56 protein-coding genes, 1 tRNA gene and 1 rRNA gene are annotated in these 57,671 nt (G+C 33.3%); 30 read left to right on the forward strand and 28 right to left on the reverse strand.

The genetic code is table 11. The features are described 5' to 3' along the window. Positions 1-88 (forward strand): 5S ribosomal RNA (gene rrf, locus BUE10_RS08590); the annotation flags it as partial. A gap of 181 nt (positions 89-269) precedes the next feature. Beyond that, a complete protein-coding gene (gene pafA, locus BUE10_RS08595) occupies positions 270-1,889 on the forward strand; it encodes an alkaline phosphatase PafA (RefSeq protein WP_073484246.1) in 1,620 nt (539 codons plus the stop codon). A 118-nt stretch (positions 1,890-2,007) separates the two neighbouring features. Here pafA and ald read toward each other — a convergent pair whose 3' ends face one another. Beyond that, the gene (ald, locus tag BUE10_RS08600; RefSeq protein ID WP_073484248.1) at positions 2,008-3,126 is read right to left on the reverse strand and encodes an alanine dehydrogenase; all 1,119 of its coding nucleotides are present in this window, start codon (positions 3,124-3,126) and stop codon (positions 2,008-2,010) included. Positions 3,127-3,326: 200 nt separating this feature from the next. Between ald and BUE10_RS08605 the strand changes: the two genes are divergently transcribed. Next, the gene (locus BUE10_RS08605) at positions 3,327-3,785 is read left to right on the forward strand and encodes an Lrp/AsnC family transcriptional regulator (RefSeq protein ID WP_053474073.1); all 459 of its coding nucleotides are present in this window, start codon (positions 3,327-3,329) and stop codon (positions 3,783-3,785) included. Positions 3,786-3,841: 56 nt separating this feature from the next. Here the strand turns inward: BUE10_RS08605 and BUE10_RS08610 are convergent, their stop codons facing one another. Together BUE10_RS08610 and BUE10_RS08615 are read right to left on the reverse strand one after the other, a co-directional pair. Beyond that, positions 3,842-5,290, reverse strand: coding sequence for a glyceraldehyde-3-phosphate dehydrogenase (locus BUE10_RS08610; protein WP_073484249.1), 1,449 nt, complete (start codon positions 5,288-5,290; stop codon positions 3,842-3,844). Between the two features lie 217 nt (positions 5,291-5,507). Further along, positions 5,508-6,908, reverse strand: coding sequence for a trypsin-like peptidase domain-containing protein (locus BUE10_RS08615; protein WP_073484251.1), 1,401 nt, complete (start codon positions 6,906-6,908; stop codon positions 5,508-5,510). A gap of 172 nt (positions 6,909-7,080) precedes the next feature. On the opposite strand from BUE10_RS08615, the gene dapF reads away from it, so the two are divergent. From dapF to BUE10_RS08640, 5 genes are all read left to right on the forward strand, one after another. Next, complete coding sequence (gene dapF / locus BUE10_RS08620; RefSeq protein ID WP_073484253.1) at positions 7,081-7,863, forward strand: diaminopimelate epimerase; 783 nt, start codon at positions 7,081-7,083, stop codon at positions 7,861-7,863. A gap of 91 nt (positions 7,864-7,954) precedes the next feature. Continuing rightward, complete coding sequence (locus tag BUE10_RS08625) at positions 7,955-8,488, forward strand: GNAT family N-acetyltransferase (protein ID WP_073484255.1); 534 nt, start codon at positions 7,955-7,957, stop codon at positions 8,486-8,488. A 10-nt stretch (positions 8,489-8,498) separates the two neighbouring features. After that, positions 8,499-9,539 (forward strand): endolytic transglycosylase MltG, encoded by a 1,041-nt coding sequence (gene mltG, locus BUE10_RS08630; RefSeq protein WP_073484257.1) that lies wholly within the window; start codon positions 8,499-8,501, stop codon positions 9,537-9,539. 2 nt (positions 9,540-9,541) lie between these two features. After that, on the forward strand, positions 9,542-10,459 hold the full coding sequence (locus tag BUE10_RS08635; protein ID WP_073484259.1) for a DUF2279 domain-containing protein: 918 nt from the start codon (positions 9,542-9,544) through the stop codon (positions 10,457-10,459). Positions 10,460-10,558: 99 nt separating this feature from the next. Further along, a complete protein-coding gene (locus BUE10_RS08640; RefSeq protein WP_053474066.1) occupies positions 10,559-11,203 on the forward strand; it encodes a hypothetical protein in 645 nt (214 codons plus the stop codon). A gap of 51 nt (positions 11,204-11,254) precedes the next feature. Here the strand turns inward: BUE10_RS08640 and scpA are convergent, their stop codons facing one another. The 11 genes from scpA to dnaA all read right to left on the reverse strand — a co-directional run bounded on the left by scpA (position 11,255) and on the right by dnaA (position 22,028). Further along, a complete protein-coding gene (gene scpA, locus BUE10_RS08645; RefSeq protein WP_073484261.1) occupies positions 11,255-13,393 on the reverse strand; it encodes a methylmalonyl-CoA mutase in 2,139 nt (712 codons plus the stop codon). A 55-nt stretch (positions 13,394-13,448) separates the two neighbouring features. Continuing rightward, entirely contained in the window at positions 13,449-13,640 is a 192-nt protein-coding gene (locus BUE10_RS08650; protein WP_073484263.1) for a hypothetical protein, read from the reverse strand. After that, the gene (locus tag BUE10_RS08655) at positions 13,640-15,007 is read right to left on the reverse strand and encodes a methylmalonyl-CoA mutase subunit beta (protein WP_073484265.1); all 1,368 of its coding nucleotides are present in this window, start codon (positions 15,005-15,007) and stop codon (positions 13,640-13,642) included. The genes BUE10_RS08650 and BUE10_RS08655 overlap by 1 nt, the downstream gene beginning before the upstream one ends. Positions 15,008-15,023: 16 nt before the next feature. Further along, a complete protein-coding gene (locus tag BUE10_RS08660) occupies positions 15,024-15,356 on the reverse strand; it encodes an FtsB family cell division protein (RefSeq protein ID WP_073484267.1) in 333 nt (110 codons plus the stop codon). Between the two features lie 151 nt (positions 15,357-15,507). Continuing rightward, positions 15,508-16,116: a uridine kinase gene (gene udk / locus BUE10_RS08665; RefSeq protein ID WP_073484269.1), complete on the reverse strand. Its 609-nt coding sequence runs from the start codon at positions 16,114-16,116 to the stop codon at positions 15,508-15,510. Positions 16,117-16,390: 274 nt separating this feature from the next. Further along, entirely contained in the window at positions 16,391-17,272 is an 882-nt protein-coding gene (locus BUE10_RS08670; protein WP_073484270.1) for an SDR family oxidoreductase, read from the reverse strand. Between the two features lie 74 nt (positions 17,273-17,346). Continuing rightward, a complete protein-coding gene (locus BUE10_RS08675) occupies positions 17,347-18,474 on the reverse strand; it encodes a methionine aminotransferase (RefSeq protein WP_073484272.1) in 1,128 nt (375 codons plus the stop codon). A 46-nt stretch (positions 18,475-18,520) separates the two neighbouring features. Continuing rightward, positions 18,521-19,312 carry an energy transducer TonB gene (locus BUE10_RS24210; protein ID WP_073484274.1) on the reverse strand — a complete coding sequence of 264 codons (792 nt, stop codon included), beginning with the start codon at positions 19,310-19,312 and terminating at the stop codon, positions 18,521-18,523. A gap of 21 nt (positions 19,313-19,333) precedes the next feature. Continuing rightward, entirely contained in the window at positions 19,334-20,047 is a 714-nt protein-coding gene (locus tag BUE10_RS08685) for an SAM-dependent methyltransferase (RefSeq protein WP_073484276.1), read from the reverse strand. Between the two features lie 76 nt (positions 20,048-20,123). Further along, a complete protein-coding gene (locus BUE10_RS08690) occupies positions 20,124-20,591 on the reverse strand; it encodes a low molecular weight protein-tyrosine-phosphatase (RefSeq protein WP_053474056.1) in 468 nt (155 codons plus the stop codon). 9 nt (positions 20,592-20,600) lie between these two features. Then, positions 20,601-22,028: a chromosomal replication initiator protein DnaA gene (gene dnaA / locus BUE10_RS08695; RefSeq protein WP_011921525.1), complete on the reverse strand. Its 1,428-nt coding sequence runs from the start codon at positions 22,026-22,028 to the stop codon at positions 20,601-20,603. 186 nt (positions 22,029-22,214) lie between these two features. Here dnaA and BUE10_RS08700 point away from each other — a divergent pair, with 186 nt between their 5' ends. Then, the gene (locus BUE10_RS08700) at positions 22,215-22,619 is read left to right on the forward strand and encodes an acyl-CoA thioesterase (RefSeq protein ID WP_053474055.1); all 405 of its coding nucleotides are present in this window, start codon (positions 22,215-22,217) and stop codon (positions 22,617-22,619) included. A 31-nt stretch (positions 22,620-22,650) separates the two neighbouring features. Here BUE10_RS08700 and BUE10_RS08705 read toward each other — a convergent pair whose 3' ends face one another. From BUE10_RS08705 to ribD, 3 genes are all read right to left on the reverse strand, one after another. After that, complete coding sequence (locus tag BUE10_RS08705) at positions 22,651-23,283, reverse strand: IMPACT family protein (protein ID WP_073484278.1); 633 nt, start codon at positions 23,281-23,283, stop codon at positions 22,651-22,653. A gap of 181 nt (positions 23,284-23,464) precedes the next feature. After that, on the reverse strand, positions 23,465-24,067 hold the full coding sequence (locus tag BUE10_RS08710) for an HAD family hydrolase (protein WP_073484280.1): 603 nt from the start codon (positions 24,065-24,067) through the stop codon (positions 23,465-23,467). Then, on the reverse strand, positions 24,060-25,109 hold the full coding sequence (ribD, locus tag BUE10_RS08715) for a bifunctional diaminohydroxyphosphoribosylaminopyrimidine deaminase/5-amino-6-(5-phosphoribosylamino)uracil reductase RibD (protein WP_073484282.1): 1,050 nt from the start codon (positions 25,107-25,109) through the stop codon (positions 24,060-24,062). Before ribD ends, BUE10_RS08710 begins: the two co-directional genes overlap by 8 nt. Before the next feature lie 126 nt (positions 25,110-25,235). On the opposite strand from ribD, the gene BUE10_RS08720 reads away from it, so the two are divergent. From BUE10_RS08720 to BUE10_RS08730, 3 genes are all read left to right on the forward strand, one after another. Continuing rightward, positions 25,236-25,727, forward strand: a complete 492-nt coding sequence (locus tag BUE10_RS08720) for a GNAT family N-acetyltransferase (RefSeq protein WP_073484284.1) — start codon at positions 25,236-25,238, stop codon at positions 25,725-25,727. 78 nt (positions 25,728-25,805) lie between these two features. Next, positions 25,806-26,672, forward strand: a complete 867-nt coding sequence (prmC, locus tag BUE10_RS08725) for a peptide chain release factor N(5)-glutamine methyltransferase (RefSeq protein ID WP_073484285.1) — start codon at positions 25,806-25,808, stop codon at positions 26,670-26,672. A 21-nt stretch (positions 26,673-26,693) separates the two neighbouring features. Beyond that, a complete protein-coding gene (locus tag BUE10_RS08730; protein ID WP_073484287.1) occupies positions 26,694-27,218 on the forward strand; it encodes a hypothetical protein in 525 nt (174 codons plus the stop codon). 70 nt (positions 27,219-27,288) lie between these two features. On the opposite strand, the gene BUE10_RS08735 is transcribed toward BUE10_RS08730, so the two are convergent. Then, positions 27,289-28,533, reverse strand: a complete 1,245-nt coding sequence (locus tag BUE10_RS08735) for an ABC transporter permease (RefSeq protein WP_073484289.1) — start codon at positions 28,531-28,533, stop codon at positions 27,289-27,291. A 248-nt stretch (positions 28,534-28,781) separates the two neighbouring features. On the opposite strand from BUE10_RS08735, the gene hisS reads away from it, so the two are divergent. From hisS to BUE10_RS08795, 12 genes are all read left to right on the forward strand, one after another. Beyond that, the gene (gene hisS, locus BUE10_RS08740) at positions 28,782-30,209 is read left to right on the forward strand and encodes a histidine--tRNA ligase (RefSeq protein ID WP_073484291.1); all 1,428 of its coding nucleotides are present in this window, start codon (positions 28,782-28,784) and stop codon (positions 30,207-30,209) included. Positions 30,210-30,767: 558 nt separating this feature from the next. Further along, positions 30,768-30,838: transfer RNA gene (locus BUE10_RS08745), tRNA-Trp, on the forward strand. Between the two features lie 465 nt (positions 30,839-31,303). Further along, entirely contained in the window at positions 31,304-31,882 is a 579-nt protein-coding gene (locus BUE10_RS08750; RefSeq protein ID WP_073484293.1) for a nucleotide exchange factor GrpE, read from the forward strand. 77 nt (positions 31,883-31,959) lie between these two features. Beyond that, positions 31,960-33,069, forward strand: coding sequence for a molecular chaperone DnaJ (dnaJ, locus tag BUE10_RS08755; protein WP_073484295.1), 1,110 nt, complete (start codon positions 31,960-31,962; stop codon positions 33,067-33,069). A gap of 163 nt (positions 33,070-33,232) precedes the next feature. Then, a complete protein-coding gene (locus tag BUE10_RS08760; protein ID WP_073484297.1) occupies positions 33,233-34,162 on the forward strand; it encodes an ABC transporter ATP-binding protein in 930 nt (309 codons plus the stop codon). Between the two features lie 79 nt (positions 34,163-34,241). Next, on the forward strand, positions 34,242-35,558 hold the full coding sequence (locus BUE10_RS08765) for an ABC transporter permease (protein WP_073484299.1): 1,317 nt from the start codon (positions 34,242-34,244) through the stop codon (positions 35,556-35,558). An 82-nt stretch (positions 35,559-35,640) separates the two neighbouring features. Beyond that, positions 35,641-36,804, forward strand: coding sequence for a sigma-54-dependent transcriptional regulator (locus BUE10_RS08770; RefSeq protein ID WP_053474042.1), 1,164 nt, complete (start codon positions 35,641-35,643; stop codon positions 36,802-36,804). A gap of 102 nt (positions 36,805-36,906) precedes the next feature. Next, on the forward strand, positions 36,907-37,569 hold the full coding sequence (locus tag BUE10_RS08775; protein ID WP_073485229.1) for a DEAD/DEAH box helicase: 663 nt from the start codon (positions 36,907-36,909) through the stop codon (positions 37,567-37,569). Positions 37,570-37,647: 78 nt separating this feature from the next. Continuing rightward, positions 37,648-38,352, forward strand: coding sequence for an alpha/beta hydrolase (locus BUE10_RS08780; RefSeq protein WP_234984726.1), 705 nt, complete (start codon positions 37,648-37,650; stop codon positions 38,350-38,352). A gap of 136 nt (positions 38,353-38,488) precedes the next feature. After that, positions 38,489-38,707, forward strand: a complete 219-nt coding sequence (locus BUE10_RS08785) for a putative signal transducing protein (protein WP_053474039.1) — start codon at positions 38,489-38,491, stop codon at positions 38,705-38,707. Positions 38,708-38,805: 98 nt separating this feature from the next. Then, the gene (locus BUE10_RS08790) at positions 38,806-39,609 is read left to right on the forward strand and encodes a Cof-type HAD-IIB family hydrolase (RefSeq protein WP_073484301.1); all 804 of its coding nucleotides are present in this window, start codon (positions 38,806-38,808) and stop codon (positions 39,607-39,609) included. A 7-nt stretch (positions 39,610-39,616) separates the two neighbouring features. Then, on the forward strand, positions 39,617-40,144 hold the full coding sequence (locus tag BUE10_RS08795; protein ID WP_073484303.1) for a GNAT family N-acetyltransferase: 528 nt from the start codon (positions 39,617-39,619) through the stop codon (positions 40,142-40,144). An 87-nt stretch (positions 40,145-40,231) separates the two neighbouring features. Here the strand turns inward: BUE10_RS08795 and BUE10_RS08800 are convergent, their stop codons facing one another. After that, positions 40,232-40,756, reverse strand: coding sequence for a hypothetical protein (locus tag BUE10_RS08800; RefSeq protein ID WP_073485230.1), 525 nt, complete (start codon positions 40,754-40,756; stop codon positions 40,232-40,234). A gap of 499 nt (positions 40,757-41,255) precedes the next feature. On the opposite strand from BUE10_RS08800, the gene mtaB reads away from it, so the two are divergent. After that, positions 41,256-42,590 (forward strand): tRNA (N(6)-L-threonylcarbamoyladenosine(37)-C(2))-methylthiotransferase MtaB, encoded by a 1,335-nt coding sequence (gene mtaB / locus BUE10_RS08805; RefSeq protein WP_073484305.1) that lies wholly within the window; start codon positions 41,256-41,258, stop codon positions 42,588-42,590. 152 nt (positions 42,591-42,742) lie between these two features. Here the strand turns inward: mtaB and BUE10_RS08810 are convergent, their stop codons facing one another. The 8 genes from BUE10_RS08810 to BUE10_RS08845 all read right to left on the reverse strand — a co-directional run bounded on the left by BUE10_RS08810 (position 42,743) and on the right by BUE10_RS08845 (position 50,269). Beyond that, positions 42,743-43,252: a hypothetical protein gene (locus BUE10_RS08810; protein WP_073484307.1), complete on the reverse strand. Its 510-nt coding sequence runs from the start codon at positions 43,250-43,252 to the stop codon at positions 42,743-42,745. Positions 43,253-43,347: 95 nt separating this feature from the next. Next, the gene (locus tag BUE10_RS08815; protein WP_073484309.1) at positions 43,348-44,064 is read right to left on the reverse strand and encodes a 3-ketoacyl-ACP reductase; all 717 of its coding nucleotides are present in this window, start codon (positions 44,062-44,064) and stop codon (positions 43,348-43,350) included. A 112-nt stretch (positions 44,065-44,176) separates the two neighbouring features. Then, complete coding sequence (locus BUE10_RS08820) at positions 44,177-44,764, reverse strand: LURP-one-related/scramblase family protein (protein ID WP_053474033.1); 588 nt, start codon at positions 44,762-44,764, stop codon at positions 44,177-44,179. 52 nt (positions 44,765-44,816) lie between these two features. After that, the gene (locus tag BUE10_RS08825; protein ID WP_073484312.1) at positions 44,817-46,889 is read right to left on the reverse strand and encodes a vWA domain-containing protein; all 2,073 of its coding nucleotides are present in this window, start codon (positions 46,887-46,889) and stop codon (positions 44,817-44,819) included. Positions 46,890-46,970: 81 nt separating this feature from the next. Next, a complete protein-coding gene (locus tag BUE10_RS08830; protein ID WP_073484314.1) occupies positions 46,971-47,936 on the reverse strand; it encodes a hypothetical protein in 966 nt (321 codons plus the stop codon). Continuing rightward, positions 47,920-48,438, reverse strand: coding sequence for an RNA polymerase sigma factor (locus tag BUE10_RS08835; protein ID WP_073485232.1), 519 nt, complete (start codon positions 48,436-48,438; stop codon positions 47,920-47,922). Before BUE10_RS08835 ends, BUE10_RS08830 begins: the two co-directional genes overlap by 17 nt. A gap of 203 nt (positions 48,439-48,641) precedes the next feature. After that, on the reverse strand, positions 48,642-49,157 hold the full coding sequence (locus BUE10_RS08840) for a hypothetical protein (RefSeq protein WP_073484317.1): 516 nt from the start codon (positions 49,155-49,157) through the stop codon (positions 48,642-48,644). A gap of 275 nt (positions 49,158-49,432) precedes the next feature. Continuing rightward, on the reverse strand, positions 49,433-50,269 hold the full coding sequence (locus tag BUE10_RS08845) for a DUF6929 family protein (protein ID WP_073484319.1): 837 nt from the start codon (positions 50,267-50,269) through the stop codon (positions 49,433-49,435). Between the two features lie 117 nt (positions 50,270-50,386). On the opposite strand from BUE10_RS08845, the gene BUE10_RS08850 reads away from it, so the two are divergent. The 3 genes from BUE10_RS08850 (at position 50,387) to BUE10_RS08860 (ending at position 54,886) form a co-directional block, all read left to right on the forward strand. Then, positions 50,387-51,265 (forward strand): PPK2 family polyphosphate kinase, encoded by an 879-nt coding sequence (locus BUE10_RS08850; protein WP_073484321.1) that lies wholly within the window; start codon positions 50,387-50,389, stop codon positions 51,263-51,265. Positions 51,266-51,542: 277 nt separating this feature from the next. Then, positions 51,543-53,009: a PhoX family protein gene (locus tag BUE10_RS08855; protein WP_091290549.1), complete on the forward strand. Its 1,467-nt coding sequence runs from the start codon at positions 51,543-51,545 to the stop codon at positions 53,007-53,009. 98 nt (positions 53,010-53,107) lie between these two features. Then, positions 53,108-54,886, forward strand: coding sequence for a cytochrome-c peroxidase (locus BUE10_RS08860; protein ID WP_073484323.1), 1,779 nt, complete (start codon positions 53,108-53,110; stop codon positions 54,884-54,886). 158 nt (positions 54,887-55,044) lie between these two features. On the opposite strand, the gene BUE10_RS08865 is transcribed toward BUE10_RS08860, so the two are convergent. Next, positions 55,045-55,566: a hypothetical protein gene (locus tag BUE10_RS08865; RefSeq protein WP_073484325.1), complete on the reverse strand. Its 522-nt coding sequence runs from the start codon at positions 55,564-55,566 to the stop codon at positions 55,045-55,047. A 190-nt stretch (positions 55,567-55,756) separates the two neighbouring features. Between BUE10_RS08865 and BUE10_RS08870 the strand changes: the two genes are divergently transcribed. After that, the gene (locus tag BUE10_RS08870; RefSeq protein WP_073484327.1) at positions 55,757-57,142 is read left to right on the forward strand and encodes an MATE family efflux transporter; all 1,386 of its coding nucleotides are present in this window, start codon (positions 55,757-55,759) and stop codon (positions 57,140-57,142) included. A gap of 151 nt (positions 57,143-57,293) precedes the next feature. Next, a complete protein-coding gene (locus BUE10_RS08875) occupies positions 57,294-57,521 on the forward strand; it encodes a hypothetical protein (RefSeq protein ID WP_073484329.1) in 228 nt (75 codons plus the stop codon). Positions 57,522-57,671 lie beyond the last annotated feature (150 nt).

Below are 57,671 nucleotides of genomic sequence, written 5' to 3' on the forward strand. Positions count from 1 at the left end.
CTCACCTCTTCCCATCCCGAACAGAGTAGTTAAGCCCGCCTGCGCAGATGGTACTGCATCATTGTGGGAGAGTATGTCGTCGCCTTTCTTTTGAAGAATCCTCATCATTTAGTTGATGAGGATTTTTTGTTTTATATGGGTTTGCTAAAAGCAACTTATATGAGAAGACTAAACTGTTAAATTATAGTCAATTGTTTGTTCTTCATCATTCATACTTTAGAAGTTTTAAATAGGATTGAGTATTTTTGTGTTTAAATTATTTATTAAACATGAAGAAAAGTATTTTACTGTTGACACTTTTTGTTATTACAAATTTAAGTGCGCAACAACGTCCCAAATTAGTCGTAGGTATAGTAGTTGATCAAATGAAAATGGAATATTTATATCGATTTTCAGATGATTTTTCCCCAAATGGTTTTAAAAGATTAATGAATGATGGATTCGTTTTCCAGAATATGCATTATAACTATATGCCAACTTATACTGCGCCTGGACATGCTTCTATATATACTGGTACAACACCTGCTACACACGGAATCGTTGGTAACGAATGGTTCAGTAGAACTCTTGGAAAAGAGATGTATTGTACAGACGACGCTGGAGTGAAAACTGTTGGTGATGGTACTGTAGAGGAAGGCGCAATGTCTCCTAAAAATCTTCAAGCTACTACAATTACAGATGAAGTTCGTATGGCTACCAATTTTAATGGAAAAGTTATCGGAATGAGTCTTAAAGACCGTGGTGCAATTTTGCCAGCTGGACATTTTGCAAATTGGGCATTTTGGTACAGTAAGACCGGATCATTTATTTCTAGTACTTTTTACGGAGAAAAATTGCCGGAATGGGTATCAGAATTCAATAATGAAAAAAACTACCTAAAATACATTAATAAAGGCTGGGATTTATATAAACCGGCTTCTGTATATAATGAAAGTCTTCCTGATAATAATCCTTATGAAGGTAAATTGTATGGAAGTGCTGCCCCAGTTTTCCCATATGATTTAAAATCAATGTATGAGAAAAATGATGCAGGAGTTATTCGTGTAACTCCTTATGGAAATGATTTACTTGCTGATTTTGCTAAAAGAGCAATCGAAAAAGAACAACTTGGAAAAGATAATAATACTGACTTCTTAACAGTTAGTTTTTCTTCTACTGACTATGTTGGACATTTACTTGGGCCAAGATCAATGGAACTTCAGGATACTTATTTAAGATTAGATCAAACCATTGCCGATTTCTTAGCTTATTTAGATAAAACAGTTGGAAAAGGAAACTATTTGCTTTTCTTAACTGCAGACCATGCAGGTGCCGAGAATGTAATTTATTTAAAAGACCGTAAGTATAATGTAGATAATTATCCTTCAAAAGATGTAAAGAAAAGCATGCAGGATTTTTCAACTCAAACTTTTGGAGTTGATTTAGTTCAAAACTATTCAAATTTCAATGTTTTCTTTAATAAGCAAATTATAAAAGAAAAAGGTTTAGAATTGACAAAAGTTAAACAAGCCTTTAAAGAGTTTTTAATTTCTCAGCCACAAGTTAAAAAAGTATATACTGAAGAAGAAATTTTAGCCAATGCCGGAAACGATTATTCTCTAAATTTTGTAGCTAAAGGTTATGATGTAACTCAAAATGGAGATCTTGTTATTGTTGACAAGCCAGGAGATATCGAATATACTACTACCGGAACTTCACACGGTACAATATATAGCTATGATACTCATGTGCCAGCTATTTTTTACGGATGGCATATTAAAAAAGGAGAATCTTACGATAAAAAAGCAATTACGGAGATAGCTCCAACAATTGCACAAAAAATTAAAGTTACTTTCCCTAATGGAACTGAAGCAAAAGTATTGCAGGAAGTTTTAGATGAAAAGAAATAAAATATAAAAGAATAAAAACCTGTCTTGCAAGACAGGTTTTTTTATGGCATAAAAAAGGCTTTTCATTACGAAAAGCCTTTTACTTTATTGCTTAGTAAGCACTTATTTAATATTGGCACTATGCGTTTGCCAATACTAATTCTTCATTAAAAGGAAGGTTCCATGCTTCAGCAACTCCTTTGTAAAGGATTTTTCCGTTAGCAATATTTAAACCTTTTTTCAATTCTTCGTTTTCTGCACAAGCTTTTTCCCATCCTTTGTTTGCTAATTGTACTGCATAAGGCAAAGTAGCATTAGTCAGAGCTAAAGTAGATGTATAAGGAACAGCTCCTGGCATATTAGCTACACAGTAGTGTACGATATCGTCAATAATAAAAGTTGGGTTTTCGTGAGTTGTAGGAGTACAAGTTTCGATACATCCACCTTGGTCAACTGCAACGTCAACAACAACAGTTCCCGGACGCATTAATTTAAGCATATCACGTGTAATTAAATGAGGTGCTTTTGCTCCTGGAATTAAAACTGCTCCAACAATTAAGTCAGCATCTTTAATTGCTCTTGTTATATTATAATGGTTAGACATTTCTGTATTTACATTTGCTGGCATGATGTCATCTAATTGACGTAAACGTGGCAAACTTAAATCCATGATAGTAACCTGAGCTCCTAAACCAGCAGCCATTTTTGCTGCCTGAGTTCCTACGATTCCTCCACCTAAAACTAATACTTTTGCTGGCGGTACACCCGGAACACCACCTAAAAGAATTCCTCTTCCTTTTAATGGTTTTTCAAGATATTTTGCTCCTTGTTGAATAGCCATACGGCCTGCAACTTCAGACATTGGAACTAATAATGGTAAACTGCGGTCTGTTTTTTCAACAGTTTCATAAGCTAAACAAACTGCACCTTTTTCAAGCATTGCGTGAGTTAATGGCTCAGATGAAGCAAAGTGGAAATAGGTAAATAATAATTGATCTTTTTTGATTAATTCATATTCAGATGCAATTGGTTCTTTTACTTTAATGATCATTTCTGCAATTCCATAAACTTCCTCAATAGTTGGTAAAACTACAGCACCAGCTTGCGCATATTCTTCATCAGCAAAACCACTACCTAAACCAGCAGTAGCTTGTACATAAACTGTATGTCCATGTTTTTTCATTTCAGAAACACCTGCAGGAGTTAAAGCAACTCTGTTCTCGTTGTTTTTTATTTCTTTTGGAACACCTATTATCATTTGATATATTTTTTTGTTTTTTATTGAATTTGTTTTACAAAGCTACAGAGAGAGAATAAATTATGGTTTACTGATTAATAAATAAGAAAATATTATTTTATTTTTTACTTTTACAGAAAATTATTCTGTTTTGACCTGTAATTTATTCTTCAAAAAGAAAAAAAAACTAAAAAATACTACTCTAATAAAACGTTTTCGTTATGGCTTTAGATGAAATTGACAAAAAAATCTTACGTCTTTTACAGGAAGATGCGCACTATACATTAAAAGACATTGCAAACAAAATAAATTTGTCTTTGACTCCGGTTCACGATCGGGTTAAACGTCTTGAAAAAGATGGGATTATAGAAAAATACGTTACAATTTTAGACAAGAAAAAACTCGGAAATAATTTAACCGTTTACTGTCAGGTTACGCTTACTAAACAGACTTATGATACCTCTGAAGGATTTAATCAGTCCATTTTAAATTTGCCTGAGGTTGTAGAGTGTAATTACGTTTCGGGAAACTTTGATTATATGCTTAAAATTATAATTCCGGATATGGAAAGCTATCATCACTTTCATCAAAAAAAATTATCTGTGCTGCCAGAAGTTTCACTTATAAATACCGTCTTTGTTATATCAGAAGTAAAAAGCACAACTGTTTTACCTATTTAATTAAAAACAAAAACCACCAAGTAAACTTGATGGTTTAAGTAAGTAGTTAGATTGAATTAATAATAAGTATAACGTCTTACCTTGGCAATATATTTTGCAAGACGAATAACTTGATGACTATAACCGTATTCATTATCGTACCAAATATAGAGTACAACGTTTTTTCCATCCTTTGAAACAATAGTTGCATTACTGTCATAAATTGAAGGGGCCGAAGTTCCAACAATATCAGATGAAACCAATTCATTGTTCAGTGAATATTTAATTTGCTCTACGAGTTCTCCTTCAAGAGCATATTTTTTCATGATTTTATTGATCGCAGTAATCGATGTTGCTTTTTTAACTTCTAAGTTTAAAACCACCAAAGAACCATTAGGAACAGGAACTCGAATAGCATTTGAAGTTAATTTTCCTTCTAAAGATGGTAAAGCTTTTGAAACAGCATTTCCTGCACCAGTTTCAGTAATAACCATATTTAAAGCAGCAGCTCTTCCGCGACGGTATTTTCTGTGCATATTATCAACCAAATTTTGATCGTTGGTATAAGAATGAATAGTTTCTAAATGTCCTTTTACAACACCCAAAGTATCTTCGATAACTTTTAAAACCGGTGTAATAGCATTTGTTGTACAAGATGCCGCAGAGAAAATATTATTTTCATCTGGATTATAGTCATTATGGTTTACTCCGTGTACAATATTTGGAACACCTTTTCCCGGAGCAGTCAATAAAACTTTATTAACCCCATTTGATGTTAAATGTCTTTTTAAAGCTTCTTCTGTTGTAAATGCTCCTGTATTATCAATTACTAAAGCATCATTAATTTCATAATCGGTATAATCAATTTCTTCTGGAGAATTTGCAGAAATAATATGAACAGTAGTTCCATTAATTATTAATGCATTGTTTTTGGCATCGGCAATTACAGAACCTTGAAAATCTCCGTGAATCGAATCATAACGCAATAAAGAAGCACGTTTCTCTAAAGTTACAGCGTCATTTTTATCTCGGGTCACAATCGCTCTCAATCGCAATTGATTTCCTTTTCCGGTTTTAGACATTAACTCTCTGGCCAATAAACGTCCAATTCTTCCAAAACCATAAAGAACAACATCTTTGGGCTGAATTTCTTGTGAAGTTTTTGATTTTTTCAATTTTTCGATAACAAAATATCTTGCGTCCGGATATTTTTCATCTTCTAAATGATACTCGTAAGTTAATTTTCCAAGATCTATTTTCGCAGGCGGAAGATCTAAAGACAAAACAACTTTTGCAATTTCGACCGAATCGAAAATGGTAATTGGTTTTCCCACAAACTCACCCGCATATTGATGAAGATTGATAATATCGCTGACATTTTTATCCAGTAATTGATTTTTAAATAAAACCATTTCGATGGATTTGTCATACCATAAATCACTGATCACTTTAATTAATTCGACACCAGCTCTTCTTCGGTCGACTTGTAATGATACCTCTTTTTGGTACAAAGAATTTTTGCTCATAATTGATTAAATTGAAATAATAAAACACTCACTTATTTTATAATTTGGCGCAAAAGTATCCATTTCAATCGATTTCGTAAACTATTTTAGCATTTATTTTATAAAACAAAAAAGCCAGCTTAATTTCTTAAGATGACTTTTTTTTGAGTTTTCAGTCGCAGTCACAGTTTACAGTTTTAAAGAACTGAATACTGTGACTGAATACTGCGACTAATTTTTAAATAATAATTCTAAAAATCTCTCCGTTTTTATTGATCATTTCGATGCGTACACTTTGTCCTTCGTCTTTTTTATTTAAAAGTTTAGAAACAGTTTCAACATTTGTCGCTTTTACGTTATCGATGCTTAAAATAATATTTCCCTGCAATTCATTTTGGTACTGCATTAAATTCTCATTGGTGATGTTTTTAATTTTTACACCATAATCAATTTTGAATTTCTTTTTATCAGCAGCATCAATATTTTCTAATTCTATTCCTTTAAATTCAGTACTAAAAAACTCATTTTTGCTTAAAGTAACCGGAACAGTTTTAGTTTTTCCTTCTTTAATATAAGTCACTTTTACAACATCATTCGGGCGTTTTGTGTTAATGTAACCTGAAAGATCAGCAAAAGTCGAAATGTTTTGCTCGTCCAGTTTTATAATAATATCACCTTTTGTAAGACCCGCTTTTTCGGCACCAGAATTTTTAGAAACTTTATTAATGTAGAAACCTTGCGTTTCAGTAATTCCTAATTCTTTTGAAGCCGTACTGTTCAATTCACCGCCTTCAACACCAAGAATTCCTCTTTGTACATTTCCATATTCCATAATATCCTCAATAATTTTTCGAGCAATATTTGATGGAACAGCAAAAGAATATCCAACATAAGATCCTGTCATAGACGAAATCATAGTATTAATTCCAATTAATTCACCTCTTGTATTTACTAATGCACCACCAGAATTCCCCGGATTTACCGCAGCATCAGTTTGAATGAAAGATTGAATACCGCTTTGGTCTAAATTTCTGGCTTTCGCCGAAACAATTCCGGCAGTAACTGTCGAAGTTAAATTGTATGGATTACCAACTGCCAAAACCCATTCTCCAATTTTTACAGAATCAGAATTTGCAAAAGCAGTATAAGGTAATTTTTCATTGGCACTAATTTTTAATAATGCGATGTCCATTTTAGAATCTGTACCAACTAATTTTGCTTTGTACGATTTTTTATTGTTCAAGGTAATTTCAATTTCAGATGCATCTTTAATAACGTGATTGTTTGTCACGATATATCCATCTTCAGAAATAATAACACCAGATCCGGTTCCTACTTGTTCTTGCTGCTGCTGTCCGCCATAACCGTAGAAAAATTCCATCATAGGATTACTTACCGTTCTTCTTGAAACATTTTTTACGTGAACAACAGTGTGAATTGTTTTATCTGCAGCTTCAGTAAAATCAACTGCTTCGCCAGGTAACCCAACGGTTCTTCCGTATGAATTAGGAGCTAAGGTAACAACAGAGTTTCCTTTTCCAAAAAAAGAACCACTGCCGTCAAATAATAACTTATAAGCACCAAGCGTAGTAGCACCGCTTAGTAGTGAAACTAGAAATAAGGTTGAAAATCTTTTCATATTACATTTATGTTTTTGAGTTATTTAGGAATTTGTTTTTAACATTTATAACGTAAAATTATACCAAAAAATTATTTGAGAAAACGGTTTAACTCTCTTTAACATTGATTAACATTTCATTAATTAATCTTCATAGATTCTTCGTACTTTTGTATTTCTTAATGAATAAAAAATGCAAGTAGAATTTTATAAATATCAAGGTACAGGCAACGATTTTGTAATGATCGACAACAGATTTAATTTCTTCCCAAAAGAAGATGTAAAGTTGATTGAACGCTTGTGCGACAGACGTTTCGGAATTGGAGCTGACGGCCTAATTTTGTTAGAAAATGATTCTGAAACTGACTTTAGAATGGTTTACTATAATTCAGACGGAAACCAAAGTTCAATGTGCGGCAATGGCGGACGCTGTTTGGTAGCTTTTGCAAATCAATTGGGAGTTATCGACGATAAAACTACTTTTATCGCGACAGACGGTTTACACCATGCTTCAGTAGGAAATGATGCGATTGTTTCGCTTCAAATGATTGATGTTGATAAAGTGCAAAAAAATGACTCTTATACTTTTTTGGATACAGGATCTCCGCATCACGTGCAGATTGTTGACGATTTAGAACATTATAATGTAAAAGAAAACGGAGCAGCGATTCGTTACGGAGATTTATACGGAGAAAAAGGAAGCAACGTTAATTTCGTTAAAAAAGTAGATGATGATACTTTCTCTCTTCGTACTTACGAAAGAGGTGTTGAAGACGAAACTTTAGCTTGCGGAACAGGAGCAACAGCCGTAGCAATCGCAATGAATGCAATTGGGCAAACAGATAAAACTTCAATCAACTTAAATGTTGAAGGAGGAAAATTGGTAGTTTCTTTCGATAAATTAGGAGATCATTTTACCAATGTTTTTCTAACCGGACCCGCAAAATTTGTTTTCAAAGGAACTATAGAAATATAAAATTCCAATATTCCAACTATTCTAAAATTCCAAATTCCAAAATTGACAATCAGCAATCTAAAATCAACAATCTAAAATCTAAAATTGCAAAATGATCACACTCAAAGGCGAAACCATTTATCTGCGTGCACTTGAACCTGAAGATTTAGGGTTTGTGCATTCGATGGAAAATGATCAGAGCATTTGGGAAGTCAGCAATACCAATACGCCTTATAGTCGTTTTTTGATTCGTCAATATCTTGAAAATGCACAACAGGATATTTATGAAGCCAAACAATTACGATTGGCAATTTGTCAGGACGAAGATTTTCCGGCGATTGGATTGATCGATTTATTTGAATTTGACCCAAGAAATAACAGGGCAGGAGTTGGGATTGTTATTCAAAAAAATAAAAACAGAAGACAAAATATTGGTTCTGAGGCATTAGAACTTCTCATTAAATATTCTTTTTTTAATTTAAATCTGCATCAGCTTTATGCAAATATTAGTACAAATAATGAAGCAAGTATAGCACTTTTTACTAAATTTGGTTTTGAGAAAATAGGAATTAAAAAAGACTGGATTTTGCTAAATAACCACTATCAAGATGAAGCAATTTTTCAGTTAATCAATAAAAACATTTAAACTAATAGCTTTGAAATTAAAAAAAATAATCACACTAGCTGCCGTAGCCGTAATTTCTGTTTTACTGATTTACGGTTTTATTTTAATCAGCCAAATTTTTAGTGCCAATACAAAATTTGAAGAAAAAGAAGTTTACGTTTACGTTCCAACTGGGGCAAATTATACTGATGTAAAAAAAATATTAGAGCCATATATCAAAAACTTTGACAATTTTGAACTGGTTGCCAGCAAAAGAAGTTACCCTGAAAATGTAAAATCAGGACGTTTTCTTTTGAAAAAAGATATGAATAACATTGACTTAGTTCGTGCAATGCGTTCAAATGTTCCTGTTAAATTAGCTTTTAACAATCAGGAACGTCTGGAAAATTTTGCGGGAAGAGTTGGTTCAGAAATCGAAGCCGACAGTTTATCTTTATTGAAAGCTTTTAGAGATCCTAAATTTTTATCAGACAACGGATTTAATGAAGAAAATGTTTTCGCTATGTTTATTCCAAATACTTATGAAGTATATTGGAACACATCGGCAGAAAAATTCCGTGATAAAATGATCAAGGAATATCATAATTTTTGGACTCCTGAAAGAATTGAGCAGGCAAAAAAACAAGGTTTAACTCCGGTTCAGGTTTCTATTTTAGCTTCAATTGTTCATAAAGAATCAGTTAAAAAAGACGAAAGACCTCGTATTGCAGGTGTTTACTTAAACCGTTTGCGTTTAGAAATGCCATTACAGGCAGATCCAACCGTAATTTATGCTTTAAAATTAAGAGACAATAATTTTGATCAGGTTATAAAACGAGTTTTTTATAATGATTTGGTTATGAAATCTCCATACAATACTTACGTAAATATCGGCCTTCCTCCGGGACCAATTGCTATGGCTGATATTACGGCACTTGAAGCGGTTTTAAATCCGGAGAAAAACGATTATATCTATTTTTGTGCAAGCGTTGATCGTTTTGGCTACCATGAATTTGCTTCAAATTATGCAGAGCACACAAAAAATGCAAAAAAATATTCAGACTGGATTGCTAGTCAAGGCGTAACAAGATAGTTTTGAATTTAAAAGAATACCTTTTATTATCGGTTTTATTTATATTAAGCTTTCAATCTTTTTCTCAAAATAAGATTGAAAGCTTTTTAACTCCTTCTGATACATTAAATAAAAAAAGACAAAACACAGTAATAGTAACTGAAACCGCTTTGGCTTCAGCTACATTATTGGGTTTAAATCAAATTTGGTATGCTGATTATCCAAGATCAAAGTTTCATTTTATAAATGATAACAACGAATGGCTCCAAATGGATAAAATGGGGCATATGTATTCTGCTTATCATTTAGGAAGATTTGGTGCCGAAATGCTGAGCTGGAGTGGTGCAGATCAAAAAAAGCAATTGATATACGGTGCAGGTTTGGGTTTTGCCTTTTTAACTGCGGTTGAAGTTTTAGACGGATATTCATCAGAATGGGGAGCTTCTCCGGGTGATATTATTGCGAATGCTACCGGAACAGGTTTGTATGTTTCTCAGGAATTATTGTGGAAAGAACAGCGTATCATTCCAAAATTTTCATTTCATACAACGCAATATGCAAGTATGCGTCCGAATCTTTTAGGAAAATCATTAAATGAACAAATTTTAAAAGATTATAACGGACAAACTTATTGGCTTTCTGTCAATCTTCATTCTTTTGCAAAAGAGAGCAAAATTCCGAAGTGGCTGAATGTTGCTTTTGGATATGGAGCCGAAGGAATGATTTCCGGAAATGTTCAGGATGATATTCCAATTTCGGTCGAAAACCCTGAAAGATACCGTCAGTTTTTTCTTTCATTTGATGTGAATTTAGCTAAAATTGACACAAAATCGCATTTTTTGAAAACTATTTTTTCTGTTTTTAACACGATAAAAATTCCGGCACCAACTCTCGAATACTCCGCCAATAAAGGCTTCAAAGCACATGCGCTCTATTTTTAATTTCGGTTAAACTACTGAATATCAGATTTTTTTGTTTTTCATTACCTTTGCACCGTAGAAATTTCAAAAAGGTGACAGCGTTTTGAAGAAAAACAATTTATGATAAAGAAGTGGTATTTTTATGCGAGTTTAATCGTTATTATTACATTTTTAAGTTTGGGTTTTAAACCCTTTAGTGTCGAAACCAAACCATGGTTTCTAACAGAAAAAACAGATGGATCAGAATACATTTTTCCATCTTTAGAAAAGGATGATTATCCTAAAGTAAATCTAAACGTCCCATACACTGGAAATCATCTTATCGGTTTTAAAGAAGCAGTAGCTTTCAAAGAATCTCAGGGAAAATACCGAATGGTAAATTCACTGGGTTACATGGGAAAATATCAATTTGGTTCAAAAGCATTACGCGCCATTGGAGTCAGAAATGAAAAAGACTTCTTAACAGATCCGGCATTACAAGAAAAAGCTTTTGTTGCGTTATTATCCAAAAACAAATGGATTTTACGTAATGAAATAGAAAAGTACGAAGGAAAAGTGATTAATGGTGTCGAAATTACAGAATCTGGTATTTTAGCAGCTGCGCATCTAGGAGGTGCAGGATCAGTAAAAAACTTTTTTAAACATGGAGGAAACAGGCATTTTAGAGATGCTTTCGGAACTTCTTTAAAAAGTTATATGCGAGATTTTGCCGGCTATGATCTTTCTTTTATTGAAGCAGACAGTAATGCGACAATAAACGATTAAAAACTAAAAAAAAATCCCGAATGATAATTCGGGATTTTTTTTTGAATATTTTTAGTCAATTAAGATTTCTAAAATTTTAATAGCCGCTTCACTTATTTTAGTTCCTGGCCCAAATACAGCTGCTGCGCCTGCATCAAATAAAAATTGATAGTCCTGTGCAGGAATAACACCGCCCACAATTACCATAATATCTTCACGATCGTGTTTTTTAAGTTCTTCAATAACTTGTGGAACCAATGTTTTATGTCCCGCAGCAAGTGATGAAACACCTAAAATATGAACATCATTTTCGACAGCTTGTTTCGCCGCTTCAGCCGGAGTTTGAAATAAAGGGCCTATATCCACATCAAAACCTACATCGGCATAACCGGTTGCTACAACTTTTGCACCGCGATCATGACCATCTTGTCCCATTTTGGCAATCATAATTCTTGGGCGTCGTCCTTCTTGTTTTGCAAAAGCATCTGCTAATTGTTTTGCTTTTTCAAAATTCTCATCGTTCTTTATTGCTGCACTATACACACCGCTAAATGATTTAATTTGCGCTTTAAACCTCCCGAAAACAGTTTCTAAAGCATCACTTATTTCACCTAATGTTGCTCTGTTTCTGGCAGCTTCAACGGCAATTTCTAATAAGTTTCCTTCTCCGGTTTTAGCACAATGAATTAATTTTTCCAGTGATTGATTTACTTTTTCTGTATCTCTTTTTGCTTTAATATTTTCAAGCTGTTCAATTTGCTGTTTACGAACCATTTGGTTGTCAACATCTAAAATATGCAATGGATCTTCTTTTTCTAATCTAAATTTATTGACACCAACAATAATATCCTGCCCGCTGTCGATTCTTGCTTGTTTTCTCGCAGCCGCTTCTTCAATTCTAAGTTTCGGAATTCCGGCTTCAATCGCTTTTGTCATACCGCCCAATTCTTCAACCTCTTCAATTAATTTCCAGGTATTTTCTAAAATTTCATTCGTCAAAGATTCTACGTAATAACTTCCGCCCCAAGGGTCGACAGTTTTCGTGATTTTCGTTTCTTCCTGTAAATAAATCTGTGTATTTCGTGCAATTCTCGCCGAAAAATCAGTTGGCAAAGCAATTGCCTCATCAAGTGCGTTGGTATGCAAAGACTGTGTTCCGCCAAATGCTGCAGCAGTAGCTTCAATACAAGTTCTGGCTACATTGTTAAACGGATCCTGTTCTGTTAAACTCCAGCCGCTGGTTTGGCAATGTGTTCTTAATGCTAATGATTTATCGCTTTTCGGGTTAAACTGCTGTAATAGTTTTGCCCAAATCATTCGGCCGGCTCTCATTTTTGCAATTTCCATAAAATGATTCATTCCAATTGCCCAAAAGAAAGAAAGGCGTGGAGCAAATTCATCAATCGTCATTCCAGTTGATAATCCAGTTCGAATATATTCTAAACCATCTGCTAAAGTATAAGCTAATTCAATATCAGCTGTTGCTCCGGCTTCCTGCATATGATATCCTGAAATCGAGATAGAATTGAACTTCGGCATTTTTTTGCTCGTAAATTCAAATATATCGGCAATAATTTTCATTGAAGGCGTTGGCGGATAAATATAAGTATTACGCACCATGAATTCCTTCAAAATATCATTTTGAATAGTTCCTGAAAGTTTGTTTAATTCAACACCTTGCTCTTCAGCAGCCACAATATAAAATGCCATAATGGGTAAAACGGCGCCGTTCATAGTCATGGAAACCGACATTTCATCAAGCGGAATCTGATCAAACAATACTTTCATGTCTTCTACAGAATCGATGGCAACACCTGCTTTCCCAACATCTCCAACAACTCTTTCGTGGTCTGAATCGTAACCGCGATGCGTAGGCAAATCAAAAGCTATGGAAAGTCCTTTTTGTCCCGCAGCAAGATTTCTTCTGTAAAAAGCATTACTTTCTTCCGCAGTCGAAAATCCGGCATACTGGCGAATCGTCCACGGACGACGAACGTACATGGTAGCGTAAGGCCCGCGTAAATTGGGCGTAAAGCCAGCTCCGAAATCCAGAAACTCTAAGTCTTCTATGTCTTTTTCAGAATAGTTTTTTTTAAGTTCAATTCCTTCGGCTGTGGTGAAGTTCTCCGTTATCGGTTCAGAGTTATGCGTCAGTTTATCTAACGTTTCACTTTTTGCATCTAGCTTTATATGTGTAAGGTCTTTTCTCAATTTTAAAATTATTTCTTAGAATAGGTTCAATTTGCTTTCAATTTCTTTTATGGTCTTAATTTTCTTTTCGTTTTAAATACTTAGTTAAGTAAAGAAAAATTGCAAATACTAAAGCAAAAATTAATGGCAGAACTCTCATTTCTGTTTTTATATTATGACTTGATGCACCTATGATTACCCACATAAAAAGAGATAATAAAATTAAAATCACCAAAATAATTCTTGTAATAATTTTAAGTGTTTTCATTATTTTTCTTCAGATTCTAAACGTTCTTGTTCCAATTTTTCAGCTAATCTCTTTTCTATAATAGGTGTAATTAATGTTTTTCTAGGTTTGATTTTTACAAAAGGAAACAATTCTAGATCATGTTTCATTCTGTCTTCTTTGTTAGGATATTTATTGGTGCCTAATAAAACTTCTTTTTTAGAATCGAATAATTCCTGCTCTTTAGCGGCACTTTCCTGAATTTTCTTTTTAATCGTTCCGTCGTTCAAAAGTTTCAGGAAACCTCCGTCAGCTTCAATATCTTTAAATAAGTTTAAACTCTTTTCTGCCAATTGCATTGTTAAACTTTCAATATAATAACTTCCATCGGCTGGATTATCGACTTTGTCAAAATAGCTTTCGTGTTTTAAAACTAAAAGCTGATTTCTGGCAATTCTATCTCCAAATTCATTGTCTTTATGATATAAAGCATCGTAAGGTAAATTTGCCACAGCATCGGCTCCGCCTAATATTGCCGACATACATTCGGTTGTGGTTCGAAGCATGTTGACGTTATAATCGTAAATGGTTTTATTTCGTTTGGTTGGCGTAACCAAAAAATGACAGTCTATATCAGGATTGTATTCTGCAGCAATTAATTTGAAAAGCATTCGCAAAGCACGAAGTTTTGCAATTTCAAAAAAGTAATTAGTTCCAACAGCTATTTCAAAAACAATTGGTTTTGCTAAAGTAGGGAAACGGTTTAAATATTCATTAGCATGCGCTAAACTGTAGGCAATTTGCTGTGTAATATTTGCTCCTGAATTTTGATACAAACCTAAATCTACACTCAGAAAAGGCAGATTGGTTTGGTTAGATATTTTTTCAAGCGTTTCAAAATTATTTTTATCCGATGTTGTAAACCAGTTTCCGTCGCGGGCTAATTGTCCAATTGGATCTAAATTGCAATAAAATATTGCTTTTTTATGACTAGAAATAGCATCCAGTTTTTTTACGAAATCGATTGAGAGAAAGCTCAAATGAAAATAAACAATTTTATTTTCTAAAGGAAGATTTTCTAATAATTTTTGAATGTCGGTATTTTCGTTCTGAATCGTAAAACGTAAACTTTCGGCACCTCTTTCAATCGTATTTATTGCTCTGCTGATAGATTTTTCAACGTCGTGAACAAATATATTTTGACAGATTTTAAATTCTGAAGCCTGAGTTTGAACAGCAGCACTTTTGGTAAATTCGTCGCTGTGATAAAAAGGTTTTACCTGAATATCCTCTGGAGAATTCCAAATTACAGTTTGGTTATAATCGGCTCCATCTAATTCAAACTGAATTTTTTGTTTCCATTGTTTGGATGAAATCGGATTAAAATCGTCGAATAGGTTAGTGGCCATTTAGTGTTTTTTGTGTTTATTCTTTATCTTGAATGGTATCTCCTTCAAACTGGATGATGTAAATATCTTCGCTGTCTTTTTTCATAAAGTACTTCTCGCGAGCATATTTTTCTATTTGTTCAGGATTTTTAAGTTGTTTGATCTGTTCCTGATCTTTCTTTATTTCTTCCTGATAATATTTTTTATTGTCTTGTAATTCATTGATCTGTCCGTCTAAAAAGCGATGATCAAAATAGGAGTAATTATCTAAAAATAACATCCAGATTACAAAGAACAGCAAAACCCAGACATATTTATTGCCTAGATATCTGAACCATTTTTTGTCTTTATATGGATTTTTTATTTTCATTTTTTATAAACCTGTTGTTTCTTTTGAATTCGATTGGTCTTTTTAGCCCCGATAGAAGTGAAAATCCTTTTGTGCCGGGGTTCGGCACAAAAGATTGTAACGTATAGCGGGATTAGCTCCTAATTATTATGGTTTAAATTTACGATAAAAATTATGAAATTCTCTGATTAATTACAGCGCGAACTACATCAATTGCTACCGTATTGTATTTATCATTTGGAATAATAATATCTGCAAATGCTTTTGATGGCTCTATAAATTGCTCATGCATAGGTTTTAACGTGTTTTGATAACGATTTAAAACCTCATCGATATCACGTCCGCGTTCTGAAATATCTCTTTTTAAACGACGAATTAATCTTTCATCAGAATCTGCATGAACGAAAATTTTGATATCAAAAAGTTCACGTAATTCCGGATTTGTCAAAATTAAGATTCCTTCAACAATCATAACTTTTCTGGGATGTGTTGCCACTGTATCGTCAGTTCTGTTGTGTTTTATGAAAGAATAAACCGGCTGATCGATAGTTTCTCCCGCTTTTAAAGCTTTAAGATGTCTTACTAATAATTCAAAATCGATTGCACGCGGATGATCAAAATTAATTAATGCTCTTTCGTCAAATGATAAATTATCGGTTTGTTTATAGTACGAATCCTGAGAAATTACACCTACTTCAGTGTCTGGTAATTCGTTCATGATTTGGTGTACTACCGTTGTTTTTCCACTTCCTGTTCCTCCTGCAAGTCCAATAATGAGCATAAAATTTTTGTTTGATATTTGTTTGGCAAAAATAATAATTTAACTGAATTGCTAAACATATTAATTTATTTAACCATATAAGTAATGTAAGTAAATTTAAGCAAGCAAATATTTAAATAAAACGTTACTTAATTGAACTTATATCACTTATATGGTTAAAAGATTATTACTTATATGGTCAAAAAATAAAAAATCCCGAAAGTAAAAACCTTCGGGATTTGGTGCAATCAGTATAGTTTTAATAAAATATTCTGAATTTAGTAAGCACTTGTAATTATTTGTTCTTCTTTGCTTTAATCATCATTTCAAGCTGATCCCAAAGTTCTTCTGGAATTGCTTCTAATAAATTGAATTGTCCGGCACCTTTTAACCATTCACCGCCGTCAATCGTAATGACATCACCATTTACATAAGCAGAGAAATCTGATACTAAATAAGCCGCTAAATTGGCTAATTCCTGATGATCTCCCACACGTTTCAAAGGCACTTTTTTTGCCATGTCGAATTTTTCTGAAAGATCTCCCGGCAATAATCTATCCCAAGCACCTTTTGTTGGGAATGGTCCCGGAGCGATTGCGTTAGAACGAATTCCGTATTTTGCCCATTCTACAGCAAGACTTCTTGTCATGGCTAAAACCCCTGCTTTTGCAGTTGCACTTGGCACCACATAAGCAGAACCAGTCCAGGCATAAGTTGTTACAATATTTAAAATCGTTGCCGATGTTTGTTTGGTATCAATCCAGTGTTTTCCAAAGGCAAGCGTACAGTTTTTTGAACCTTTAAGTACGATATCTATAACAGTATCAAATGCATTTGCAGATAAACGTTCTGTTGGAGAAATAAAATTTCCGGCTGCATTGTTCAAAAGAACATCCACCTTTCCAAAAACTTTTAAAGTTTCATGAAGCATATTTTCTACTTCTTCATAATGACGAACGTCACATTGAAGCGGTAAACATTTTCCGCCAGTTTCACTTTCAAGCTCTGCCGCAGTAGTTTTCAGCTTTTCTAAATCTCTTGAAGTTATCGCAACTTGTGCGCCTAATTCAAGAAAATATTTAGTCATTGCTTTTCCTAAACCGCTTCCGCCGCCTGTAACTACAATGACTTTTCCCTTTAAAGCGTCGTCACGTAACATTTTATCTGTATAGCTCATACTTTTCTTTTTTTACAATATTAATTAAAAAAATAGGATGCACGCATAATATTGTTATAAAATTTTGATAAACTTTATATATCACATAGTTTTTTTGCGGCAGATTCTAAAGTAAAATCGTCTTTGGCAAAGCAAAAACGTATTAATTTTTGATCTTTATGATCGGAGTAAAAAGTTGAAATAGGAATCGCAGCAACGCCATGATTGATGATTAGATTTTTGCAGAAGGTTATATCATCTTCATTGGAAATATTGGCATAAGAAGCAACCTGAAAATAAGTTCCTTCACAGGGTTTTAATTCAAATTTGCTGTTTTTGAGAAGTTTTTGAAAGTAATCTCTTTTTTCCTGATAGAATTTTCCAAGCAAGTTTACATCAACAACATCTAAATATTCGCTGATCGCAAATTGTGAAATACTGTTTACGCTGAAAACTAAAAATTGATGCACTTTTTTGATTTCCTTCATTAAATATTCGGCAGCAATTGTGTAACCAATTTTCCAGCCTGTAATATGAAATGATTTCCCGAAAGAAGAAACCATAATACAGCGGTCTAAAAGAAAGCTTTTGGTATGTGCCGAGATATGTTTCTCTTCAAAAGTAATGTATTCATAAACTTCATCAGATAAAACAATGATATCTGGATATTTTGAAAGTATTTTTTCTAATTGAAGAAAATCAGCTTCTGTTAATATTTTTCCTGTTGGATTATGCGGATTGTTGATGATAATCATTCGGCTTTTCTCCGAACAAGCTTTTTCGATTGTCTCCCAATTTGGCGTATAATCGTCATTTAAAGCTACACGAACAGGTTTTGCTTTGCAAAGTAAAACAGGAGATTCATAAGAATCATAACTTGGATCGAGAATAATTACTTCGTCGTTTTCTTTTACCAAAGCTAAAATAGTAGTAAAAATCCCTTGCGTTGCGCCCGCTGTAACCAAAAGTTCTAAATCAGGATTGATTGTTCTACTATAAGATTCCTGAATTAACTTCGCAATTTTATTCATCAATGGCGGATAACCTGCCATCGGTGTATATTGATGTACATTTTCCTTTGATAATCTTGCAACAATATCTGTTAATCTTTCGTCAACAGGAAAATTAGGAAATCCCTGCGAAAGATTTATCGCATTGTATTCGGCTGCCATTTTTGACATTACCGTAAAAATGCTTGTAGTTACGTTTGGGAGTTTACTCATGTTGAAGTTTGATTAAGGGAAAACTTGTGTGAGAAAGCAGACAATATTAATTTACAGCTATTGGCATAGAGTACAAAACTCTAACGACCTTATCATTTTGTTTTCCAGGTGTCCATTTTGGAGATTCTTTTAACACTCTAATAGCTTCTGCACCCGTTCCATACCCAAGGTCTCTTAAGATTTTTATATCAGTTAAAGACCCATCTTTTTCGATAATAAAAGTGGCGTAAACCCTTCCTTTTAGATCCTTTTGTGGATTTTTATAATTGTCTTTTAAGTATTTATTTAAAGCTTCTTGACCTCCTGGAAATTCAGGTCTTACTTCTATACCTGCGGTATTGTAAACAGGGTTTTCATCCTCAATAACTTCTGAAACACGGTTGTTATTATTGCGCTCATAAAATTCTAGGGATTCATCTGAGTTAATACCGTTTACAGTTATAGGAAATGAATAATTCCATCTCACATATTTGTTGTCTCTTTTTGCAGGAGTCCATCTAGGAGATAATTTTAATACTCTAATTGCTTCTTCACCCGTCCCATATCCAATGTCTCTTAAAATTTTTATATCACTTAAAGTTCCATTTGTTTCAACTATAAAAGAGACATACACTTTTCCTTTTAAGTTTTTCACAATCGGCATTCTATAATTGTTTTTTATAAAATCATTATATAAAGCTTCTGGTCCGCCAGGGAACTCAGGTTGTGAATCCACGCGTGAATTTTTTGTACTGCTGTTGACTATTGCATCAGGATCTGATTTAATAGTTGGCTCTTTGTGTTGAGAAAAAGTACTTTGTATAAAACAAATTGAAATTAGGAATAAAATTTTTTTCATTATGAAGGTTTTGAGATTAGCTTACATTTTATGAATAATAAAAATCGTCGGGCGATTATGTAAATCTACTTTTAATTTTTTCCAATCCGAAATTTTCATTGTTTTAATAAATTCTGTTGGCAGCGTAATATCTGTCGCAATGCATAAATGTGTTGAAGGATTTACGATTTGAAGAATATCTTCAACTAATTTATTGTTTCTATAAGGCGTTTCAATAAAAATCTGTGATTGATTTTTATCCTGAGATAATTTCTCAAAATGTCTCAATGCCGATTTTTTCTCGTCTTTATCAATAGGTAAATAACCGTTGAAAGTAAAACTCTGACCGTTCATTCCAGAAGCCATCATAGCCAATAGGATAGAAGAAGGACCGACTAAAGGCACAACCTGAATTCCTTTTTCGTGTGCCAGTTTTACAATTACAGCGCCGGGATCAGCAACGCCCGGACATCCGGCTTCGCTCATTAATCCCATATTTTTTCCTTCTAACAAAGGTTTTATAAAATCTAAATGTTCGCTTGGTTCTGTTCTTTTATTTAAGGTAAAAAGTACCAATTCCGATTGTTTTTTTTCAGGATAAACTGCTTTTATAGATTTTCTGGCTGTTTTATCATTTTCAACAATATAGTGGTCAATAAGTTCTATTGCTCTTCTTACAGTCTGCGGTAAAACATCCATCGGATCGCTTTCGCCCATTGTGGTTGGAATTAAATATAGTTTTCCTAGGAGTTTCATTTTGAGATATTTTATAAATTAAAACAAAAAATGTATTTCAATTATATATTAAGGTATAATTGAAATACAAATTTAGTTATGAATGTTTTTCGATAAGTTTTTGTGCAATTATTTCAGAGACTTCATCCAGCATTTGATACACATTATCAAATCCGTTAGCGACTCCGTAATAAGGATCTGGAACATCTACATTTTCGTCTGGAAATAATTCGTTTAGAATAAGACGAACTTTATTTTTATGTTCTGGAGTTTTAGCAAGATGAAGGACGTCGCGTAAATTAGAGCTGTCCATGACGTAGATATAATCAAATTCGTCAAAATCTGAAGCTTTAAATTGTCTTCCTTTTTGACCGTCAATACATAAACCGTTTTTTTGGGCGACAGCAATCGAACGTTTGTCTGGAGCGTGGCCAATATGCCATGATCCTGTTCCGGCAGAATCAACAATAAATTTGTCTTTAGGTAATTTTGATGCTAAAATTCCTTCTGCTAAAGGAGATCTGCAGATATTTCCTAAACAAACCATTAAAACTTTTACTGGCATGATTCGCGTTTATAGCGTTAGTTTTTTGTTGATGTCTTCGACAAATTTTTTGAATTGTTTGTCTGTAGAAACTAAATTATCAACGGTTTTACATGCATGTAAAACGGTAGCGTGATCGCGGTCTCCAATTTGTGAGCCAATGTTTGCCAAAGAAGCTTTTGTAAATTTCTTTGCAAAAAACATAGCCAATTGTCTCGCCTGAACAACGTGTCTTTTTCTGGTTTTAGATTGAAGTGTTTCAATATCCAGCTGAAAATAATCAGACACAATTTTTTGGATATAATCGATAGAGATTTCTCTCTTTACGTTTTTAACAAATTTTTCAACTACACTTTTTGCTAATTCAATCGTCACTTCTTTTTTGTTGAAAGAAGATTGAGCGATTAAGGAAATAATAGCGCCTTCTAATTCTCTTACGTTAGATTTGATATTACGGGCAACATATTCTAAAATATCTTCTGGCATATCAACACCATCACGATATAAAATATTTTTTAAGATCGAGATACGGGTTTCATAATCAGGCTGGTGCAATTCTGCAGACAATCCCCATTTAAAACGAGATAATAAACGCTGCTCAATATCCTGCATGTCGACAGGAGCTTTATCAGAAGTTAAAATTACCTGTTTTCCGTTTTGGTGCAAATAATTGAAAATGTGGAAAAATACGTCTTGAGTTCCAGATTTTCCAGATAAAAACTGAACATCATCAATAATCAAAACGTCAATTAATTGGTAAAAGTGAATGAAATCATTACGATTATTCTTTTTAACCGAATCAATATATTGTTGTGTAAAAATCTCGGCAGAAATATATAAAACCGTTTTTTCAGGATATTTGTCTTTTACTTCAACACCAATAGCGTGTGCTAAGTGTGTTTTTCCTAAACCAACTCCTCCAAAAATCAATAACGGATTAAATGAAGTTCCTCCAGGTTTGTTGGCAACGGCCATACCAGCAGAACGGGCTAAACGGTTTGAGTCTCCTTCAAGGAAATTATCAAAGCTGTAATTAGGGTTTAACTGAGATTCAATTTTTAAATTTCTGATACCCGGAATTACAAACGGATTCTTAAGTTCAGGATTTAAGTTTTTAAACGGAGCGTCAACTTCTTGCGGTTTCATAGGAACTCTGTTAGAACTTGGCAGCTGCTCGGTAAACGGCTGTTTATTTCCATAAGTGTTCTCCATTTTAATTTTATAGAGTAACTTTGCGTTTTTTCCCAGTTCTTTGGTAAGCGCAACTTTCAATAATTTTACGTAATGCTCTTCGAGCCATTCGTAGAAAAATTTACTTGGTACTTGAATATATAACGCGTTGTCGGTTAGCTCAACTGATTTGATTGGTTCAAACCAAGTTTTGTATGCTTGATCTTGAATATTGTCCTTTATAAAAGACAAACAGTTTTCCCATACCGATTGAGCAGTTTTAGTCATAGATTCAAATAAATTTTTTTATTATTGATAAAGATTCTCCTATAAAATAGGAGCAAAATTTTTCCGTTTTTCAGGATAACAAATATGTGAACAAATTTCTGTAAAAAAAAATATTTTGGTATCTAATTTTATAAAAAAAAGTTGTAAGAGAACTTCAGTAATTTTAATTTTTTTAATGTATAAATAATGAAAAATCATCAAACGCAAGTGCGTGTTCGTTACTCCGAAACAGACCAAATGGGGGTCGTTTATCACGGAAATTATGTGCCCTATTTTGAAATTGGCCGCGTGGAATGGCTTAGGAATAAAGGGATTTCATATGCAAGTATGGAAGAAAGCGGAATTGGACTCCCGATTGTTTCCATGCAAATCAATTATAAAAAATCAGCGCGTTATGATGAGCTTTTAACAATTCATACAACATTCAAAAGTCAGTCGTCTGTTAAGATTGAATTCGACTGCGAAATCTATAATGAAGCAAATGAGTTATTAACAACTGCAGTATTTATTTTAGTATTTATTTCGTTAAAAACGGGTCGCCCAACTGCCCCTCCAGATTATATTTTGGAATTGTTTAAAACGCTAACGTAATTGTTAAAACGAAGCACGTTTTTATACTAAATTACACAATTTTAATATCGATTTCAAACATTAAATCAAAAATGTCGAATATAGATTCGGCATTTTTTTTGCGTGTTTTGGTCATTATCTTGCCAATTGGCAGTCCGGACCCTTCATCGATTTCCATTTCCTGAGAAATTATGTCCAGCTTTTTTTCCTTTATAACACGCATTACCTTGTTCATGTTTTTGTAATCAAAGGAAATTAAAAACTGCACATCAATTGTTTTTTCAACAATTTCACAAATTTCTAATGTCATTTGCGCTGTTGTTCTATAAGCAGCAATTAAACCGCCAACGCCTAATTTTGTACCGCCAAAAATACGAACCACAACTACAAGTATATTGGTTACGCCAAAAGATTGTATTTGTCCATATATAGGCGCACCGGCAGTATTACTTGGTTCTCCATCGTCGTTGGCACGATAAGAAATTTTTGGAGCCGTACCCAATTGATAAGCGTAACAATAATGTACAGCATGCGGATGAAGTTTTCTTAAGTCTTCAATAATCGGTTTTACTTCATCCTCAGTTTCTATAGGAAATGCATAACCAAAGAATTTGCTTCCTTTTTCCTTAAAAAGAACTTCCTCAGATTCACTGGCAATGGTTTGATACGTATCGTTATATTCCAAATCTTATATTCTAAATTGTTTTGTTTTTTGCCACGAATTCCACGAATTTTTCACGCAGATTCTGCAGATTTAGTTTGTATTATAATCTGCGTAGATCAGCTTAAATCTTTTTAAATCTGCGTGAAAAAATCATTCTAATCTTAAAATCTGTGTGAATCTTTTTAATCTGTGGCTAAATATATTAAAGTATGTTTTTATCAAACAAATCAACAACATCTTCCTGTCCAACTTGTAAATTCCAAACATGCAAACCTAATGCTGCAGCGGCATCAGTATTTTCTTTTTTATCATCAACAAATAACGTTTGCTCAGGAATTAAATTATGTTCATCGATTAAATGTTGAAACGACTCAGCATTTGGTTTTCGTTTTCTGATTTCAAATGAAAAATGAACTTTCTCAAAACAATTATAGAAATCAGTATAAAAAGGAATGCCAACCGTTTTTTCAAAAGTAGCAATATGAATAGCATCCGTATTACTTAATAAAAACAAACGGTATTTTTTAGAAAGCTCTTTTAAGAAATCTAATCGATAAGAAGGGAAATCAGCTAAAACCGCATTCCAGGCTTTTAGGATTTCTTCAATAGAAGCATTTGGAAGCTGTTTTTGAAATCCGCCTACAAAGTCATCGTATGAAATATCTCCGGTTTCAAACAATAAATTCAAACGGTCAAGTTCGGCATTCCATTCTGTTAAGCCTAAATTTTGCAAACTTGAAATCGTTCCTTGTTTGTCTAAATTGATAAAAATATCTCCAAAGTCAAAAATTATCGTATCAATCATGGTTTCTTACGTATATTAATTCGTCGTTTTGAATATAAGTTTTAATGGCATTTTTCTTTTGAAGTTTTGGTGCTTTTGTACCTTTTTCAAAAATATTTTTTCCAACAAAAAATCTGGCTTCATCCCAAATGTTTTGATCTATAAAAGACTGCAAAGTCTGTCTTCCGCCTTCAATAATTATAGATTGAATTTGATGCTGATATAAAACAGATAAAATATTCTCAATCATTTTTTTATTAAAATCTATCTTTTCAAAAATCGTGTTTTCAGTCGAAACATTATTTTCAAATTTCGAAAATACAATCGTTTTTACACTGTCATCAAAAACAAAACTATTTTTTGAAATTCGATTGTTTTGATCTAAAATCACCCGAACCGGATTATTTCCTGACCAATCACGAACATTTAATTTCGGATTATCATCAACAATTGTCTGCGTGCCAGCTAAAATAGCCTGCTCTTCACTTCGCCATTTATGAACCAATTGTCTGGAATATTGATTAGTAATCCAAACTGGTTTACGTTCCTGATTTTCTTGTTTTTCGGGAGCTAAAAATCCGTCCTGACTTTCTGCCCACTTTAATATAATATAAGGTCTCTTTTTTTGATGAAAAGTAAAAAAACGTTTGTTGAGCTCGTTGCATTCATCTTCTAAAATGCCTACGGTTACATTTGCTCCGGCCTCAACCAATTTTTTAATTCCTTTTCCGGCTACTCTTTCATTAGGATCAACCGTTCCAATAACCACATTAGGAATTTCATTTGCAATAATTAAATCACAGCAGGGAGGCGTTTTTCCAAAATGCGAGCAAGGTTCTAAACTCACATAAATAGTTGCTTTTTTTAATAGCGACTTATTTTTTACAGATCGAACCGCATTTACTTCGGCGTGTGGTTCGCCTGCTTTTTTGTGCCAGCCTTCGCCAATAATTTTATCTTCATAAACAATTACACTGCCTACCATTGGGTTTGGATAAGTTGTTCCAAAACCATTTTTAGCAAGTTCAATGCATCGTTTGATATATTTCTCATGTATATTCACCCTGCAAAAGTAATTATTTTTGAGTTTTGAGTCTAATATTGCAATTATTGTTGTGAAACAAAACAAAATGTTATGAAACTATCGGAAAAGTATTTTTATTTTTGTAGATACAAGTGAAGAAATAAAATGAGAAATTGGATTATCAGAAAAATTGAAAAAGAAGACAATCAAGCAGTTGCAAAATTAATACGATCTGTTTTTGATGAAATGGAAATTCCAAAAGTAGGAACCGCTTACGAAGATCCGTATTTAGATTTAATGTTTGAAGAATACAATAAACCGCAATCAGTCTATTTTGTAGTTGAAAGTGAAGGCAAAATTTTAGGCTGTGCCGGAATTGCACCGTTAGAAAATGGAGATCCTAAAATTTGTGAATTGCAAAAAATGTATTTTTTACCAGAAGTTCGCGGACTAGGAATTGGAAGTAAAATGATGGATAAATGCTTAGAACAGGCAAGAATTTTTGGTTTTGAAAAATGTTACATAGAAACAATGCCGTTTATGCATGCCGCACAAAAATTATATAAAAAATCAGGTTTTGAATATTTAGATGCACCAATGGGTTGTACCGGGCATAATTCTTGCCCTGTCTGGATGTTGAAAAATTTGCAGAACTAATTGTAATGAATTGGTTTTGTGAAATATTTATGTGAAGAATAATTAGCTTTGGCTGAAAAATAATACGCAATAAACGTAATGAAAATCAAACAATATCGTACTCAGTTTATTAAAGAGTTAGCTCCTTTGTACGATGCGTACGAAGCAGAAAGTTTTTTCTATTTAATTTTAGAAGATAAACACAGGCTGCGTCAAATAGATTTAGCTTTAAATCACGAATTATTTTTTTCTGAGTCTGATTTTGCTATTTGGGATTTATTATTAGCACAGCTAAAAAAAGAAGTTCCAATTCAGTATTTATTGGGTAAAACCAGTTTTTACGGTTTAGAATTTGAAGTAAACGAAAATGTTTTGATCCCGAGACCGGAAACTGAAGAGTTAGTTGAATGGATTATTAACGAAAATAAACCATTTGATAAAACCAAAAAACTGAAAATCCTTGATATCGGGACCGGAAGCGGCTGTATTGCTATTTCGCTGGCTAAAAACCTGCCAAATGCAGATGTTTATGCGATGGATGTTTCAAAAAAAGCGATTGAAACAGCAAAACGAAATGCTAACAGAAATAAGGTTGATGTTACTTTTATGTTTCAGGATATTTTAGAAACAGAAGAATTGAAATGTCAATTTGATGTAATTGTTTCAAACCCGCCTTATGTGCGAAATCTTGAAAAAGAAGAAATCAAGAAAAATGTTCTCGATTACGAACCGCATTTGGCATTGTTTGTAGACGATAATGATGCGCTGGTTTTTTATAGAAAAATAGCTTCTTTAGCACATAATAATCTCTTAGAAAGCGGACAATTATATTTTGAGATCAATCAGTATTTAGGAAAAGAAATGATCGATTTATTAGGTAAAATGGATTTTATAAACATCGATCTCCGCAAAGATATCTATGATAACGACCGCATGATCTCCTGCAAGGTTTCCAAAACCTTGTAGGTGTTATTTTAGCAGTGGAATATGAAATTACAAATCAGAAACTTTAACACAAATCAAATATCTGAAAGATTTGACATCGTAATTCCTGCTGACGATTCTTCAGATTTAAAGGTTTCCTATGTTGATTTTGAGTTTGATGAAGAACCAAACTATAACATCACTGCTAAATTTTTTCTTAATGAAAATAATGATGAATTAATTGAATTTAACTTTGTTTATTTCAAAAATATAGATCTAATTTTCTTCAGATTCATTTATCAATGGGGAATAATTGATTTGAAAAATAGAAGATTGAAAAGAAATGTAATTGATTACTCCTTAGATTTTCCTTTTTTTTATCTGCATGAAAATTGTATTTTAATTGTAGATGATCTATTTGCTGAAACTACAACATTTGATGGTGAGACAATAGATACAATTGTAAATGAGCAGCCTCATGAAATAATTGAGTTCGAGGATTATTTTGAATTTGATATAATAGGAGTTGAGAAAAGAAAACTTATGAAAACTAGTTCAGATTCCTGCAAGGTTTCCAAAATCTTGTAGGTTTAAATTAGATAGATGATGAAAATAAAATACCTACAAGGTTTTGGAAACCTTGCAGGAAACGTGAAGATTACTCATATCGCAAAGCCTCAATAGGATCTAATTGCGAAGCTTTAATTGCTGGATATAAACCGGAAACAATGGCAACCATAAAGCTGGTTCCAAAAGCGGCAAAAATTGCCATCCACGGAATCACGAAAGCAAAACTCATTGCGGCTGCAAAAGCGAAACCTATCAGAATTCCTAGCACAATTCCAACCAAACCGCCAATTTGTCCAATTAATAAAGTTTCAATAAAAAACTGAACAGAGATTGTGACTTTTGTTGCACCCAAAGCTTTACGAACACCGATTTCGCGAGTTCGTTCTGTAACCGAAACAATCATAATATTCATTAAAGCAATTGATGAACCTAAAATGGTGATAACAGAAATAATCCACGATGCCCAGCCTAAGTATTTTGTAATTCCTAAAATTCTGTTGATTAAATCATCGCTTCGGCCAATTCCAAAATTATTATCACGAACCGGACTTAGTTTTCGAACTCTTCGCATCGTACTTGTTGCATTGTCAATCGCTTGGTCTAGAAGTTCTTTTTTAGAAACCATAACACTTATAGTGTAGTTAATATTTGGAGCCGTAAATAAAGAACGTGCCACCTGAATAGGAATTAAGACACGTAAATCCTGACTGTTTCCAAATGTTGAACCTTTTTCTTTTAAAACTCCAATAACTTTAAAACGGGCACCGCGAATTGAAATTACTTTATCAATTGGGTTCACATCTTTTAATAAACCTTTTTCAAAATCAGAACCCACAATGCAGGAATACGTATTGTTGTCAATATCAAACTGATTGAAAGAACGCCCTATAGTAGTTTCTAAACCGGAGTTTGAAATAAAATGTTCGTCAACGCCTACGACCGTAATTTCAGGATCTGTTTTGGTATCTAAATATTTTACTTCGGCTTTTGATGTTGCTGTAAAGGAAAGAGAAGTTTCGGTAAAAGGATATTTGTATTTGTTTTTAAAAGCAACTGCTTCAGGATAAGAAATAATTGGATTTATGATTTCTCGTTCGTTTCCACCGCGGTTACGAACCGTATTTTCATATTGATTGATGTTAAAAGTATTCGCTCCCATCGAAGCAAAATTGGTCGAAACCGTGTTTTCAAGTGCCGTTACAACAGTTAAAATTCCAACCAAAGCGGTAATTCCGATAGCAATAATTAAAACAGTAAGAATGGTTCGCAGCAATTGAGTTTTGATAGAACCAAAAGCAATTCGGATATTTTCTTTAAATAATTTTAGCATCATGACCAATTTGTCACGAAAATACGGTTTTTGTTACAAGTTTGTTTTCGAACCGCTATTATTTATTTTAAAAAGTAAGATATTTGCAGTCGATTTTAAATTAAGTCGAAAGTTGGAAAGTCATAAAGTCGAAAGTGTAAAAACCAACAATCAAAAAAAATCTAAAAATAAAATAATTTTAAAGCTTTTAGATTTTAGATCTCAAAGAAATCTAAAATCTAAAATCAACAATCTAATAATATTAAATCAAAATGGCTTCAAAACCAAGTATTCCACAAGGGACAAGAGATTTTTCGCCTGCCGAGGTGTCAAAACGTCAATATATTATTCAGACGATAAAAACTAATTTTGAGAAATTTGGTTTCCAGCCGATAGAAACTCCTTCGTTTGAAAACTCAGATACTTTGATGGGAAAATACGGGGAAGAAGGAGATCGTTTGATTTTTAAAATCCTGAATTCAGGTAACTTTTTCTTCAATAAAAATAAAATTGAATTACCGGAATCTATAGAGTCGCTGCAAGTTAATTCTGCTGAAACTATTGATTTGAGCCAAAGAATTGAGCTAAATAAATTTACAGGAAGAATTTCAGAAAAAGCATTGCGTTATGACTTAACAGTTCCGTTTGCAAGATACGTGGTACAACACCAAAACGAAATTGAATTTCCTTTTAAAAGATACCAAATTCAACCAGTTTGGAGAGCTGACAGACCGCAAAGAGGACGTTACAGAGAATTCTATCAATGTGATGCCGATGTTGTGGGTTCAACATCACTTTGGCAGGAAGTAGAATTAGTTCAGTTATATGATACGGTTTTTACATCTTTAGGTTTAGAAGGCGTAACGATCAAAATCAATAACAGAAAAATATTATCTGGAATCGCTGAAGTTATCGGTGCTTCAGATAAATTAATTGATTTTACAGTTGCTCTTGATAAATTAGATAAAATTGGAGAAGATGGCGTAAAGAAAGAAATGATCGAAAAAGGTGTTTCTGAAACAGCGCTGGTAAAAGTACAGCCGCTTTTTAGTTTTACCGGAACTTTCGCAGATAAAATTAAGCAGCTTTCAGAATTATTAGCTTCATCAGAAGAAGGAATGAAAGGTGTTGAAGAATTGAAATTTATTTGTGACAATGTTGCAGTTTTAGGATTGTCAAGCGCAATTTTAGATCTTGATGTGACTTTGGCACGCGGATTAAATTATTATACCGGAGCTATTTTTGAAGTTGGAGCGCCAAAAACGGTTTCAATGGGTTCTATTGGCGGAGGCGGAAGATACGACGATTTGACGGGTATTTTTGGTTTAAAAAATATGAGCGGTGTCGGAATCTCTTTCGGATTGGATCGAATTTATTTAGTTTTAGAAGAATTACAATTGTTTCCGGAAACAGTTGCAGCAACTTCAAAAGCAATATTTATCAATTATGGAGATAAAGAAGCTTTGTATGCTTCAAAAGCCATTCAGAAATTAAGACAAGAAAATATAAAAGTAGAATTGTATCCAGATAATGTAAAAGTGGGAAAACAATTTCAATATGCAGATAAACGCTTGATTCCGTTTGCAGTAATTGCAGGCGATCAGGAAATTGCATCAGATTCTTACGCCTTAAAGAATTTAGTGACTGGCGAGCAGGTTTCGGTTGATTTCGAAGGATTGAAAAATGCTTTGTTAGGTTAACTATTTGAAGCGAAGTTTTTTTGCCACAGATTACACGGATTAAAAGGATTTTTTGTTTCACGCAGATTGGGCAGATTTTAGCAGATTTAATTTGATTTTTATATTAAATAAATCTGCTTTAATCTGCCTAAATCTTTTTAAAATCTGCGTGAAATAAAAATTTTTAGTAACAAACGAATAGATTTCGAAGGATTGAAAAATGCTTTGTTAGGTTAACTATTTGAAGCGAAGTTTTTTTGCCACAGATTACACGGATTAAAAGGATTTTTTGTTTCACGCAGATTGGGCAGATTTTAGCAGATTTAATTTGATTTTTATATTAAATAAATCTGCTTTAATCTGCCTAAATCTTTTTAAAATCTGCGTGAAATAAATTTTTTAGTGAAAAGTAAATATATTTTGACGGATTGAAAAAAACTTTGTTAGGTTAACTATTTGGAACGAAGGTTTTTGTCTCAGATTGTGAAAATTTAAAGGATTTTCTTTTTAAATCTCTGCGTGAAATAGTTGCTGGGAAAGAAAAAAAACTTTTAATTTGCCGACCTTAAGTTACAAGTTACGGGCGTAGTTCAAGGGTAGAATAGCGGTCTCCAAAACCGTTGATGGGGGTTCGAATCCCTCCGCCCGTGCAATATTTTTTTACCGCAAAGAACACAAAGGTTTTTGCCAAGAATACTTAAAAACATAAAGTTCGCAAAGCTAAATCAATACAAAGCTTTGCGAACTTTGTCCTTTTTAAAAAGCTTAAGAGTAAAAAAAACTTAGCGTTCTTTGCGCTATTTTTTCAAGATAAAAAAGCATAAAAAAAAAGCTTCGTCTCTGTAAGGCGAAGCTTTTTTTAATATAAGGTAAACTTGAATTAATAATTATTTAGAGGCCTTAGCCAACCCTTAAATTCAATTTTGATAGGTAATAATTTATGTTCCCAATTTGGATACCAAATATACGACAAACTAAATCGTAATAGTCTTAAAATTATAATAAATTTTTATTGCCTATTTTCGCTTTTTAAAACACTCATATTTAATAAAGTGACAATTTGACATTTTAGAAGATTTGGCAGTACTTTTGCAATCCAACAAAAAGAAATAAAAATGAAGTTTAAGAATATTTTTAAAAATAAAAGTAATATGACTACTGAAAATACAGAATTCGATCAGGAATTAGACGATGTAACGTTAGAGAACAATGCCAACGGTGAGCAGTTAATTGTTGAAGAATTAAGTGTTGAAGAGCAATTAGCTCAAGACTTGGCAAAGGAAAAAGATAAGTTTTTGAGATTATTTGCCGAATTTGAAAATTACAAAAAAAGAACTTCAAAAGAGCGTATCGATTTGTTTAAAACTGCAAATCAAGAAGTTTTGTTAGCAATGCTTCCTGTTTTAGATGATTTTGACAGAGCGATTGTAGAAATCAACAAATCTGAAGATGAAACCTTAACAAAAGGTGTGGAGTTGATTCATGAAAAGCTTAAAAGTACTTTAGTTTCTAAAGGTTTAGAGCAAGTTGAAGTAAGAGCAGGTGATGCTTTTAATGCTGATTTTGCTGAGGCAATTACCCAAATTCCGGCTCCGTCTGATAAATTAAAAGGGAAAATTGTTGATGTTATTGAAAAAGGATACAAATTAGGAGACAAAATTATTCGTTTCCCTAAAGTAGTAATCGGAAACTAAAAAATACAAACAGAAGTTTCAGATGCCAGTTTTAAATTGGGTTTTGGAATTTTTGGATTTGGAATTTAAACCTAACTATGAAAAAAGATTTTTACGAAATACTAGGCATTTCAAAAAATGCTGACGCTGCCGAAATAAAAAAAGCATATAGAAAAAGTGCGCTTAAATACCACCCTGATAAAAATCCAGGCGACAAAGAGGCAGAAGAAAACTTTAAATTAGCTGCTGAAGCTTATGAAGTTTTAAGCGATCCAAATAAAAAAGCTAAATATGATCAGTACGGACATCAAGCATTTGATGGTTCTGGCGGATTTGGCGGTGGTCACGGAGGTATGAATATGGATGACATTTTCAGCCAGTTTGGTGACATTTTTGGTGGCGGTTTTGGCGGTTTTGGCGGCGGAGGCGGAGGTCCTCGTCGCGCTAAAGGAAGCAATCTTCGAATTAAAGTAAAACTTACTTTAGAAGAAATTGCAAATGGTGTTGAGAAAAAAGTAAAAGTAAAACGTAAAGTTCAGGCAAAAGGTGTAACGTATAAAACTTGTACGACTTGTAACGGTCAAGGTCAGGTAATGCGTGTAACCAATACCATTTTAGGAAGAATGCAGTCAGCATCAACATGTCCTACTTGTGGTGGTTCTGGTCAAATTTTAGATAAAAGACCTTCTGAGGCAGATGCACAAGGAATGGTTCAGGAAGATGAAACAGTATCAATCAAAATCCCGGCAGGTGTTACTGACGGAATGCAGTTGAAAGTTTCAAACAAAGGAAACGATGCGCCAGGAAATAGTATTCCGGGTGATTTGATCGTTGCCATTGAAGAAGTAGAACACGAATTCTTAAAACGTGAAGGTGAAAACATTCACTTTGATTTATATATCAGTTTCCCAGAAGCAGTTTTAGGAGTTTCAAAAGATATTGAAGCTATCAACGGAAAAGTTCGTATTAAGCTGGAAGAAGGAATTCAATCTGGAAAAATCTTAAGATTAAAAGGAAAAGGAATTCCAAGTTTAAACGGTTACGGAAGCGGAGATTTATTAGTTCATGTAAATGTTTGGACACCAAAAACATTAAACAAAGAACAAAAACAATTCTTTGAAAATGCTTTAAATGACGAGCATTTTATACCAAGCCCTGAAAAATCAGAAAAATCATTTTTTGAAAAAGTAAAAGATATGTTCTCATAATCTAAACTTTTCTAAAATGTTTAAATAAATTTAAAACCCATTCTAAACATAAATAGAATGGGTTTTTTGTGTATTATTATGCAGATTCGCTAGTAATTATTTACTTTTACAGACTGTTGGTAAAAATAACAAAAGCCAGCGCAAGAAAATCCAAAAAAACAAAATGAGCAACTTACTCGAAGTACATAAAGTCGTAAAACAATATGGCGATTATGTAGCGCTTAACGAAGTTTCATTAAATGTGCCAAAAGGCAGTATATATGGACTTTTAGGTCCTAATGGAGCTGGAAAAACTTCCCTAATCAGAATCATCAATCAAATTACAATGCCAGACAGCGGCGAAGTAATTTTAGATGGAGAAAAACTGCAGCCAAAACACGTACAGACAATTGGTTATCTTCCGGAAGAAAGAGGATTATACAGCTCGATGAAAGTGGGGGAACAATGCTTATATCTTGCACAAATGAAAGGACTTTCAAAAGCCGAAGCCAAAAAGCAATTGGATTATTGGTTTGACCGCTTAGGGATTCAAGGCTGGTGGAATAAAAAAATTCAGGAACTTTCTAAAGGAATGGCACAGAAAATTCAGTTTGTAGTTTGTGTTTTACATAAACCAAAATTGTTAATTTTTGATGAGCCTTTCTCAGGTTTCGATCCTGTAAATGCCAATGTTATAAAAGATGAAATTTTGGCATTAAAAGAGCAGGGTTCAACCATTATTTTTTCGACACACAGAATGGAAAGTGTAGAAGAACTTTGCGATCATATTGCTTTAATTCACAAATCAAATAAACTGATTGAAGGAAAAGTGGGCGATGTAAAACGTCAGTTTAAAACCAACAGTTTTGAAGTTGGAATCCTGACCAATAATGTTGAAGGTTTGATGTACGATATTACACAAAAGTTTACCGTTTCACCTGCGAATTTTAAATCCTTAAATGATGATTTAAAATTAAACATTCAAATAGGAAATGCAGCACCAAACGAATTATTAAATATCCTGACACAACGCGGACAAGTAACGCATTTCGTAGAAAAAATTCCAAGTGTAAACGATATTTTTATTCAAACAGTTACAGAGAATAAAGTTTAGATTTCAGATTTTAGATTTTAGAGTGAAGGCCTAAAATCTAAAAATCTAAAGTCAACAATCTAAAATCTAAAATCAAGAAATGAGTATTATTTCATTAATTATAAAAAGAGAATTTATTGCCAAAGTCCGCAATAAATCTTTTGTTGTCATGACTTTTTTGAGTCCGCTTTTATTTGTTGCGATAGCCGTTTTTATAGGTTATTTAAGCACGATGAAAGCCGAAACAAAACGTATCGCGATACATGACGAAACCGGACTTTTTGCTGCCGATTTTTTAAAGGAAAATAAAAAAGGTGCCGAATTCAAATATCTGAATTTATCTGAAATTGATGTAAAAGCTTTAAAAGACAGCATTACAAAAGAAAATTTCAGCGGATTAATTGTCATTCCAAAAACAAATAAAACAAAAGATTTAGAAAGTAAAATTGAGTTTATTTCGAATAACAGTCCAAGTATTTCTTTTATAGAAGGCACGCAGAAAATCATCGGAACAAAAATTACCAAACTAAATCTCGAAAGCGCCAAACTAGATACACTTGCAATTCAAAAAGCACAGTCAGATGTCAATATTCATTTAGTTAAAGCTTCAGGAGAAGAAAGTTTAAAAGGATTAAATGAAATAAAAATCGCAATAGGCGGTGCATTCGGTTATTTGATTATGATGTTTATCATCATTTACGGAAATATGGTAATGCGAAGCGTAATCGAAGAAAAAACAAACCGAATTATCGAAATCATTATTTCATCTGTAAAACCATTTGAGTTAATGATTGGTAAAATCGTTGGAACTTCTCTTGCGGGAATTTTACAATTTATAATTTGGGCTATTATTGGTTTAGGATTAATGTTTGCGGCCTCGGCATTTTTTGGTATAAATATTAGGCCGGGATCAAATATTCCGCCTGTATTAATGCAATCAGTGGAACATAATTTTTCTGGAATATTACAAATGGGATTAAGAGAAGCATGGAATTTACCCATTGCAAGTATTTTAATTGGATTTATAATTTATTTTATTGGAGGTTATTTTCTATACAGTTCGTTTTATGCCGCAATTGGAGCCGCTGTTGACAATCAAACCGATTCACAGCAATTTTTACTGCCAATATTAATGCCGTTAATTCTGAGTGTATATATCGGATTTTTTACGGTTGTAAACGATCCGCACGGAACTGTTGCCGTTGTATTCTCCATGATTCCGCTTACATCACCAATAGTTATGTTAATGCGTATTCCGTTTGGCGTGCCGTGGTGGCAAATCGCAATTTCGGTATCATTATTGTTTGCTGCCTTTTTCCTTGTCGTTTGGTTCGCAGCAAAAATTTACCGAGTAGGTATTTTAATGTACGGTAAAAAACCAACTTGGAAAGAGCTATATAAATGGTTAAAGTATTAAATTCCAATTCTCAAAGAATGGGAATAAATACCAAATTCCAATAATTGGATTTTGGAATTTTTAAAATTGAAAATTACGAAGAATGAGTAGGATACTAATAATTGAGGACGAAGCAGCGATTAGAAGAGTTTTGGTAAAAATATTATCAGAAGAAAATGATACCTATCAGGTTGATGAAGCCGAAGATGGGGCTGCGGGTCTTGAAAAAATAAAAAATAACGATTACGATTTGGTTTTGTGCGATATCAAAATGCCAAAACTGGACGGTGTTGAGGTTTTAGAAGAAGTAAAAAAAATAAAACCGGAGATTCCGATGGTTATGATTTCAGGTCATGGCGATATGGAAACCGCAATTCATACCATGCGTTTGGGCGCTTTTGACTATATCTCAAAACCACCAGATTTAAACCGTTTATTGAATACGGTTCGTAATGCTTTAGATAAAAAACAATTAGTTGTTGAGAATAAAATTCTAAAGAAAAAAGTCAGCAAAAATTACGAAATGATTGGCGACAGCGAATCTATTAATCATATTAAAGTGATGATTGATAAAGTAGCTCAAACCGAAGCCAGAGTTTTAATTACGGGACCAAACGGAACCGGAAAAGAATTAGTAGCGCATCAATTACACGAAAAAAGCGAACGCGCTAATTTCCCTTTAATTGAAGTAAACTGTGCGGCGATTCCGAGTGAATTGATCGAAAGTGAATTATTTGGACACGTAAAAGGTGCTTTTACATCAGCAGTTAAGGATCGTGCCGGAAAGTTTGAAGCAGCAGATAAAGGAACTATTTTCTTAGATGAAATTGGAGATATGAGCCTTTCGGCGCAAGCCAAAGTTTTACGTGCGCTTCAGGAAAGTATGATTACAAGAGTTGGTGCCGATAAAGACATTAAAGTTGATGTTCGTGTGGTTGCCGCAACCAATAAAGATTTAAAAACAGAAATCGCCGAAGGCCGTTTCCGTGAAGATTTATACCATCGTCTGGCTGTAATTTTAATTAAAGTTCCGCCATTAAATGAAAGACGTGACGATATTCCGGCTTTGATAAGGCATTTTGCAGAGAAAATTGCATCAGAGCAAGGAAATGTGGTTAAGGTATTTTCGGCGCAAGCCATACAATTATTACAGGAATACGATTGGACAGGAAATATTCGTGAACTTCGAAATGTTGTCGAAAGATTAATCATTTTAGGAGGAAACGAAATCTCTGAAGGCGACGTGAAAATGTTCGCAAGCAAATAGATGGTGCTTCGCGCTGTAGGCTTTAAGCTTTAGGCTTTAAGCTTTTAAAATATAGATAACTTTTGCTTACAGCCTATGGCTTATAGCTTAAAGCTTAAAAAAATGAAACTAAAAAAAATAAACGAGAAATTACAAGACGCTTTAATTGAAAATGGATTAACAGAAGCAAATGTTTTGCAGCTGGAAACTTTTTCGACCATAAAAAGTGGTGCGGATTGTATTGTTATTTCTCCAGAAAAAAGCGGAAAATCAACTACAATTGTTTTGAATGTGATTCAGCAATTGGCTGGAAAAAATGAAGAATCACCACGTGCTTTGATTATTGTTGAAGACAAAGCAAAAGTGCTTGAAATGGAAGAGCTTTTTGAGAAATACGGGAAATATACGAATCTCGAAGTGTATGGTGTTCATGACAAAGGCGATATGGATTATGATAAAAATTACGTTTCTACCGGAATTGATGTTTTAATTGGAACGCCAAATAAATTGAGCGATATGTTTTCTACTGCAGGTTATAATGTAAACCGTTTGAAAATGTTTATCCTTGATGATGCAGATCCTATTTTGAAATTGCGCCATGAAACTAAAATCATGCGTATTTCTAACAGTATTGCCAAAACGCAGCGTTTAATTTTTGCTGAAACTTTGACAGAACGCATCGAAATTTTGGCAGATAAAATGTTATTGGAACCTTATTTATTTGATATGGATGAAGAAGGCGAGGAGGAACTGGATGAAGAAGAAGACGATATTGAAGAAGAGTAAATAGTCGCAGTTTTCAGTCACAGTTTGCAATAAGAAAAACTGTAAACTGTGACTGAACTGAAAACTAAATAATAATACATGGAAATATTAAAAACGTTTAAATTCTTGTCAATCGTACTTTTGTGCTTTTTTCTGATTATTTATTTTTTGATAATTTCGTATGTTTATTTTAATCAGGTTGAGTTGATTTTTCATAGTTCGAGATTGCCAAAAGATTACAAGTTTGATTATCAGCAAAAGTTCGAAGAAATAAACATCAAATCATTTGATGGAACTATTCTTAACGGATTATTATTTAAGGCTGAAAATTCTAAAGGACTCGTTTTTTATCTTCATGGAAATGCCGGAACGCTTGAAACCTGGGGTAAAATTGCAAAAGTATATACTTCATTAGGATACGATATTTTTATTTTAGATTACAGAAGTTTCGGGAAAAGCGAAGGCGAAATCGAAAATGAAGAACAATTGTCAAAAGATATTACGATTGTGTATCAGTCGATGACGAAAAGATATCCAGAAGATAAAATCATAATTGCCGGATATTCGATAGGTTCCGGATTTGCGGCTAAATTAGCTTTTGAAAATAAACCAAAAGCTTTACTGCTGCAGGCGCCGTATTATAATTTTTTAGAATTATCAAGTAAACGAGTACCAATGTTTCCGGACTTTATGAAAAAGTTTAGTTTAGAAACCAATATATATCTTCCGAAGATAAAAGCTCCAATTTATATTTTTCATGGAACGGCAGACCAATTAATTCCTTTTGAGAATTCAGTCGGTTAAAAAAACTTTTGAAATCAAATGCTGTTTTTTATCCATTAAAAAATCAGGAACATATTGGAGTAAATGAAAATGAAGATTTTCAAAATCAATTAAAAACAATACTAGAATAGATTAATAATTAATAAAATAAAATGTCATGGGATTAATGAAGGTGTTTTCAGGAAGCGAAGTATTAGCAATTGCTTTGCAGGAAAGATTAGAGGAAGCCGGCGTAGAAACTGTAAAAAAAGATAATATTCAATCAGCTCGTTTAGGAGGTTTTGGCGGTACAGATTTAGCCGTTGAGGTTTTTATTCAGGAAACAGATTTTGCAAAAGCAAATCCGGTTATTGAAGAATTTAGAATGAGTATTTAGATAGTATTCAGTGTTCAGTAGTTAGTGTTCAGTCACGGTTTTGATGCTGAACACTGTAAACTGTAAACTGAACACTAAGTACTAAACACTGAAAAAATATGCAATACAAAATGTTAGTTCTCGACATGGATGATACCTTGTTGACAGACGACCACAAAATTTCTGATTTAAATAAAAAAGTTTTATTAGAAGCACAGGCAAAAGGCGTTTATGTTGTTTTGGCTTCGGGAAGACCAACATCGGCTATGATTGCTTACGCTAAAGAGCTGGAATTGGATTTGAATGATTCTTATATGATTTCTTTTAACGGTGCAATTATCAGCCAGGTGAAAGATGATTTGATTTTATTTGAACAGAAGCTTACTGTAGAACAAATTCACGCTTTATACGATTATAGTGTAAAAATGAAAACGCACATTATAACGTATTTAGATGACGAAATTATAAGCGAAACCGATTCTGAATATATCGAGATTGAAAAAGATATTACAGGAATGGCGCACCGCAAAGTTTCGAGTTTTAAAGATTATGTTGACAGACCTGCTGTAAAATGTATTTTACTTGAAGATCCGGCTTATTTAAAAGAAGTCGAAAAAGATTTATTAGCCGCAATGCCGCATTTAAGTGTTTCGATGTCTAAACCTTTTTTCCTTGAAGCTGCGCAAAACGGAATTGATAAGGCGGCAAGTTTAAAACAATTAGCAAATAAACTCGGAATTCATCAAAGTGAAATTATCGCCGTTGGAAACGCTGGAAATGATTTAACTATGATTGAATATGCCGGTTTAGGTGTTTGGGTTGATAATGTAACGCCAGAATTGCGTGACAAAGCTAATTTAATTGTAGCGTCAAATAACAACGACGGCGTTGCCGAAGTGGTACAGAAATATATTTTAAATTAAATTTGAGATGAAAAATCCAATCAAAACAGAACGTTTGATATTGCGAGAACTAGAGCTTTCTGATGCAGAAGGAATGTTCGAATTGGATTCGAATCCGAATGTGCATCTTTTTCTTGGAAACAATCCCGTAAAGAATATTCAGGAAAGTATTGATATGATTGAGAATATTCAGAAACAATATGTCAATTTAGGAACAGGCCGCTGGGCTGTAGTTTTAAAAGAAACCAATGAATTTATTGGCTGGTCAGGAATAAAGTATATTACAGACGAAATCAATAATCATAAAAACTTTTACGAGTTAGGATATCGTTTTATCGAAAAACATTGGGGAAAAGGATACGCCTCTGAAGCTGGAAAAGCTTTTATCGATTATGCTTTTAACGAAATGAAAGTAGAGAAGCTTTACGCTTTCGCGGATGCGGGAAATGAAAATTCCAGAAAGATTTTAGAAAAACTAGGTTTCCATTTTGTGAATTCTTTCGAATATGAAGGAGAAATAGAAGTTTGGTACGAACTCAAAAATCCAAACTTATAAAGGAATTGTATTTTAAGAAATGCGTTCCTCCAAATCTTTGAAAACTATAAAAGTCTGCAAAGATTTGGAAAACGTAGTTTCTTTGAATTATTTTTTAGCTACAGAAACAAAATATTTATTTCCGTCACCCATTGTAAGTTTTACACGCTCGTCGCAAAGATCGATTGCATAAACGACACTTTCGTAACAGCTGCAAGTTGTATTTTTGTCTTTAGACATTTCAGTTTTACAATTGTTATTTTTGAATGTTGCTAATTGTGGAGTATATAAACTTACTAAATCTGTAGAAGCAGTAACTAAAGAGATAATACTTGCTGAATTATTGTTAGTAATTCTGTAAACAATTCTATCTGTATAGTTTACTTCATTTACAGTTACTTTACGAATGTAAGTGTAAGCAGTTGATCCTTCACCTGGCTCCTTTACTTCAAATTTAAACCCGACCGCACGAATGGCAATATCAAATTGTGACTGAGAGTTTAAACTCGCCCAATTTGTTAAAGTACTAATAGATGGAAATGGGTTTGCAGCTGCAGCTGGGGCATTAGTTTGCGCTTGCGAACTAAAAATGGTTAAGAACATCAAGCAGATCGTGGGTAAAAATGCTTTCATAATGGAGTTTTTAATTTTTAATTTTTGCCTACTCTTTATGGTTTTCGGCGTTCCCATTCGTTTTTTAATAACAAAACAACAACATAACGATTGAAAATCAAAATTGTTTTATATGAATTGTTATTATATTAATATTAAAGTTTAAAATTTATAAAAACTCAATATAAGACTGAAATTTTCTAAGCAAAGTTAAATGTAAGAAAATTTTAATTTAAAAGACAAAAAAACGTATTTAATCGATAAAATTTGCACTTAATCGATAATTTTGTCATTTTATTCTTATTGAATTAAATTTTATCACCTCCTAAAATACAAAATTTAAGAAATAATTGATTTATTATTTGATTTTTTAATGCGTTTTAAAATTGATGTTTTATGCAAAATATTGATATATAGTGTATTATTGATTTTATTTTCAAGAATATTGTATGTAAATTTGCAAACTCTTTAATAGAGATGTAAATATAATATCTTACTACTATAAATGTAGTGCATTCCTATGGAAAATAGAAAAAAAGTTGCTTTTTATACGCTTGGCTGCAAATTGAATTTCTCAGAAACCTCTACGATTGCCAGAAACTTTAATGATGAAGGTTTTGATCGTGTCGATTTTGAAGAAATTGCAGATATATATGTTATCAATACCTGTTCTGTAACAGAAAATGCAGATAAGCAGTTTAAGCAGGTTGTAAAAAAGGCAATGAAACTTAATGATAAAGCTTTTGTTGCTGCAGTTGGATGTTATGCACAATTAAAACCAGAAGAATTAGCAGCCGTTGACGGTGTTGATTTAGTTCTGGGAGCTACAGAAAAATTTAAAATCACAGACTATATTCATGATTTGAGCAAAAATGATATGGGTGAAGTTCATTCCTGCGAAATTGCCGAAGCTGATTTTTATGTGGGAAGTTACTCCATTGGAGATCGTACGCGAGCTTTCTTGAAAGTTCAGGACGGCTGCGATTATAAATGCACGTATTGCACTATTCCGTTAGCGCGTGGAATTTCAAGAAGTGACGCTTTAGAAAATGTTTTAAAAAATGCCAAAGAAATTTCGGCACAAAATATTAGAGAAATTGTTTTAACCGGAGTTAATATTGGGGATTACGGAAAAGGCGAATTCGGAAATAAAAAACACGAACATACTTTTCTTGATTTAGTGAAAGCTTTAGATGAAGTTGAAGGAATCGAACGTCTTCGTATTTCATCTATTGAACCGAATTTATTGAAAAATGAAACCATAGATTTCGTTTCAAAAAGCCGAACTTTTGTACCGCATTTCCATATTCCGCTGCAATCAGGAAGCAACGATATTTTAAAATTAATGAAACGTCGTTATTTACGTGAAGTGTATACAGACCGTGTAAATAAAATTCGTGAAGTTATGCCGCACGCTTGTATTGGTGTCGATGTAATTGTTGGTTTTCCTGGTGAAACAGACGAACATTTCTTAGAAACGTATCATTTCTTAAACGAAATGGATATTTCTTATCTACACGTTTTCACGTATTCTGAAAGAGATAATACAGAAGCTGCAGATATGCCGGGAATTGTTCCTGCGAATGTAAGAGCAAAACGAAGCAAAATGTTGCGCGGATTATCGGTTAAAAAACGCCGTGCTTTCTACGAAAGCCAAATAGGGACAAACAGAACTGTTTTATTCGAAAGTGAAAATAAAGAAGGATACATTCACGGTTTTACTGAAAACTACGTAAAAGTAAAAACGCCATGGAATCCTGAATTGATTAATACTTTGCACGAAATCAATTTGACAAAAATTGATGAAGATGGAAGTGTTCGTTTAGAGTTTGTAAATAAATTGGCGGAAGCTTAAAAAAATATACATCTAGTTTGTCATTGCGAGGAACGAAGCAACCGCACTAACAAAAGCACAAGAGATATGCAGCGTGTGATTGCTTCGTTCCTCGCAATGACAGAAAAAGAAAAGCCCTTTCTAAAAAGGGCTTTTTTATTGTATCAAAAAATCTATTTCTGATTCTCAGGAATCACTAATTTCAAAGAATTAATATAATCCGTATCAAATTCAATAACTCTAATCTTTTCAGGATTAAAACCTAATTCTCCGCCAAATTTACCTTTTGTTTCAAGGAAATCAATTAATAATTCATCTGCTGTAAGAGAAATCAATTTGCCTAAATAGACAGCTTTTGAAGATTTTTTAGCAATCTGAAAAATAGTATACTTTCTGTCAAGAAAATTTACAATAGCATTCAAATCCTGAATCGGAATAATATCTTCTGTATTAATGTTTATTCCTTTTAGCCGAATTACTTTTTCGGTAAAAGCGAGATCTTCATCCCGGTGAATTGCTTCGATATTTTTATTCTTCAAAATAACAAAACCATCCAAAATATAATCAACCGGATTATTTCGAAGTAAAATCCAGTCATCAGAATAATCAATAAGAAATCCGGTAAAAATTTCTTTTTTATCCTGAAATTCTATCGCAATTAATTGTCTTAAATATTGTTCCATCATATTATTTTTAAAAAATCCCAATATTTTTAAATCCCAAATTCCAATTGCATTAACAGTTGGAATTTGGAATTTAATTTTTTGGAATTTTAAATTTAAGGATTAGTCGACCAAATACTGCTGTTTTTAATAAAAACCCTGCGGTTTAGTTTAAGCTGTGCAACAATCAGTTCTGCAACATCTTCAGACTGCATTACTTTTTCTGGATTTCCATCCGTTAATTTTAAATCAATCGCTAAATCTGTTGCTACTGTGCTTGGCGTTAAGGCAGTAACACGAATATTGTGCTTTCTCATTTCCTGCATTAAAGAATCTGTTAAACCCATAACAGCAAATTTTGAGGCACTGTAAGCACTTGTTACAGCATTTCCGTTTAATCCCGCTGTTGAAGAAATATTGATAATATCACCCGTTTGTCTTTCGATCATTTGAGGAATAACAGCGCGGGTTGTATAATACGTTCCCATTAAATTTACCTGAATAATTCTTTCCCAGTCAGCAGGTTCTAATTCCATAAATTTTCCAAAAGCACCAATTCCGGCATTATTAATCAGAATATCAATAGTTTTAAATTCGGCTAAAGCTTTTTCAACGGCAGCATTTACAGAATTGATATCAGAAACATCTGCAGATAATGCTAAAGATTTTACGCCAAATTGATTTACTTCAGCGGCTAATTGATCAACATCGGCTTGAGTTCTCGCAACAAGAATTACGTTTACGCCTTCTTTTGCCAAAGCAATGGCGATTGCTTTACCAATTCCTTTACCAGCGCCTGTAATAAGCGCATTTTTATTTTTTAAGTCTGTCATGATTTATGTTTAGAAATGCAAAAAGCATCATTTTAAGTCTAACAAAAATAAAGCTTTTGCCAACTAAAATGATGCTTTTAGGTGTTTTCTTAATCTAAGTTTAACAACTTTTTTATTCTTTCAAAACCATGTCGATGCACATTACGGCAGCAAGAATTAATTGTCTAAGCGGACTATCTGATGGTACAGTTTCTTCAATTTGAAGCACATAATTATCTGCACTTGTAAAAAACTCTTTTCCTAATCCGGCCCATTTCTTGCTTACTTGTGCAAGCTGTTTATTTTCGTGAGAAAATTTAAAATCCCAGCCTGTCCATTTTCCTTGTAATGTTGCTGCAGGTTTATCATTTTTATCTAAGATTTCAAATCTTCCTCCAAATGAGAAAAATTTCTGTTTGAAGGTTCCAATTAATCTGTCTTTTTCGTCAAAAACTTCAACTGTTGATCTGAATATTGCAATTCCTCTTTTTACCGAAATTAATTTTTCACCCGAAGCAGTTGTAATTTCAACATTAAAAGGCGTTGCTCTTTTATAATCTGTAAAACGAAACACTTTAGTAAAGAAACCAAGATTGTTTTCTCGGCAGTTCATAATTATTTGATTCGTTTCCGGGTCATAAATGTCGTAGTTGTTAGCAGCTTTAAACATTCCGATATGTTCTTTAACTAAAAATAGATTTTGGCTTAAAATTGGATTCATACGTTTTTAAAATTAATGATTCGATTAAAATCCAAATGTAAAGAAATATTTATTAATTATACTGTTCAGAAGTTTCAATAAGACGAATAAATTCGGCTTTGTAACCTCCTTTATCGAATGACATTCCTTGTTGTGCTAATTCCGCAATAGCTTCAGATGATTTATCAGCAATTAATTTTGAATCTCTTAGTTTTAATCCAAACCAAGCCACAGCCGTACTGAATTTAAAATCATCACTAGCTCTGTCTAAACTAACGGATTTGTTGTTGATTATCTGAACCATTTCAATACTTTTATCGCCGTCAGGTTTTTTGTAACGGAATTTTATTGTAGCCAGTTCACCGCTGTAATTGTTTGAACTTGTTTCAGTTTGAGTGTATTTTAAATCATCTGGCTGCACGTTTAAATAACCACTTTTTACACCAGCCGGAATAATTTCATACAAAGCCGTAACGGTATGATTACTTCCTAATTCCCCGGCATCAATTGCATCATTTTTAAAATCTTCTGGACGAAGTTTTCTATTTTCGTAACCAATCAATCGATATGCCTGAACTTGTTTTGGATTAAATTCAATCTGAATTTTTACATCTTTTGCAATCGCAAACATCGAACCTTTAAATTCTTTTCCTAAAAAACGATTTGCTTCCTGAATATTATCGATATACGCATAATTTCCATTTCCTTTATCGGCAAGGATTTCCATTTTACTGTCTTTGTAATTTCCCATTCCGTAACCTAAACAAGTTAAGAAAACGCCAGTTTTTCTTTTCTCTTCAATTAATTGTTCCATGTCAGAATTGGAAGAACTTCCCACATTAAAATCGCCATCAGTTGCCAGAATTACACGATTGTTGCCACTTTTAATGAAATTCTCTGTTGCAATTTTATAAGCCAGTTCAATTCCTGCGCCTCCGGCTGTGCTTCCTCCGGCTTCTAATTTATCCAGCGCTTTAATAATTGTTTTTTTCTCGTTTCCAGAAGTTGAAGGCAAAACCATTCCGGCTGCTCCCGCATAAACCACAATTGCTACTTTGTCATTTGGGCGTAATTCATTTACCAATATTTTCATGGATTGTTTTAGCAAAGGCAGTTTATTCATGTCTTCCATTGAACCCGAAACATCAATTAAGAAAACAAGATTTGAAGCAGGTAAATCTTCAATTGGAATGTTTTTTCCCTGTAAACCAATTTTAAGGATTTTGTTTTGTGAGTTCCAAGGCGAATCGCTTACTTCTGTATTAATAGAAAAGGGATGTTCATTTTTAGGCTGCGGATAATTATATTTAAAAAAGTTTACCATTTCTTCTACACGCACAGCATCTTTTGGAACTTGTTGTCCGCTATTCAAAAAACGTCTGACATTGGTATAAGAAGCATTATCAACATCAATAGAAAAAGTAGAAAGCGGAGCCGTTTTTGGACTTTCAAAAGCATTTTCTACAAAAGCATCATAATCTTCCTGAGTTGGCTGAACAGGATTTGTTCTGATAATATTTAATTTTTTGTCTAATTCTTGTTCCGAAAGATTTTTGTAAAGTCCGTTTTTCGTTGCAATAACTACTGCGCCGTTTGCCGCTTTATTTCCGTAAATGGAAGTAGCCGATTCATCTTTTAAAACAGATACATTATCAATATCATTCGGATTAATTTTTGCCATTTGATCGGCTTTTATCGCAACTCCGTCAACAATATAAATCGGTTCATTTTTAGGAGAAACAGATTCCGTGACACTTGGAGCTGGCGTATATTCGCTTTTTGATTGTTTTGCCGCTTTCCTTTTAGTTCTTGAAATTCCGTAAGCCACTGTAACAACTTCTTGCAGCTGATTAGATTCGTCTTTTAATGCAACATTGATAACATTTGAATCTTGTACAATAATTGTTTCAGTCTTCATTCCGATATAAGAAAAAACAAGAGCATTGCCTTTTTGAGCTTGAATGCTGTATTTTCCATCAAAATCTGTAGCAGCAGATGTTTTTGTCCCTTGAATGTAGACACTAACTCCCGGAAGCGCAATCGAACTTGCATCTGTAACAATTCCTGTAATCGTTCTTTCCTGCGCCATTGACACGAAACATATAAGCATAGCAATGGCTGATGAAATAAGTTTTAGACTTTTCATGATAGTAAGTTTTAAATTAATGTTCGGATTTTTTTTCTTAGTCAAAGCTTTAAACTTTGACTAAGATTTGTTGAGTTTTGGCTATTTCTTTAAAGCCGGTTTTCCTGTTTTTGTAGTTATGATAACAACTCCTTTTTTTCCTTTTTCACCATATTTCGATGTGGCTTCAAGATCCTGAAGAATTGTTATGGTTTTTATTTCCTGCTCGTTTAATGGAGCGTAAGGACTTGTTGGGTTTGCACCGAATAAATCATTTTCTGAATAATAAATTCCATCAATAATATAAAGCGGTTCATCTAAAATGACCAGAGAATCTACGTTTTCAGGACTTAAGTTTGGAAGTTCTTTCTGCATCATTTGGTCTCTTTTTGCACCGTCGCTGTGAGCCATTGCGTTTCCGTTAAGGATAACCAAAGGCGCACTTTTTTTAGCTCTTACAGATTGCGTTTCTGCCGCAGAGGCTTTAAAAGTTTCTTTTTCTGTTTTTCTTGAGTATCCAAAACCCACATCTATTTTGTCTTTTGCTTTTGAAACTTCAGTTTCTTCTTCTGAATATACTGATTCTGCTGCAACGGCAGCAGGAGCTTGAAGTGCTGGCATTGCATCAACGTTTGGAGCTGCAACTACATCAGCAGAACTTGCAATTTCATGTATTGCAACTCCTTCTTGTTGTTTAATTTGTTTCTCCAAAATTTTAGCAGCTTCTTCTTTTGGAACTAATTGTGAATCTGTCGAAACGACAGTTTTGTTTTTTTCTAAAGCTGAATTATTAATTGTTTCTTTTTCAGCTTCATTAACCACAACTTTAGGAGTTTCAATAATCGCTTTTTTGTCTGTTTTTAAAAACTGATAACCTAAAGAAATTACTAATAAAAGTGAAGCTGCGACAGCGATTTTTTTCCAAAGTGCAATGCTTTTTTTATCTTCTTTTCGGTCCAGTTTGTCCTCAAGGTGTGACCAGACTTTTTCCATTCCCGGAAAATCTTTTGGTTCTGCATTATCTGCAGCTTCCTTAAATCTGTTGAATATTTTATCTTGATTGTCCATGACTATTTTGCTTTTGATAATACAATTTATTTACTAATTCCTTTAGCTTGGTTTTCGCGGCATTCAATTGTGATTTTGAAGTGCCTTCGGAGATGTTAAGCATTGCCGCAATTTCTTTATGTCCGAAACCTTCTATAACAAAAAGGTTAAAAACAGTTTTACAGCCATCCGGAATATGGTTTAATAAATTAAGTAAGTCTTCTTCTTCTAACGAGTTCATTTCTTCTGTAAATGGCTGCGCCAGCATTTTTACATCATCAAGATACATATTGAAATTGGTGTTTTTCTTGATGGAAGCCAAACAGTAATTAACGGCAATTTTTCTGGCCCAGGCTTCAAAGGCTTTTTCTTCCTTGAGTTGATCTAATTTTGTAAATATGGTATAGAAAGCGTCGGCCAGAGCCTCTTCGATTTCTTCTTCCTTCTTGAGGTATCGTTTGCAAACGCGATACAATTTTGGAGCCATATGCTCATAAACCTGACGTTGTGCATCGCGGTTCATTTTTTTGCAGTTAGAAATTAGCGTTTCGTTTATCACAATATTGGTCTTTAATTATAAAGAGAGCGAAAAAGATAAAAAGGTTGGGACGGGTATGAAAAAAAAATTAGGTTCAAAGGTTCAAAGTTACAAAGGTTTTATGTAGAGACGCACAGCAGTGCGTCTAACGTCTCGTAAATCCGAAATAAAATAAAATAATTCAATTTTTATTTTTTTGTATTCCGATACCAATCTTCAATTTTCTTAATTGATTCCTTGTCAATTTTTGGATTACTGTTTGAACCCAGGTTAATTTTTGTATGAGAAATATATGAGTTAAGAAAAATTATTGCAAAACCTCCAACTTCAGCATTTTCAGTTAAAAGAGTTGAAGAAAAAAAGTTCATATATCCGCAGCATTTTTCTTTAGAATTCATCACTGAAATCAAATATTCAACATCTTTTGGCTGTACCCAGTTATCAGGAAAATCTCCAAGTATTGATACAAAATTTAGTGGAGACTTTTTATTGTATTTTTCTTTAAAAAGAAGAATAAATGATTTTGGATCTAAATCTTTTGGAGATAAAATCGTGTGATTTTTTTTCACATTTGAAGTTAACTCTTCTATACTTAAAGTGCTTAAGCTTTTCTTTTCTTTATTATTTCCTTTAAAGGTATAAAATAAATAACCGCCTGCCGAAAGAGTAAGAATTATTATCAATGAAAGAATTACTTTTTTCATAAAATTGAAATTATTTTATAAACCTAATATTTTTCAACGATTGCATTTTGTAGAGATGCACAGCAGTGCGTCTAACGTCTCGTAAATCTGCAATCTTGGCATCATTATTTTTACATTCTTTGCGGAGACGCACTGCTGTGCGCCTCTACGTTAGTATTGTCATCGAAATGCTTTGTGAATCTTTGCGTATTTTCTTTGCGAATCTTTGCGGTAAAATTATAACACAAAGCAGTACAAAGATTTTCACAGAGATTCGCAAAACAAATGATATATCTTTATTTTATCGGCAAAGTCAATTTAAAAACCTTAGTTTCTAAAAGATCCGTGTCATTATCCTCGCAAAGCAAAAACTCAATTTTGTTATTTTCTTTTTTATAGAAAGTCAAACCTTCAAATTTATTAGTTGAAGTTATTTTTTGAGTAAAATCGATTTTCATGGTTTTAAGATCAATTCTTCCAATAAAACTTCCAAGGATTTCTCCGTCGTCGTAAGTTGATTTTGTGTCTTCGGCAGTAGAAAGGAAATAGATTTTATCTTCTACTAAAATTGCATCGGTAAAACTGGAACGAACACCTTTTATTTTAGGCAGTTTATAATTGGTCGCAACCAAAGCAAATTCATCTCCAAGACTTTTGGCATGAATGGTAAAAATGGTGTTTTTATTTGAAATTCCGTTTCCACGGTTGAATAAGTACCAATTCTCGCCGTCAAAAACTGCACCTTCCAGATTGAAATCTTCTGGTTTTATAGAACCGAAATTCTGCATTACGGCATATAAATCGACCAGATTATTTTTTTGTAAAACTGTTTTTGATTTAATATCAAACTCAATCATTTTGTTTCGGTTTTCGGTAGAGCCGGAACCAAAAACATACAGAGTATCATTATGATGTGTTAAAGATTCAAAATCAGGTTTTAGGTTTTTCGGAATATTTTGTGTTGGATTATCAATTAAAGGATGCTGATTTAACTGCTGGTTCTGCATATTGTATTCGTATAAAAATCCGCTGTTGTCGCCAATAATATAAAGTGCATCATTATTATAAAATAATCCTGATGCCGAACCGATTCCGATGATTTGAAATAATATTTCTAATGTGAATTTTTCCATGAATGTTGTTTTGAAAATAATTGCCTAGCCCTGATAGTATTGCAATGAATAGCAGGAATATGCTTCGTAAAATTACTATATTTATGATACAAAATTTGAAAATAAAAATCAAAAAATATGAAATCAATAGACCCGAAAGATTTTAAAGTCACAGATAAAATTAAATTAAGTAAACTTCCAACTTTATTAGATATTGATGCCGACGATGATGAAAAGGAAGAAAAACTAGATAAAGTTCAGGCAAAATTGAGCGATTTTCAGGATGTGATGTATGCGCACAATAAATATGGCGTTTTAATTTGTCTTCAGGGAATGGATACTTCTGGAAAAGACAGTTTAATCAGAGAAGTTTTTAAAGAATTTAACCCGCGTGGGGTTGTGGTGCATAGTTTTAAAACACCAAATTCAACTGAATTAGAACACGACTATTTATGGCGTCATTATATTGCTTTACCGGAAAAAGGAAAATTTGCAATTTTTAACAGAACACATTATGAAAATGTTTTGGTAACGAGAGTGCATCCTGAATTTATTCTGGCAGAAAATTTACCGGGAATTAATTCGGTTGAGGATATTAAACCTAAGTTCTGGAAAAACCGAATTGAGCAGATTAATAATTTCGAAAAACACATTACTCAAAACGGAACTGTTGTCATGAAGTTTTTTCTGCATTTAAGCAAGGATGAACAAAAGAATCGTTTGCTCCGCCGTTTAGAAGAAGGAAAACACAACTGGAAATTTTCTCCCGGTGATTTAAAAGAGCGTGAACATTGGGATGAATACCAGCACTATTATGAAGAAGCGATAAACGAGACTTCTAAAGAGCATGCGCCTTGGTATGTAATTCCTGCAGATGATAAAGATATGGCGCGTTATATTGCAGCGAAGATTATTTGGGAAGAAATGAAACAATACACCGATATTCAGGTTCCAGAATTGCCTAAAGAGATTAAAGACAATTTTGAAACGTATAAAAGAACTTTGGAGAAGAGTTAGAATTAGATAATTTGTCAAATTTCTTTAACGTTATAAAACCCGACAGGTTTTAAAACCTGTCGGGTTTGTTTTTTGGGAGTCATAAAGTAATACTCTTTTTTCGTTTTTATGTTACTGCAAGTTTAAGTGTATTTTGTATTACTAAATTAATGTTAATTTTTTTGATGTTATAAGGTGTTTTTGCTAAAAGCCTTATTTTTTTGATAATATCAAAGTCATTTTAAGTTAAAGAGTAGGGATTTACTTTGTAAAAAAATAAAAACCAATATTTAGCTAAATGAAACGAATTATTTTACCTCTACTTATTTTAGGTTCGGTGATTACATCTTGTAATAACAACGATTCTAAAGACGAAACAGAAACAACAAGTGTTGTGTTAAAAGATCAATCTGTAACGCCAAGTTTATTAAAGAAACAAGCAGGTTTTGAAAATCTGAAGATTTACTCTCTTTTTAGTTCAGATGACGTTTTTCCAGATAGTCCAAATTATATTTTTGGAGGATCTGCAGATGGTTCTGGTTTATTAAAAAATACGGATGGAACTTTTACTTTTTTGGTAAATAACGAAGACAACTATGCGGTTTCAAGAATTACACTTGATAAAACATTCAAACCTACTAAAGGTGAGTATTTGTTAAATTCAAGCGGAGGAACATGGAGATTGTGCGGCGCAACTATGGCTACACAAGCAGAACATGGTTTTGGACCAGTTTATTTAACTTGTGGAGAATCTGGAGAAGAATCTCGTACACATGCGTTAGATCCATACGGGAGCGCAGGTTCGGCATCTGTATCTAAAGAATTAGCTGGTTTCGGACGTTTAAGTGCAGAGAATGCTTTGCCATTACGTTCTTCTGCTTACAAAGGTAAAACGGTTGTTGTAATTGGCGATGACGATTCTGGAACTTACGGTGGTCAGGTTTTTATGTATGTATCAAATACTGTGGGTGATTTAACCAATGGGTCTTTGTATATGCTAAAAAGAAACGACGATAACCAGAGAGAAAAAGATATGGAGACTGGTAAAACTTACCCAGTTTCTTTTGTGAAAATTGACGATCATAAAACACTTACAGGTGCGCAGATTAATGCGGCTGTAAATACTTTAAAAGCGGTTAAATTTGGTCGTGTAGAAGATTTAGATTACCGTAAAGGCGGCGATAATGCAGATCGTGAATTGTATTTTAACGTAACAGGACAAGATATTAATAAAACTAACGCCGATGGTTCAAGAACTAAATACGGCAGGGTTTACAGATTAAATCTTGATCCTGCTGACCCGTTAAAAGGAAATCTTGAAGTGATTCTTGACGGTGATAACCGCAGCGGAATTGCTGGTAAATTCCAGAATCCGGATAACATTTGTGTGACTAAAAATTACGTTTATGTTGAAGAAGATGCCAACGGATACGGAGACGAAACTCATGATGCTTATATCTACCAATATAATATTGCGACTAAAGATTTGAAAGTTGTGGTAGAATTAGATCACCGTCGTACAGCAGCAGATGCAGCTAAATATAACGTAGCTACAAAAGACCTTGATCCAAGCAAAAAAGGAGTTTGGGAATATGGGGCATTAATTGATGTTTCTGAACAGTTAGGTATTCCAGATACTTTTATGTTAAGTATACAGCCTCACTCATGGACTGGTACAAAATATTTAAAACCTGATGGCGGAGCAAACCGTCCTGAAGAAAACCAGGCAAGTCAAATTGTAGTTATACAAGGTTTGGCAAGATAAATTGTTAAGTTATCGTAAAACAGTTATCCACTATTTCAATTTGAGGTAGTGGTTTCTGTTTTTTCTACCTATTCCTCTTTTAATTGTCATTATATACTATGAAAAAAATATATTGTTTGTTCTTCCTGCTTGTGTTTGCTGCTTGTCAGAAAAAAGACAAACATCAGGAAATAAATACATTGTTTCAAAAAGACATTACTTTATTAATCGAAAAAGTTAATGAACTAAAACATTCCGTAGCATCTGATACCGCAGAAGCTCAAATTCAAAAGCAATTTCTCGAAGCACATAAAAGTTATAAAAAAGTCGAATTGTTAAGTGAGTATTATTCACCGGCAGTTTCTAAATCGATTAACGGACCGGCAATACCTGAGTTTGAAGAAAATGATAGTAAAACGGTTTCTCCTGAAGGATTTCAGGTTGTTGAAGAATTAGTTTTTCCGAAATACGATAAAAACAATAAAAAAGAACTGCTTCAGGAATTAGGCGTTTTATCGGCAAATTTAATTCGGTTAGAAAAAGTTTCAAATTCAAATGAATTGACCGATGCTCATGTTTTTGATGCCATGCGATTAGAAGTTTATAGAATTATTACTTTGGGAATTACAGGATTTGATTCGCCGGTTGTGTTAAACTCGCTTCCGGAAGCTAAGATATCTCTGGAAACAATCGAAAAATATTATCGTGTTTATCTGGAGAATAAAGAGGTTTCAAATTCTAATCAAGTACTTGAAATTTTAGAAAAAGGAAAAAAATATCTGCAGGCGAACAACAATTTTGATGCATTTGATCGTGCTTATTTTATCAAAGAAATTTTAAATCCGTTAAGTAAAGGACTTTATAAAACGCAGGCAGAATTAGAAATTCCGTTAATGAAAGAGCAAAGAGGCTTAAAACCAACAGCCCAAACGCTATTTGATAAAGACGCCTTTGATCCCGAAGCCTTTTCAGGTTTTCCGGATTATCAAACAACACCTGAAAAAATTGCCCTTGGTAAAAAGTTATTTAATGACCCAATTTTGTCGGGAAATAATACACGTTCCTGTGCTTCCTGCCATCATGCTGAAAAAGCTTTTACAGATGGATTAGAAAGAGCAGTTGCATTAGACGGAAAATCAATGATTCAGCGTAATACACCAACGCTTACTAATATTGCTTTTCAGCGTGTGTTTTTTACAGATTCGCGAGTAAGTTATCTAGAAGATCAGGCCGTTGCAGTAATTAAAAATGAAAATGAAATGCATGGATCTTTAGAAAAATCAGCTTTAGCGATTCAAAAGAATGCTGACTATGTAAAAGAGTTCAAAAAAGCTTTTCCAAAAGGGGAAATAAACGAATTTGCCATCAAAAATGCTTTGGCATCTTATATTCGTTCTTTGAGCCATTATGATTCAAAATTTGATAATTACATGCAGAATAAAACAACTTTTACTGCAGATGAAAAAGCAGGTTTTAATTTATTTGCCGGAAAAGGTAAATGCGCAACCTGTCATTTTATTCCGTTAACAAACGGAACTGTTCCGCCAAACTTTGACAAATCTGAAAGTGAAATTTTAGGAATTCCTGATAAAACTAAAAAACTGGATGGAGATTTAGGGAAGTTTGTAATCACGCAGGCTGCCATCCATAAAAATTCGTTTAAAACCCCAACGATACGAAATATCGAACTTACAGCCCCTTACATGCATAATGGAGTTTATAAAACGCTGGAAGAAGTAATAGATTTTTATGATCAGGGTGGAGGACTAGGTTTAGGATTCGATGTCCCAAATCAAACACTTCCCGAAGACAAATTGAATTTATCTGATAAAGAAAAAAAGCAGTTGATAGCCTTTATGAAAACTTTGACGGATAAAAAGTTCTTAAATAAGAATTAGATAATTAGATAATTGGTTCAACGCGTTAAACCCGACAGGTTTTTAAAACCTGTCGGGTTTGCTTTTTAAGGAACTTCTATAAAATACAAAACCCGGAAGACTATGAGAACTTCCGGGTTTGTTACCAAAAACAAAAAAATAAAATAAACCTTTTCTTTTTATAGATCAAAACCATACGCTAAACGAAGCGCAATTTGATTGGTGTTGAACTTGTCATAGTCCTCATAACGGACACTAACGTCAATGTATTTGTTGGCATACCCAATTCCTGGAGCCCATAAAAATGTGGTGTCATTATACCCGTTTGTTACAGCAAAACCAGCACCTACTTCACCCAGAACATAAAATTGATCTTCCCAGAAAAAAGCTTTAAAACCGGCTTTTGCAGGAATGAACCCTAAATCTTTTATGTTATTTCCTAAATCATCTTTTCCTAAAAATAGGTTTGTAAAACCTGTTGTTAATGTCAAAGATGTTCTTTTAGATAAGTCATATTGTAAACGAACGTCTCCACCAAGTGAAAAATCATAATCGTCAGTATCAGTTGGGATACCTCCGTTTAAACCAATTCCTAATCTAAAACCCTGATCGTAATTTGTTGTTGCATTATCTTGAGCAAAACTGGCATTAGAATATAAAAATGCGAATGCAGCGAGGCATATAAACTGTAATTTTTTCATGGCATATATCTTTGAATTATTAATAATGTAAAAGTAGAATAGAGGTCTTTTGGACTTGTTATATAATTTTTAAAAATCGTTATATAATATTACGGTATGCTAATTTTAGCCTTAAAATTGGCTTATCTTTTTATTAATAGGATAGAATTCGAAGCTTCTGATTATCTTTGCCCACTAAAAAAGTATTAAAGTGAATCTAAAGCAGTACACCAAAGAGTTTTCGTATAATTTCAGGCTGGCATATCCTATTATATTAGGTATGGTTGGCCATACCTTAATTGGTATTGTCGATAATATAATGGTAGGGAAATTAGGAAGTACAGAATTGGCGGCAGTTTCACTTGGAAACAGTATGATTTTTATTGCCATGTCCTTAGGAATTGGTTTTTCTACAGCCATTACACCTATTGTGGCCGAAGGCGATGCCGAAAAAAACGATGGCAAAATTCGCTCTGCATTTCATCACGGTTTGTTTTTATGCGCCATTATTGGACTATTGCTTTTTACTTTAATTGTTCTGGCAAAACCATTAATGGAATTATTAGAACAGCCTAAAGAAGTAATTGTACTGGCAAAACCATACTTAGACTGGGTTGCTTTCTCGCTTATTCCGTTAGTAATGTACCAAGGTTACAAACAATTTGCCGACGGAAAATCGATGACAAAATATTCAATGTACGCCATGATTATGGCAAACGTACTTCACGTAGGCATAAATTATCTGTTAATTTACGGTATTTGGATTTTTCCTAAAATGGGAATTATTGGGGCGGCGCTTGGTACCGTAATTTCGAGAATATTTCTGGTTATGTTCATGCACATTATGCTGTCAAGAAGAAACGATTTAAAACATTTTTTCAAAAATTTCAGCTTCAGTGAAATTAAAAGCGCAACGCTCAAAAAAATAATAAACTTAGGATTTCCATCTGCCATGCAAATGCTTTTTGAAGTCGTTTTGTTTACCGCTTCCATCTGGCTTTGCGGTAATATTGGTAAAACCAGTCAGGCGGCCAATCAAATTGCGTTGAGTTTATCGTCGCTTACTTTTATGTTTGCGATGGGATTAAGCGTAACGTCGATGATTAGAGTAAGCAATCAAAGAGGACTGCAGGATTATAAAAACCTTGTTGTTGTGGCCCGTTCTATATTTTTGCTTGCCATTGTTATCGAAATATTTTTTGCTTTTCTGTTTGTCGTTTTTCATGATTTTTTCCCGCATATCTTTTTAAATATGGAAAACAGCGGACAAATTTTAGACAATACCGAAGTAATCGAAATTGCTTCAAAATTATTATTGATTGCCGCCATTTTTCAAATTTCAGATGGAGTTCAGGTTGTCGTTCTAGGCGCTTTACGTGGTTTGCAGGATGTTAAAATCCCCATGTATATCACTTTTGCAGCCTATTGGGTTATTGGTTTTCCTATTTCGTATTATTTGGGAGAATATACAGACTGGAAGGCGCAGGGCGTTTGGATAGGGCTTTTGGCAGGATTAACCACAGCGGCAATTTTCCTGTACATGCGCTTTCATTACTTAACTAAGAAATTAATTACGGATTCAGTTTCAAATAACTAAATTTGAGGCTTAAAAAAATATAGGCCACAGATGTCACAGATTAATACAGATGAACGCTGTGTTTTTAATAAATCTGTTTAATCTGTATTAATCTGTGAAATCTGTGGGCCAAAAACAAACATTATAAATTAAAAAAATAAACATATATAAAATGGACTTACCTAAATTTTTACTTGGCGATAATACTGATTTTCCAGATGATATTTTTATCATTCACCTTGATTATCCTAGATTTATAATCAACTTAAAAGATGATGAGGTTGAATTTATGGAAGAAGCTGAAGATCTTGATGAAGCAGAATTAAATGCCGAAATGGAAGGCCTTATCGTTAAAGCCAATGAATTTTACGACAGAGAAATAAACCGTTACGAAGAGTAGAGCCGTGCATGTAGAGACGCACAGCAGTGCGCCTTCAATGTTTCCGGGATTTTCTCACGCAGATTTTGCAGATTTAATTTTAAAATTTGCTGCACAAAATTCTGCGTATATCTGCTCAAATCTTTTAAAATCTGCGTGAAACAAAAACTT

It is taken from the genome of Flavobacterium sp. CF108 (assembly GCF_900129795.1).
Classification (GTDB): domain Bacteria; phylum Bacteroidota; class Bacteroidia; order Flavobacteriales; family Flavobacteriaceae; genus Flavobacterium.

Coding starts and splice junctions, on each gene's coding strand:
- BUE10_RS08775 (WP_073485229.1), top strand. CDS start 36,907: ATGAAACTAAAAAAAATAAACGAGAAATTACAAGACGCTTTAATTGAA.
- BUE10_RS08790 (WP_073484301.1), top strand. CDS start 38,806: ATGCAATACAAAATGTTAGTTCTCGACATGGATGATACCTTGTTGACA.
- BUE10_RS08640 (WP_053474066.1), top strand. CDS start 10,559: ATGATAAAGAAGTGGTATTTTTATGCGAGTTTAATCGTTATTATTACA.
- prmC (WP_073484285.1), top strand. CDS start 25,806: ATGAAAATCAAACAATATCGTACTCAGTTTATTAAAGAGTTAGCTCCT.
- BUE10_RS08780 (WP_234984726.1), top strand. CDS start 37,648: ATGGAAATATTAAAAACGTTTAAATTCTTGTCAATCGTACTTTTGTGC.
- BUE10_RS08660 (WP_073484267.1), bottom strand. CDS start 15,356: ATGAAAATAAAAAATCCATATAAAGACAAAAAATGGTTCAGATATCTA.
- ald (WP_073484248.1), bottom strand. CDS start 3,126: ATGATAATAGGTGTTCCAAAAGAAATAAAAAACAACGAGAACAGAGTT.
- BUE10_RS08785 (WP_053474039.1), top strand. CDS start 38,489: ATGGGATTAATGAAGGTGTTTTCAGGAAGCGAAGTATTAGCAATTGCT.
- BUE10_RS08835 (WP_073485232.1), bottom strand. CDS start 48,438: ATGAACCGCGATGCACAACGTCAGGTTTATGAGCATATGGCTCCAAAA.
- BUE10_RS08690 (WP_053474056.1), bottom strand. CDS start 20,591: ATGCCAGTAAAAGTTTTAATGGTTTGTTTAGGAAATATCTGCAGATCT.
- BUE10_RS24210 (WP_073484274.1), bottom strand. CDS start 19,312: ATGAAAAAAATTTTATTCCTAATTTCAATTTGTTTTATACAAAGTACT.
- BUE10_RS08625 (WP_073484255.1), top strand. CDS start 7,955: ATGATCACACTCAAAGGCGAAACCATTTATCTGCGTGCACTTGAACCT.
- BUE10_RS08670 (WP_073484270.1), bottom strand. CDS start 17,272: ATGAGCTATACAGATAAAATGTTACGTGACGACGCTTTAAAGGGAAAA.
- BUE10_RS08615 (WP_073484251.1), bottom strand. CDS start 6,908: ATGAAAAGATTTTCAACCTTATTTCTAGTTTCACTACTAAGCGGTGCT.
- BUE10_RS08770 (WP_053474042.1), top strand. CDS start 35,641: ATGAGTAGGATACTAATAATTGAGGACGAAGCAGCGATTAGAAGAGTT.
- BUE10_RS08730 (WP_073484287.1), top strand. CDS start 26,694: ATGAAATTACAAATCAGAAACTTTAACACAAATCAAATATCTGAAAGA.
- BUE10_RS08860 (WP_073484323.1), top strand. CDS start 53,108: ATGAAAAAAATATATTGTTTGTTCTTCCTGCTTGTGTTTGCTGCTTGT.
- udk (WP_073484269.1), bottom strand. CDS start 16,116: ATGCTCATTATTGGACTTGCAGGAGGAACAGGAAGTGGAAAAACAACG.
- BUE10_RS08840 (WP_073484317.1), bottom strand. CDS start 49,157: ATGAAAAAAGTAATTCTTTCATTGATAATAATTCTTACTCTTTCGGCA.
- BUE10_RS08865 (WP_073484325.1), bottom strand. CDS start 55,566: ATGAAAAAATTACAGTTTATATGCCTCGCTGCATTCGCATTTTTATAT.
- BUE10_RS08800 (WP_073485230.1), bottom strand. CDS start 40,756: ATGAAAGCATTTTTACCCACGATCTGCTTGATGTTCTTAACCATTTTT.
- BUE10_RS08700 (WP_053474055.1), top strand. CDS start 22,215: ATGAAAAATCATCAAACGCAAGTGCGTGTTCGTTACTCCGAAACAGAC.
- BUE10_RS08845 (WP_073484319.1), bottom strand. CDS start 50,269: ATGGAAAAATTCACATTAGAAATATTATTTCAAATCATCGGAATCGGT.
- BUE10_RS08760 (WP_073484297.1), top strand. CDS start 33,233: ATGAGCAACTTACTCGAAGTACATAAAGTCGTAAAACAATATGGCGAT.
- BUE10_RS08610 (WP_073484249.1), bottom strand. CDS start 5,290: ATGAGCAAAAATTCTTTGTACCAAAAAGAGGTATCATTACAAGTCGAC.
- BUE10_RS08750 (WP_073484293.1), top strand. CDS start 31,304: ATGAAGTTTAAGAATATTTTTAAAAATAAAAGTAATATGACTACTGAA.
- BUE10_RS08655 (WP_073484265.1), bottom strand. CDS start 15,007: ATGGCCACTAACCTATTCGACGATTTTAATCCGATTTCATCCAAACAA.
- BUE10_RS08765 (WP_073484299.1), top strand. CDS start 34,242: ATGAGTATTATTTCATTAATTATAAAAAGAGAATTTATTGCCAAAGTC.
- BUE10_RS08720 (WP_073484284.1), top strand. CDS start 25,236: ATGAGAAATTGGATTATCAGAAAAATTGAAAAAGAAGACAATCAAGCA.
- pafA (WP_073484246.1), top strand. CDS start 270: ATGAAGAAAAGTATTTTACTGTTGACACTTTTTGTTATTACAAATTTA.
- BUE10_RS08735 (WP_073484289.1), bottom strand. CDS start 28,533: ATGATGCTAAAATTATTTAAAGAAAATATCCGAATTGCTTTTGGTTCT.
- hisS (WP_073484291.1), top strand. CDS start 28,782: ATGGCTTCAAAACCAAGTATTCCACAAGGGACAAGAGATTTTTCGCCT.
- BUE10_RS08820 (WP_053474033.1), bottom strand. CDS start 44,764: ATGAATCCAATTTTAAGCCAAAATCTATTTTTAGTTAAAGAACATATC.
- dapF (WP_073484253.1), top strand. CDS start 7,081: ATGCAAGTAGAATTTTATAAATATCAAGGTACAGGCAACGATTTTGTA.
- BUE10_RS08855 (WP_091290549.1), top strand. CDS start 51,543: ATGAAACGAATTATTTTACCTCTACTTATTTTAGGTTCGGTGATTACA.
- BUE10_RS08710 (WP_073484280.1), bottom strand. CDS start 24,067: ATGATTGATACGATAATTTTTGACTTTGGAGATATTTTTATCAATTTA.
- mtaB (WP_073484305.1), top strand. CDS start 41,256: ATGGAAAATAGAAAAAAAGTTGCTTTTTATACGCTTGGCTGCAAATTG.
- dnaA (WP_011921525.1), bottom strand. CDS start 22,028: ATGACTAAAACTGCTCAATCGGTATGGGAAAACTGTTTGTCTTTTATA.
- BUE10_RS08830 (WP_073484314.1), bottom strand. CDS start 47,936: ATGGACAATCAAGATAAAATATTCAACAGATTTAAGGAAGCTGCAGAT.
- BUE10_RS08825 (WP_073484312.1), bottom strand. CDS start 46,889: ATGAAAAGTCTAAAACTTATTTCATCAGCCATTGCTATGCTTATATGT.
- BUE10_RS08605 (WP_053474073.1), top strand. CDS start 3,327: ATGGCTTTAGATGAAATTGACAAAAAAATCTTACGTCTTTTACAGGAA.
- BUE10_RS08810 (WP_073484307.1), bottom strand. CDS start 43,252: ATGGAACAATATTTAAGACAATTAATTGCGATAGAATTTCAGGATAAA.
- BUE10_RS08675 (WP_073484272.1), bottom strand. CDS start 18,474: ATGAGTAAACTCCCAAACGTAACTACAAGCATTTTTACGGTAATGTCA.
- BUE10_RS08685 (WP_073484276.1), bottom strand. CDS start 20,047: ATGAAACTCCTAGGAAAACTATATTTAATTCCAACCACAATGGGCGAA.
- BUE10_RS08650 (WP_073484263.1), bottom strand. CDS start 13,640: ATGAAAACACTTAAAATTATTACAAGAATTATTTTGGTGATTTTAATT.
- BUE10_RS08815 (WP_073484309.1), bottom strand. CDS start 44,064: ATGACAGACTTAAAAAATAAAAATGCGCTTATTACAGGCGCTGGTAAA.
- BUE10_RS08795 (WP_073484303.1), top strand. CDS start 39,617: ATGAAAAATCCAATCAAAACAGAACGTTTGATATTGCGAGAACTAGAG.
- BUE10_RS08850 (WP_073484321.1), top strand. CDS start 50,387: ATGAAATCAATAGACCCGAAAGATTTTAAAGTCACAGATAAAATTAAA.
- dnaJ (WP_073484295.1), top strand. CDS start 31,960: ATGAAAAAAGATTTTTACGAAATACTAGGCATTTCAAAAAATGCTGAC.
- BUE10_RS08875 (WP_073484329.1), top strand. CDS start 57,294: ATGGACTTACCTAAATTTTTACTTGGCGATAATACTGATTTTCCAGAT.